Source organism: Paramesorhizobium leguminum (assembly GCF_003217235.1).
Lineage (GTDB): Bacteria > Pseudomonadota > Alphaproteobacteria > Rhizobiales > Rhizobiaceae > Paramesorhizobium > Paramesorhizobium leguminum.
On record NZ_QJTF01000004.1, the window covers coordinates 169705 to 227375 of the forward strand.

Genomic DNA, 57671 nt, shown 5'->3' on the forward strand with positions numbered 1-57671 from the left:
GAAAGGTTCGAAACGCCGCAGTCGTTCCATCAACTATATGTTTGCACGATATAATCCGCCGGTCGCGATGATGTGACCACCAGTTGCGCATTGGGGATATCGTTGGAAAGCGCACGGGTCCGCGCTTCATCCAAGGTATGGCCATGGTCGAGCCAGCGCTGGATCAGCCGTCGCTCCAGTTCGGCAAACGGCACGTCGAGGGAGATGGTAAGATCGAACAGCGGATGGAGACGGTTCCACGGCGCCTCATCGAGCAGAAGGTAATTGCCCTCGATGATGAGGATGCGATGATTCGCCTGGATGACGGAGGCCCCGGCACGGGCAAGATCGAGCATCCGGTCGAAGACCGGAATGACGATCTCGTCATCCGACATTTTGAGCCGCCCCAACAGCATCTCAAAACCGGCGCAGTCGAAGGTCGGCGGCGAGCCCTTGCGGCTTCTCAAGTTCCGCTGGTCGAGGATGGTGTTGTCGAGGTGAAAGCCGTCCATCGGCACGATGGTCGATGGCCCATCGCCACCCTTGTTCAGCGCATCACGCAGGCCTTCCGCCAGCGTCGATTTGCCCGCTCCGGGCGGCCCCGCGATAGCGACGAGCAGGCGCTCGCCGTCTTCAAGCCGGGACAGGATGGCGGAGGCCAGTTGGTCGCGGTCGATTTGCGTCATGTCAGGCTGCAAGCACATCCGCCGGTGGTTTCATCGCGCCGGTCATCAGGGCCACCGCATCCGACATCGAATAGTCGGAAGGCTTGATGACGGCAAGCCTGCGCCCGAGGCGGTGAATATGAATGCGGTCCGCCACCTCGAACACATGCGGCATGTTGTGCGAGATCAGCACGATCGGCATTCCCCGCGCCTTCACATCCTGGATGAGATCGAGGACGCGGCGCGATTCCTTGACGCCGAGCGCCGCCGTCGGCTCGTCCATGATGATCACCTTGGAGCCGAAGGCCGCGGCCCGCGCCACCGCCACGCCCTGCCTTTGGCCGCCTGAAAGAGTCTCCACTGCCTGGCTGATATTCTGGATGGTCATCAGCCCCAGTTCGGAAAGCTTTTCGCGCGCCGTCCGCTCCATGGCCGGGCGGTCGAGCATCCGGAAGACACTTCCGAGCACACCGGGCTTGCGGATCTCGCGCCCCAGAAACATGTTGTCGGCGATGGAGAGCGCCGGCGAAAGCGCCAGATTCTGGTAGACGGTTTCAATGCCCGCCGCCCGCGCATCCATCGGCGAGCGAAAATGGATCGGCTTGCCGTCGAGCCGGATTTCGCCTTCGTCGGGCGAGACGGCGCCGGACAGCGCCTTGATGAGGCTCGATTTGCCCGCGCCATTGTCGCCGATCACGGCAAGGATTTCGCCGGGATAGAGATCGAAATCCGCCTGGTCCAGCGCCGTGACCCGGCCATAGCGCTTGACGAGGCCGCGAGCGGAAAGAATGGGTTGGGTCGCGTTCATGCCGCAGCCTTTCTGATCCATTGGTCGATAGCGACGGCGGCGATGATGAGCAGGCCGATCATCAGATAGGTCCATTGCGGATCGGTGCCCCAGAGTCTCAAGCCCAGCGCGAAGACGCCGACGATGAGCGCGCCGAACATGGTGCCGAGGATCGAGCCGCGCCCGCCGAAGAGCGAGATGCCGCCGATCACCACCGCCGTGATCGATTCGATATTGGCGAACTGCCCGGCTGTCGGCGAAACGGAACCGAGCCGCCCGATCATCGCCCAGCCAGCCAGCGCGCAGATGAGGCCGGAGAGCACATAGACCGAGACGAGGATGGGCTTGACCCGAACGCCTGAAAGTTCCGCCGCTTGTTCATCGTCGCCGATGGCATAGACATGGCGTCCCCAGGCGGTGTGGTTGAGGACATACCAGAGGGCGAGCACGAGCGCGACGAAGACGATCACGCCGTAGGTGAACACCGCGCCGCCGAGCCGGAAATTTTCCCCGAAGAATTGCAGGATCGGCGCGTTGGCGCTGATTTCCTGCGCGCGTATGGTTTCATTGGCGGAATAGAGGAAGTTCGTCGCCAGGATCACCTGCCACATGCCGAGCGTGACGATGAATGCCGGCAGCCGCACATAGGCGACGAGGAAGCCGTTGATGAAGCCGCACAGCGCGCCGACGGCGAAGCCGCACAGGATGGAGAGTTCCGGCGGCAGGCCGTAGCGGAAGGTGAACTGCCCCATCACCACCGAGGACAGCACCATGATGGCGCCGACCGAGAGATCGATGCCCGCCGTCAGGATCACCAGCGTCTGCGCCGCCGCCACGATGCCGGTGATCGCCACCTGTTGCAGGATCAGCGTCAGGGCGAAGGCGGAAAAGAATTTCGATCCCACCAGCAGCCCGAAGATGACGAGCGACGCCAGCAGCACGATCAGCGGCACGGCAGCCGGGTTCCCATGCAGGAACTCCCGCGCCCGCTGCAGGAACGTCTTGCCGTGTCCTTCGAAGGACGCGACCTCGGCGGGGCTTGCTGGAAGCACTCGCTCGAAATCTTGGGATGGAGATGACGCCGGTGTCGGCTGGGTCATGGGTAGTTTACCTCATCCTCATATGCAGGTGCCTTCCCTCCCCCTTGCGGGGAGGGTGGCCCGGAGGGCCGGGTGGGGGTGGTGACGGTTGTGCTCCAACGGGAGATCACAGCGCGCTGCCTTTACCACCCCCATCCGCCCGCTCTGCGGGCACCTTCCCCGCAAGGGGGAAGGAAGGCGGCGTTTATCCCCAGCACTTCGCCAGCGCGGTCTTCGTATCGATGGAAGGCAACCCCGGAACCGGCTTGTCGGTCACCAGCGTCACGCCCGTATCCACGAAGGTCTTGCCTTCGGTCGGCTTCGGCTTTTCGCCCGTATCGGCGAACTTCTTGATCGCCTCGATGCCGAGGGCGGCCATCTGCAGCGGGTATTGCTGCGAGGTCGCGCCGATGATGCCTTCCTGCACGTTCTTCACACCGGGACAGCCGCCGTCGATGGAGACGATCAGCGTGTCCTTTTCGCGTCCCAGCGCCTTCAGCGCCTCATAGGCGCCAGCCGCCGCAGGCTCGTTGATGGTGTGGACGACATTGATGGCCGGGTCCTTCTGCAGAAGGTTCTCCATGGCCCGGCGTCCGCCTTCCTCGTTGCCGTCGGTCAAATCGCGACCGACGATGCGCGCATCGTCCTCGTCGCCGAGCCGCTTGTCGTCCTTCGGGTCAATGCCGAAGCCCTTGTCGAAGCCCTGATCGCGCAGCACATCGACGCTGGGCTGCGATGCGGTCAGGTTGAGAAAGGCCACCTTGGCATCCTTCGCCTTGTCGCCAAGCGTCCCGGCGGCCCATTTGCCGACCAGTTCGCCTGCCAGGAAATTGTCCGTGGCAAAGGTGGCGTCGGCGGCGTCCGCCGGTTCCAGCGGCGTGTCGAGGGCTATGACCAACAGCCCCGCCTGACGCGCCTTCTCAAGGCTCGGCACGATGCCCTTGGTGTCGGAGGCGGTGATCAGGATGCCCTTGGCGCCGTCGGCGACGCAGGTCTCGACCGCCGCGATCTGGCTTTCCGTGTCGCCATCGATCTTGCCGGCATAGGTCTTGAGGTTGACGCCCAATTCCCCAGCCTTGGCGATCGCCCCTTCCTTCATCTTGACGAAGAAGGGATTGGTGTCGGTCTTGGTGATGAGGCAGGCGCCCGGCTCCGCAGCGCTGGCGGGCATGGCGGCCGCGCCGAGCATGAAGGCGGTGAAAGCCGACGCGAGAATCGTCTTGTTCATGAGTTCCCTCCCGGAACATGCCGGTACGAGCCGGCTTGGATCGAATTATAGGCCGATATCTTCAGTTGCGAAGCCTATCGTTCTTTGAGGGAAACATGCCAAATACGAGTCTGTCAATTAATAAATCCGCTTGATTTATTAATGCTCTGTGCCAAGTTCAAAGGGCGGTATGTCCCTTGGGACGTGCCCTAACGCCATGCGAATCGGTTTAACATTTTGAAATATCGGGATGTTCCGATGGCTGGATCAAAAGCTCCAAAATGCGACCGGCGGTTCAGGAAAAGTAATGGCTGTGGATAGGGAAAGAGCAAGAGCGCACGCCACCGGCGGCTTCAAGCCCGAATATGCATTCGATCACGCTCCCGCCATCAGTCGCGGCTCCAACCAGACCGGCGTGCGCGCCTATAATGAGCGTCTCGTCCTCTCTCTCGTTCGCCGCCACGGGGCGTTGCCGCGCGTCGAAATCGCAAGGCTGACCGGCCTTTCGGCGCAGACGGTCTCCGTCATCATGCGCGGACTGGAGGAGGATGGCCTGCTTACGCGCGGCGAACGCGTGCGCGGGCGGGTCGGGCAACCCTCGATGCCCATGAGTTTGGCGGCTGAAGGCGTTTTTTCCTTCGGGCTCAAGATCGGCCGTCGCAGCGCCGAGCTGATCCTGATGGATTTTCTCGGCAACATCCGGATGCGGCTGCATGAAACCTATCGCTGGCCGGTACCCGATGCGATCAGGAAATTTGCCCTCGACGGCATTGGCCATTTCAGCGCTTCGCTGGATGCGGCGCAGCGCAGCCGCATTGCCGGGTTGGGCATCGCCGTACCTTTCGAATTGTGGAACTGGGTGGAAGAGGTCGGCGCGCCGCAGGCGGATTTGGACGCCTGGCGCGAGGCCGATCTCGTCCGCGAATTCGCCGCCCAGCTTCCCTTTCCGGTCTTCACGCAGAATGACGCCACCGCCGCCTGCGGCGCGGAACTCATCTTCGGGCGCGGGCCTGAATTCGCCGATTTCATTTATTTCTTCATCGGCTCCTTCATCGGCGGCGGCGTGGTGCTGGGCAACACGCTTTACCCCGGACGAACCGGCAATGCCGGCGCGGTCGGTTCGATGCCGATTCCGGGACCGTCTTTTGGGGGCAAGCCCAGGCAGTTGATCGACGCCGCCTCGGTCTTCGTGCTGGAACGCATGTTGCAGGAGCGCGGCAACGATACGAACGCCCTCTGGCTCTCGCCGGAGAACTGGGAGGATTTCGGCGCGCCCGTCGATGAATGGATCGCGCTCACCGCCCGCAATCTCGCCCATGCCATTGTAGCGGCTGCCTCGATCATCGATTTTTCCGCCGCCATCATCGATGGCTGGTTCCCCGTCTCCGTGCGCCACCGCATTGTCGAAGCCGCGCGGATGGAGATATCGGGGCTGGACCTGCAAGGCATCACCGCGCCGGAGATCGTCGAGGGCAAGGTCGGCGTCCACGCAAAAGCCGTCGGCGCCGCCAGCCTGCCGCTTTTCAATCGCTATCTCTTCGACCAGAGCGTGCTGTTCAAGGAAGCGGGTTAACTGCTCGCACAAATTGTTATTTCAAAACAACAAACTTGATCTACTCTGTCGCACAATCAGCACGCAAACGAGTGATATCCAGTATTCGCTTTCGAGCTGCGAATTTCTAACACAGAGGGCCATATGACCGTCCTGACGATTGCCACCAAGCCATATGACGACCAGAAGCCCGGCACTTCAGGCCTGCGCAAGAAGGTGCCGGAATTCCAGCAGGCGAACTATGTCGAGAACTTCGTCCAGTCGATCTTCGATTCGCTTGAGAATTTTCAGGGCGCATTGCTGATCTTGGGCGGCGACGGGCGCTATTACAATCGCGAAGTCATCCAGAAGGTGCTGAAAATGGCCGCCGCGAACGGCTTCGGCCGGGTCATGGTCGGGCAGGGCGGCATTCTCTCGACACCCGCCGCCTCGCATCTCATCCGCAAGTACAAGGCGTTCGGCGGCATCATCCTTTCGGCGAGCCACAACCCCGGCGGTCCGGATGGCGATTTCGGCATCAAGTACAATATCGGCAATGGCGGCCCCGCGCCTGAAAAGCTGACCGAGGCGATCTTCGCCCGCTCGCTAGCGATCGACCGCTATCTGACCCTCGACGCGGGCGAAATCGACATCGACCGGCTGGGCGAGACGAAGCTTGGCGACATGACCGTGGAGGTGATCGATCCCGTGACGGATTATGCGGAATTGATGCAGGAACTGTTCGATTTCGACGCCCTCCGCGCTCTGCTCAAATCCGGCTTCACCATGCGCTTCGATGCGATGCATGCCGTCACCGGCCCCTATGCAACGGAGATTTTCGAGCGCCTTCTCGGCGCGCCCCAAGGGAGCGTGGTCAATGCCATCCCGCTTCCCGATTTCGGCGGCCATCACCCGGACCCCAACCTCGTCTATGCCAAGGATCTCTACGATCTGATGATGTCGCCGCAGGCTCCCGATTTCGGCGCCGCGTCCGATGGCGATGGCGACCGCAACATGATCATCGGGCGCGGCATCTTCGTCACCCCATCGGATTCGCTGGCGATGCTCGCCGCCAACGCGTATCTGGCGCCGGGCTATGCCGGCGGGCTGAAAGGCATCGCCCGCTCCATGCCCACCAGCCGCGCCGCCGACCGTGTGGCGGAAAAGCTTGGCATCGGCATGTATGAAACGCCGACCGGCTGGAAATTCTTCGGCAATCTGCTCGACGCCGGACTGGTTACGATCTGCGGCGAGGAGAGTTCAGGCACTGGGTCGAACCATGTGCGCGAGAAGGACGGGCTATGGGCGGTGCTGCTCTGGCTCAATATCCTCGCCATCAGGCGCGAGAGCGTGCTCGATATTGTGGAAGAGCATTGGCGGACCTATGGCCGCAACTATTACTCCCGCCACGATTACGAGGAAGTCGAGACAAGCGCGGCCAACAGCCTCATCGCGGACTTACGCGGACGGCTGGCTGGCTTGCCGGGCACTTCATATGGAACGCTGACCATCGAAAACGCCGACGATTTCGCCTATCACGACCCCGTCGACCATTCGGTGAGCGAGCATCAGGGCATCCGCATCTTCTTCGACGGCGGCTCCCGCATCGTCTACCGCCTCTCGGGCACCGGCACCTCGGGCGCCACCCTCCGCGTCTATATCGAACGCTTCGAGCCGGACCCGGCCCGGCAGAACCTCGAAACGCAGGAAGCCCTCGCCGATCTGATCGTGGCTGCGGAAGATATCGCCCATATCCGCGAATATACCGGCCGGGAAGGGCCGAGCGTGATTACGTAAGAGGGAGCATGGGTACGCTCGATGTCAATATTTGCACAATCTGCGTTATTGTGACATCCTGCACGGAATGAGGAGATGCAACGATGAACGTATCCATTGGCGACCGCTGGGAGACTTTTGTGGCTGACATCGTGAGGGTCGGCCGTTATGGCTCGGCCAGCGAGGTGGTGCGCGAGGGCCTGCGTCTGGTCGAAGAACGGGAACAAAAGCTGAAAGCGCTCCAGGTCCTGCTCGACAAGTCCATTGCCGACGGCGGCGAGGTGTCGGCTGCCGATATTGATGCTGCTCTGGAGGCAAAGGCGGCCCAGCTGAGCAAAGAAGGTTTTAGAGCATGATCCCGAAAAGTTGCAGACTTTTCGGATAGATCATGCAGCTAAAAAACGTGCCGCAGCTTCGTATGCTGCCTTCAGCACTCACCGATCTTGTCGATATCCTCGAATACGTCACCCGCGAAAGCGGCAGCCTTGTTACAGGCCGCCGCTTTGTCGAAGAACTCCGCCAGAAATGCCGGATACTGGCAGGCCTTCCCGGCACGCTTGGCCGGGCTCGGCCAGAACTGCGCCCCGATATCCGGAGCGTGGCCTTCAAGGGCTATGTCATCTTCTTCCGCTACGCCGGCGATTATTTCGAGGTGGTCAACATCATCGCAGGACACCGCGACATCGACGGGATGTTTTCTTCAACGGAAGAACGTGACATCACGTAGCCCCTCACTCGAACACAATTGCCGGCGCCTGCCTCGTCTGCGCCGCCCGGGCCGTTTCCACGCCGTGCCAGACCTTGGCGGCAATATCGCGATAAATCTTGGCATGCGTACCGGCGGGTTCGCTAACCGTAACCGGCGTTCCGGCATCCGACATCTCGCGGATCTGCATATGCAGCGGCACTTCGCCGAGGAACGGCACGTCGAGGCGCTCCGCCTCCTTGCGCGCGCCGCCATGGCCGAAAATATCGTAGCGCGTGCCGGTATCGGGCGCGATGAAATAGCTCATGTTCTCGACGATGCCGAGCAGCGGCACATCCACCTTGCGGAACATGTTGAGCCCCTTGCGCGCGTCGATGAGCGCCAGGTCCTGCGGCGTCGAGACGATGACCGCGCCGGCGAGCGGCACCTGCTGCGCCATGGTCAGTTGCGCGTCGCCCGTGCCGGGCGGCATGTCGACCACCAGCACGTCGAGCTCGCCCCATTCCACCTCGCGCAGCATCTGCGTCAGCGCCGACATCACCATCGGCCCGCGCCAGACCATCGGCGTTTCCTCCTCGACGAGGAAGCCGATCGACATCACCTTCAGGCCATAATTCTCCATCGGCTTCATGATGCGCCCGGATGCCATTTCCGGCCGTCCCGAAATGCCGAGAAGGCGCGGCATGGAAGGCCCATAGACATCAGCATCGAGAATGCCCACCTTAAGGCCGTTCGCGCTGAGCCCCAATGCCAGATTGGCCGCCGTCGTCGATTTGCCGACGCCGCCCTTGCCCGACGCCACCGCGATGATCGCGCCGACGCCGGGAATGCCGGGCTTGGAAGGCGTTTGGGGTCGTGGCGTACGCGGCGGCGGAACCGCGCCCTTCGGCGCTCCGCGCCGCGAGACGACGCGGGGAGGGGGGGCATCGTCGCTGGTCTTGCCGCCCTTCTTTTCTGCCGTCAGCGTCACCAGCGCGCCCGCGACGCCCGGTATCTCTTTCACCACCTTTTCGGCGGCGGTGCGCAGCGGCTCCAGTTCCCGCGCGCGCTCAGACGGCACGGTGATCGAGAAGAACACCTTCCCATCGGCGATGAAAATATCCGAGACGAGGCCGAGCGTGACGATATCGCTGCCGAAATCCGGCCCTGTTATCGTCCCGAGCCGTTCAAGAACCTGTTCACGCGTTACGCCTGACATGCCATTTCACCTGTTTCATTCTTGACGCTTGAAATAATGCAGTTCGGCGCAAAGACCAATGGCGGACCTTGCGTAAAAACAACGCTGCACGCGTTTGTCGCATGTCAAAATATTCCCGCGCGGGTTATGGAATAATCGCATGAACGCGGCAAAGCGCCGAAAAATGGGAAAACCATGCGCGAAATTCTCTTGAACGGGCGAAATCTGGCGCGCTTCCTCTGCGCACTCGCGCTCGTTCTGCTTGCCTTCGCGCACAAGCCCGTCGATTTCAAATCCGGCGGATACGATCTTGCCGCCTATACCCTGCCCGATGGCACCGTCCCCGTGCTTTGCCAGCCGTCAGGCGGCGATGACCAGGGCGGTCATGATGGTCATCTTTACGGTCAGGATTGCGAGGCTTGCCGTATCGCCTCTGGCCTCGATTGCCCGGTCCCTACGAAAGCATCCGGCCCGCTTCCGGACAGCGGCGCGGTCATTGCAAGTGTTCTGGCGGCTCCAGTCATCCTGCGCGACAGCTATCCACCTTCGGCCCCGCCGCAAGCTCCACCTTTCGTCTGACCTGAACAGCACCATCCGGCCGGCGTCTCGCGCAGCCTGCTTCCCATTGATATCAGGAAAAAGACGATGAAAAAGATGACATGCGCCGCCTTCGCGGCACTCCTTCTCGCATCCACCAACCTCTCCGCGGTCGCGCAGGATCATGCGGGTCATGGCAGCCATGGCAACGCGGGACAGGCCGTGGTCAAGGCTGGACCGATTGCAATTTCAGGCGCGTTCATCCGCGCCATGGTGCCGGGGGCGAAGGTCGGCGGCGGCTATATCAAGCTTGACAATAAAGGCGGTGAAGCCGACCGGCTCGTTGCCGCAACATCGCCTGCGGCCAAGCGCGTCGAGATCCATGAGATGACCATGGAAAACGACGTCATGAAGATGCGCCAGCTCAAGGACGGCATCGATCTGCCGGCGGGCGGAACGGTGGAACTGAAGCCGGGCGGAATGCATCTGATGTTCATGGATGTGATCAAGCCATTCAAGAAAGGCGACACGGTTCCCGTCACGCTTCAGTTTCAGAAGGCCGGCACGGTGGACGTGACCTTCAAGGTCGGCGCCGCCGGTGCCTCTTCCATGGAGCACCAGCACTGATGAATATCAAACTCATCCGTTACGGGCTTTGGGCGGTGGTCGCCGCCCTCTGCCTGTTCCTCACCGCCGTTTACGGGTTCGGCACACTGAAACCCGGCAGCAGCGGGGTGGCGCAGGAACTGGGCGCTCCGTTCAGCCTGGTCGATCAGGACGGCAAGCCGATCACCGAGAAGGCGTTGGTAGGTCATCCGAGCGTGCTGTTCTTCGGTTTCACCCATTGTCCCGATGTCTGCCCGACGACGCTATACGAACTGTCAGGCTTGCTGAAAAAGCTGGGCGATGAGGGCAAGGATCTGCGCGCTTTCTTCATCACCGTCGATCCCGAACGCGACACGCCTGACATCATGAAAGCCTATACCGGCAACTTCACCGACCGCATCACTGGAATCACCGGCGATCCGGCTGAAATCGCCAAGCTGATCAAGGGCTGGAAGGTTTATGCTCGAAAGGTTCCGCTCGAGGATGGCGGCTACACCATGGACCACACCGCCTCTGTTTTTCTGCTCGATCGTGATGGCCGGTTCAAGGGCACGATCGCCTATCGCGAAAACTCAGATGCGGCGCTGGAGAAACTGAAACGGCTGGTGGCGGGGTAACCGGTCGGAGGCAGTATGATATGGGCCTCGGATTCGTTTCGGGGCCCATATATGAGGCATGTTTAAATATGACTATTTTACTCAAATAATGTTTGACATCCGCCGGAATTGGCGGCTTTATCGCCATATAACCTTTGATGCCCGGGCCTTGAACCCGTTCGATTGGAGGACCAGATGATTGGTCTCGATTCCCACCGTTTCGCTGCGACGAAATGGCCATGCGGTCCCGCATTATCGCCTCACTCCGGTCGATTTTGGCCGGATTTCGCCTTTTATACCCGAACCTGCAATCCACAGCTTGAGGAGAGACGGAAATGAATTCACGCACTGAAAAACGTCTCGGCATCGCCGCCGCAGCAGCGCTCACCGTGGCTGCCCTGATCGCGCCGGCCAGCGCTGACAGGAGTCCGCATAGCGCTGCGTCCTTGAGCGCCCATAACAGCGGCGTTGTCCAGTTCGCTTATGCCGAACAGAGTGATGGCAATAGGGCAGTAGGGCAATAAGGCAGTATGTGTATTGCCTTGCTCGCTTACGCCTAAAACATATTCCTTCTACTGCCCTACTGCCCTACTGCCCTACTGCCCTACTGCCCTACTGCCCTACTATTGGGATGCAATTTTCCGCTCCATCCCCTGAGGCGATGATATTTTTTTTATATTCCACCAAAATAGGTGGTTTATGGCATTCACGCATTCTTTCGTGATTGATAGCCTTTGCGAGCGTGATCCGGTAAAGTCGAGAGACTTGGGATACGCGCCAGAACAAGGGTTTCAGCACGGAGATAGCGCAATGGCTCGTTACAGTCTGTCCATCCCCTTCGCGGCGCTTCTCGCCGGCGTCGCGGTTTTCGGCGTCGTTCCGGGAGCGTTTGCCGACCAGACCATTCTCAACGTTTCCTATGATCCGACCCGCGAACTCTACAAGGATTACAACGCCGCCTTCGCCAGGCACTGGCAGGCGCAAGCCGGCGAGGCGGTGACGATCCGGGTCTCGCATGGCGGTTCCGGCAAGCAGGCCCGCTCCGTCATCGATGGCATCGATGCCGATGTGGTGACGCTGGCGCTCGAAAGCGACATCACCGCCATCGTCAAGCAGTCCGGCCTCATCAATGCCGATTGGCGCCAGCGCCTGCCGAACAATTCCGCGCCCTATACCTCGACCATCGTGTTCCTCACCCGCAAGGGCAATCCGAAGGGCATCAAGGATTGGGGCGATCTCATCAAGGATGGCGTCGAGGTCATCACGCCGAACCCGAAGACTTCGGGCGGCGCGCGCTGGAACTATCTGGCGGCCTGGGCCTGGGCCTCCAAGCAGTATGGCGGTGATGAAACGAAAATAAAGCAGTACATGAGCGACCTGTTCAAGCACGTGCCTGTTCTCGATACCGGCGCGCGCGGCGCGACGACCACCTTTGTCCAGCGCCAGTTGGGCGACGTGCTGCTGGCATGGGAGAACGAGGCCTATCTTTCGGTCGCGGAGTTCGGCGCCGATGCCTTCGACATCGTGGTTCCGCCGCAATCGATCCTCGCCGAGCCTCCTGTCGCCGTGGTCGACAAGAATGTCGACACGAAGGGTACGCGCAAGGTGGCGGAGGCATATTTGCAGTATCTCTATTCCGAGGAAGGGCAGCGCATCGTTGCGAAACACTTCTATCGTCCCGCCAAGCCCGAACTGGTCCCCGCTGACGAGCGCGCCAAACTTCCGGACTTGACGCTGGTGACGATCGATGATCCGATTTTCGGCGGCTGGAGCAAGGCGCAGCCCTATCACTTCGGCGATGGCGGCACGTTCGATCAGATATACAAGCCCGGCAAATAAACAGGCGCTCAGGGCAGCGGGGACGTAAGTGGGAACGATGATAAAATGACCTCCATTCCTGTCGCTTCGCGGGCAGGGTGGCAATTGAAAAGGCCGAGCATCATTCCCGGTTTCGGGCTGACGCTCGGCTTTACGCTTGCCTACCTCACGCTGATCATTCTCATCCCGCTGTCGGGCCTCGTCTGGCGCACGACATCGCTGGGCTGGTCCGGCTTCTGGGCTATCGCCACCGACTTGCGGACGCTGCGGGCGCTGGAGACAAGCTTCGGCACGTCGCTCATCGCGGCATTGATCAATGTCGTGTTCGGCGTCATCGTCGCCTGGGTGCTGGTGCGCTATCGCTTTCCCGGCCGACGGCTGGTCGATGCCATCGTCGACCTGCCCTTCGCGCTGCCCACCGCTGTTGCCGGCATCGCGCTGACGGCGCTCTATGCGCCGAATGGCTGGATCGGCAGCCTCGTCGCGCCGCTGGGCCTGCGCATTGCCTTCACCAAGCTCGGCATCGTCGTGGCGCTGGTCTTTATCGGCCTGCCCTTTGTCGTGCGCACGGTGCAGCCGGTCATGGAAGAGATCAGCCGCGAGATCGAGGAAGCGGCGGCGACGCTTGGCGCGAGCCGTTTCCAGACGATCTGGCGGGTCTTGCTGCCGGGCCTGCAGCCGGCGATCCTCACCGGTTTCGCGCTCGCCTTCGCCCGCGCCGTCGGCGAATATGGTTCCGTCATTTTCATCGCCGGCAACACGCCCTACCAGACCGAGATCGCGCCGTTGCTGATCGTGATACGTCTGGAGGAATATGATTATGCCGGCGCTACCGCCGTTGCCACAATCATGCTGATCATCGCTTTCGTGATGCTCTTCATCATCAACCTGATCCAGGCGTGGAGCCGCAGGAGGTATGGCTATGGCGCCTAATCCGGTAAAGGTGCGGCGGCGCTCGGCTAAGCCTCGCCATGCCAGCGCGGTGACGGAGAGCCCCGGCGCGCGTTATGCCCTGCTGGCGGTCGCGTTCGTCTTTCTCGTCCTGTTTCTCGTGCTCCCGCTCGTCTCGGTTTTCGTCGAGGCGTTCAGGAAGGGCGCTGGCGAATATATCGCCTCGCTCATCGAGCCGGACGCGGTCGCCGCCATTCGGCTGACATTGCTTGTCGCCGTCATCGCGGTGCCGCTCAATGTCGTCTTCGGCGTCGCAGCCGCGTGGGCGATCGCCAAGTTCGAGTTCAAGGGCAAGGCGTTCCTGACGACGCTGATCGACCTGCCATTTTCGATCTCGCCGGTCATTTCCGGCCTTGTCTTCGTCCTGCTTTTCAGCAGCCACAGCCTGCTAGGGCCTTGGTTCAAGAGCCACGGCATCGAGATCCTGTTCGCCGTTCCCGGCATCGTGCTGGCGACGATCTTCGTCACCTTCCCCTTCGTCGCGCGTGAACTGATCCCGCTGATGCAGGAGCAGGGCACCGGCGATGAGGAGGCGGCGCTGTCGCTGGGCGCGAACGGCTGGCAGGCCTTCCGCTATGTGACGCTGCCCAACATCAAATGGGGCTTGCTCTACGGCACGCTTCTCTGCAACGCCCGCGCCATGGGCGAGTTCGGCGCCGTGTCGGTGGTCTCCGGCCACATCCGCGGCCTGACCAACACCATGCCGCTGCATGTGGAAATTCTCTACAACGAATATAATTTCGTCGCCGCCTTCGCGGTGGCATCGCTGCTTGCCCTGCTTGCGCTCGTGACGCTGGTTTTGAAATCGCTTCTGGAGATGCGATACAGCGCTGAGTTGGCGGCCGATAATCACTAAGGGGACTGATTGAATGGAAGTTCGCGTTGTCGATGTGCGCAAGGAGTTCGACCGGTTTCCGGCGCTACACAATGTCTCGCTCGATATCAAATCGGGCGAGCTGATCGCTCTGCTTGGCCCTTCCGGCTCCGGCAAGACGACCCTGTTGCGCCTCATCGCCGGGCTGGAATCTCCAACGGAGGGAACGGTATTCTTCGGCGACGAGGATGCGTCGCAAAAGACCGTGCAGGAGCGCAATGTCGGCTTCGTCTTCCAGCATTATGCGCTGTTTCGGCACATGACGGTGCTCGACAATGTCGGCTTCGGCCTCAAGGTGCGCCCGGCCTCAAGCCGCCCGGCGAAGGCGGAAATTCGCCGCCGCGCGCTGGAACTGCTCGATTTCGTCCAGTTGAACGGGCTGGAAAAGCGCTATCCGGCGCAGCTTTCCGGGGGTCAGCGCCAGCGCGTCGCGCTCGCCCGCGCCATGGCCATCGAGCCCAAGGTACTCTTGCTAGATGAACCCTTCGGCGCGCTGGATGCGCAGGTGCGAAAAGAGTTGCGCCGCTGGCTGCGCGAAATCCACGACAAGACGGGCCATACCACGATCTTCGTCACCCACGACCAGGACGAAGCGCTGGAACTGGCGGATCGGGTTGTTGTCATGAGTCAGGGCCGTATCGAGCAGGTCGGTACGCCCGACGAAATCTACGACCGGCCCAACTCACCCTTCGTCTATGGCTTCATCGGCGAATCGAGCTCGCTGCCCGTCGAGGTCAAGGACGGCGCGGTGTGGAGCGCTGACGGTGACACCGGTCTGTCTGCAGAAGGCACGCCGGACGGCGAGGCGACGCTCTATTTCCGCCCGCACGATGTGGAACTCTTCGACGATAACGAAAACAATTCCTGCTCGCTCGCCGGCACGGTGGTGACAAGCCGCCGCGTCGGCGGCACACGCCGGGTAGAGCTGGAAATTGGAGACAGCCGCGCGCGCGTCGAGATAGAAGTTCCCGCCGATTATCCCGCCGCCGACAAAAGCCGCATCGCCTTCAGGCCGAAGCACTGGAAGCTGTTTCCGGGCAAGGCGGGGTAATCAACTGTTCCAGGGCGAGATGAGATCGAGGCCCGTCGTTGCGAAATCACGCAAATTGCGCGTCGCAAGACTGCCGCCATTGACACGCGCGATAGCGGCAATCATGCCGTCTGAGGTAGACATCGGACGTCCCATGCGGGCAGCATTCCCCGCGATTTCTCCATAGACCAATGCCGCCGCTTCAGTGAGGCCGAAAATGCGACCGCTGAAGCGTTGACGCCAGTCCGACAATCTTTCCTCCAGTTGTGGGGAGCGCTGATCAGGTCTAATTCTGAAAATACCGAACGTAATTTCGGCGATTACCACCGTTGGCAAGGCCAATTCCGCGTCATGCCGGGCCAGCCATGCCATAATGGCTTCATGCGGCGCCCTTTTCATGGTTTCCGATACGATGTTGGTATCGAGAAAAATCAAAGATCTATGCCATGATTGGGTTTGCGATTTTCGTTGATCAGCGCGTCGAGATCAATGTCGGTATCGATCCCCTTCGCAAGCCGCGCATAGAACTCCGCTGCAGGCTCGCGCGCGGCCTCGCGGACTTCGTAGGATTCAAGTGCCCGCTCCACGATATCGGCGATGGAACGGTTCTCCCGCTGTGCGAGTTTGCGCGCAAGCTCCCGGGCTTTCGCGCTGCGTACTGAAAGTTGTGGTTTGGCCATTGGCTAACTCCCTTCGGAGTTGAAGAGCTTCTTCCAGGGATGAATATAACCCTTCGCCATTTTGCCATCAAGATGGCAGGAGACGGCTGGCCGGCACGCGGTTGAATAAAACCGCCTTGCGGACGCCTTTCTTCTAACGCAAAATTAACGGGCTGAACTATTTGTGCGTTGCGGATGAATCGATTTAGCCGAACTCGGAATTCGCTGACGCATTTTGGCCAAAACTAGTCAGCAACCCGGATGGCTGGAGCACATCTCGGTCCGCAATAAAAGCATGACCTTATCCGAAAAGTCTGCAACTCTTCGGATAAGGTCATGCTGCTAGAAAAATGAAACTGTCTCAATTCATAAGGCTGCAAGGGCATATGCCGGCTTCGTATTCTGTATCGTTGTTCTTTTCCCGCAAGCTGGATGGCAAATTTCTTGCCGAATTGCCCATTCCCATCCGGGCGTCGTATAAAACGCCCGAAGATCTGGAGAAGCTCGCAGCTAGCGTTGCGCGGGGCGAGAATATCCGTTTGCCGGAATATGAGCCTTTCACCTTCGACCAGCGGCTGTCTGAAGATGCCCGACTGATCCTGCACGTCTACCGCACCTCCGATGTTGCTTCCCGCGCGGGTGAAACGATCACCCCGGCCGCGCAATGGCTGCTCGATAATCATTATACGGTGGACAAGAACATTCAGCAGGTGCGCCGCGATCTGCCCACGCGCTTCCTCAAGCAGTTGCCGCCTTTCCCGCCGGTCGAAAACATGCCGCGTATCTTCGCGCTGGCGTGGCTTTATGTGGCCCATACCGACAGCAATTTTTCACTGAAAACGCTGACGGCCATCGTCAATGGCTTCCAGACCGTCGAGCCCTTGCGCATCGGTGAATTGTGGGCGCTTCCTTCCGCCGTGCGCTTCGTGCTCATCGAAAACGCGCGCCGTCTGGCGCTGCGCGTCGAGCGCGCGCGCGGGATGCGCAATTTCGCCAACAAGGTGGCCGACGAGATAGCCCTTGCCCAGTCCAAGGAGCAGTTGACCCAGGTTCTGGCGCAATATGCCGACGCGGCCCGCGACAGCACCTTCGCGACGCATCTTCTCTATCGCCTGCGCAACAGCCCGAACGATGTCGGCGCCGCCGCCGACTGGCTGGAAGAAGAGCTTGAGAAACACGGCAGCGATGCCGAGGATGCCATCATACAGGAACACGCCCGCCAGTCCACCGGTGGCGTGTCGATGGGCAACGTCATCCGCAGCCTGAAGGCGATCGATGACGTCGACTGGACTTCATGGTTCGAGACTGTCAACGAGGTCGATGCCATCCTTCGCAAGAACAGCGATTTCGAGAAGCTCGATTTCCGTTCGCGCAATGCCTATCGCGTGACGGTCGAGAAGATGGCGCGCCATTCGCCGAAAAGCGAAATCGAGATCACATGGGCTGCATTGAAGCTTGCTGAAGATGGCAACCGCGCCGAAACCGCCGGCCATGAGGAAGCCAAGGGGACCGGCGCTGTCGCCTATTATCTGGCGGGCGACGGCAGGCTGGAGCTGGAGCGCGTATGCGAATACGAGCCGCCTTTGTCGTTGCGCCTTTTGCGTTCCTACCGGGGCCTCGGCCTCTGGGGCTTGGCGGCGCCGATCACGCTTTTCACACTCATCACGCTGGCGCTTGTGCATTATTGCCTCGGCGCCTTCGGCCTGTCCGCGAGCGCAGCCTTCGCTTTCACGCTTCTCGCCGTCTTCCCGGCGGTGGATGGCGCCTATGCGCTGTTCAACTCGCTGGTGCCATTGTTCGTCCAGCCGACCCGGCTTATCGGTTATGAGTTCAAGGAGGGGCTTCCGGCGGAAGCGCGCACGCTGGTCGCGGTGCCGACTCTCATCACCTCGCGCGATTCCGTTGACGAGCAGATCCGCAATCTCGAGGTCCATTACCTCACCAACCCGCGCGGCGAGATTTATTTCGCGCTGGTCAGCGATTGGGTCGATTCGAAATCCGAAATAACGGCAGCGGACATGGAGGTGCTCGAATATGCGCGCGCCGAAATAGACAAGCTGAACTATCATTATACGGGCGAGGGGCAGCCGCGCTTCTTTGTCCTGCATCGCCGCCGTCTCTACAACCCCGGCCAGGGCTGCTGGATGGGCTGGGAGCGCAAGCGCGGCAAGCTGCACGAGCTGAACCTGCTGCTGCGCGGCGATCAGGATACGAGCTTCTTCCCCGCCGATCCGCGCCTGCCCATGGACGTCAAGTTCGTCATGACGCTCGATGCCGATACGCGACTGACGCCGGAGGCGGTCACCCATCTCGCCGGCAAGCTCAGCCACCCGCTCAATCGCCCCGTCTTCGATGAAAAGACCGGCGACGTCGTACGCGGCTACGGCATTTTGCAGCCGCGCGTCACGCCGTCGCTCACCACGGGCGACGATGCCTCGTTCCTGCAGCGCGTCTTCTCGGTCAATCGCGGCATCGACCCTTATGTCTTCGCCGTTTCCGACGTTTATCAGGATCTCCTGGGCGAGGGCACCTTCACAGGCAAGGGCCTTTACGAGATCGACACCTTCGAAAAGGCGCTGGCTGGGCGCATCGAGGAAAATGCCGTCCTCAGCCACGATCTTCTTGAAGGCGGCTATGCGCGCAGCGCGCTGGTCAGCGATGTCGAAGTCGTCGAGGATTATCCGACGGGCTACAATGTCGATATCTCGCGCCACCATCGCTGGGCGCGCGGCGACTGGCAGCTTCTGCCTTATCTTTTCTCGACCGATCGCGGCGTCAATTCGGTCACCCGCTGGAAGATGGCCGACAATCTGCGCCGTTCGCTCAACCCCATCTTCTGGGTCATCGCGTCCGTCGCCGGCTGGTCTTTCCTGCCGCTTGGTGCGGCTGCTTTGTGGCAGTTCTTCCTGCTGGCGAGCATGTTCGTCGCGCCGACCTTCGGTTTGCTGAGAAACCTGCTGCCGCCCGGCATGGACTATTCGTTCAAGGGACACCTCCAGTCGCTTCTGACCGAGGTAATGCTCGGCGCGGCGGATGTAACACTGCGTACCACCTTTATCGCTAATTCAGCATACCTGATGGCCGATGCCATCGTGCGCACCATCTATCGTCTCACCATATCGCATCGCAATCTGCTGGAATGGCGAACGGCGGCTCAGGCGAAATCCTCGCCTGATACACTCGCCTATTATACGCGGCTGATGTGGCCGGCGATGGCCATTGCAATTGTCGCATTCCTCATCCCGCTCTCGGTATTGAGCAAGGCGATCCTGGTCGCGGTGCCCTTCGCCGCCGCATGGTTCTTCTCCCCCCTCATCGCCTGGCTCGTCAGCCGCTCGGCCAAGCCGCAGGACATGCTGGAGGTCCGCTCCGCCGACAAGGCCGATTTGCGCCGCTACGCCCGCCGCACCTGGCGCTTTTTCGAGACGTTCACGACGCAGGAGCACAATCATCTTCCGCCGGACAATTTCCAGGAAGATCCGTTCCCGGTCGTGGCGCCACGCACCTCGCCGACCAATATCGGCGTCTATCTTCTCTCCGTCGTCGCCGCACGGGATTTCGGCTGGATCGGCTTTGCCGACGCGCTGAGCCGCATCGATGGGACGCTCGTCACCGTCGAAAAAATGGAGAAATATCGCGGCCACCTCTATAATTGGTATGATACGACCAGCTTGAAGCCGCTGATGCCGCTTTATGTTTCCGCTGTCGATAGCGGCAATCTCGCGGGCCATCTGGTCACGCTTTCCTCCGCCTTGGAGGAATGGGCCGAGGCGCCGTCCGTCTATCTCCAGAGCGATCTCGACGGCATTCTCGACGTCAACGACATTCTGGAAGAGACGATCGGGGAAATCCCCGACGACCGGCGCGTCCTGCGTCCACTGCGCCGCCGCCTGGATGAGCGCATATCCAATTTCCGCCGTGCCGTTCGCTCGGTGAAGGAGGAGCCGGAAACCGCCTCCTTCCGCACGATCAACCTTGCCCTCTTCGCCAATGACATCGTCAAGTTGACGGACGAGTTGAACAGCGAGATCGGCACGCCGGAAAGCCTCGCCGCCAGCCAATGGGCGCGTATCCTCGTCGATACCTGCAAGGCGCATACGGATGACGCCATCGGCGAGCATGACACCGACATGCTGCGCGACCGGCTGCGCGGGCTTGCCACGCGCGCAAGGCAGCTCGCTTTCGACATGCAGTTTGATTTCCTCGAACGCAAGGAGCGTCGCCTGCTCTCGATCGGCTACCGTGTGCAGGAAAACGAGCTGGATGCGAGCTGCTACGATCTGCTCGCTTCGGAGGCGCGGCTGGCCAGCCTCTTCGCCATCGCCAAGGGCGACATTCCGGTCGACCATTGGTTCCGCCTCGGACGCCTGCTCGTTCCCGTCGGCTGGAAGGGGGCGCTGCTCTCCTGGTCCGGCTCGATGTTCGAATATCTGATGCCGCCGCTGGTGATGCTCGAGCCGCTGGGCTCGCTGCTCGACCAGACCAACAGGCTCGTGGTCAAGCGCCAGATCGAATATGCGACGTCGCGCGGCTTGCCCTGGGGCATTTCGGAAGCCGCCTACAATGCGCGCGATCCGGAGATGAATTATCAATACACCAACTTCGGCGTGCCGACGCTGGGCTTGAAGCGCGGCCTTTCCCGCAATGCGGTGATCGCACCTTATGCGAGCCTGCTCGCCGCGCAGTACCAACCGGCGGAAGCGGTGGCCAATCTGAAGCGCTTGAAGGCGCTGGGCGCGCTCGGTCCCTATGGCTTCCACGATTCGGTGGATTTCACCCCGTCGCGCGTCCGCGAAGGAGAGAAATGCGCCATCGTTCGCAATTACTATGCGCACCATAGCGGCATGTCGATCATCGCCGTTGACAACATCATTTTCGATGGCCGCATGCGCGAGCGTTTCCATAGCGATCCGGTGATCGAGGCAGCGGAGTTGCTGCTGCAGGAAAAGGCGCCGCGCGAGATCCCGATGGTTCATGCCAAGACGGAGAACCCGATGCGCGTCGATGATGGCGGTTTCGACGATGCGCCGATGCGCATCATCGACAATCCGCTGAAGGCGCCCCGCTCCACGCAGCTCATGTCGAATGGCCAATACGCCGTGATGCTTACCGCCAATGGTTCCGGCTACAGCCGCTGGAACAATCTGGCGATCACCCGCTTCAAACCGGACGCCGCCGAGGACATGCAGGGCACATTCCTGTTCCTGCGCGATGTGGAAACCGGCAATTGGTGGTCCGCTACCGGCGAGCCGACCCGCGGCATCGAGGAAGAGGCGAAGACGGTATTCACCGACGACAAGGCGGAATTCTTCAAGACATCAGGCGATATCAAGACGGTGGTCGAATGCATCGTCGCCTCCGAATCGAATGGCGAAGGCCGCCGCATCGACATCATCAACACCAGCGGGCGCGATCGCGTCATCGAGGTGACATCCTATGCCGAGTTGGTGCTTGCTCCCGATGAATCGGACAGCGCCCACCCGGCATTCTCCAAGCTGTTCGTGGAGACGGAAATCTCAGCCAACGGCACGACGGTCTACGCCACGAGGCGCAAGCGCGCGCCGTCCGATCCCGATATCCATGTCGCGCATTTCGTCGCCGATCTCTCCGGCGCCGCGCGTGAGGCAGAGGCCGAGACGGACCGGCGCGTGTTCATTGGCCGCGGCCGCACCCTGCGCAATCCGGCTGCATTCGATCCAAAGGCGCAACTGCTGGGCAGCCAGGGCTGCGTGCTCGACGCTGTCGCCTCCGTGCGCTGCCGCGTCCGCGTTCCCGCGCGCAAGAAGGTGAGCCTGGTCTTCTGGACGCTTGCCGGCGATTCGCGCGCAAGCGTGGAGGAAGCCGCAGCGCGTTATCGTCATCCCGAGTGTTTCGCGCGCGAGTTTTCCTTGTCATGGACCCGCTCGCAGGTTCGCCTCCACCATATCGGCATCGGCCCGTCGCAGGCGGCGGAGTACCAGAAGGTGGCGACTTATCTCCTCTATCCTGACCGCGCGCTGCGTCAGTCGCCGGAGGCGATCGCCAGCGGGCTGGGCAAGCAATCGGAACTCTGGCCGCTCTCGATATCGGGCGATTTCCCGATCTTTGCCTTGCGGATGGACGACGAGGCCGCGCTCGACGTGCTGCGCGATGTGTTGAAGGCACAGGAATATTGGCGCGCCAAGGGGCTTGTGGTGGATATCGTCGCCATCAACGAGCGCGCCTTCTCCTATGCGCAGGATTTCCATCGCGGCATCGAATGGGTATGCGATAATTATCGTGCCCGCGGCGCCTGGGCCGGTCCGCGCCAGCACATCTTCGCGGTGCGCCGCGACCAGATGAGCGAGGAGACCTACGACACGTTGCTGGCCTCCGCCCGTATAGTCATGCATGCGCAGAACGGCTCGCTCGCCGAGCAGCTTCGTCGCACCGAGGAGATATCCGGCGATCTCGCGGCGCGCAGCGAAAGCCTTGCCGAGATCGAAACCGTGCCTGTTGTCGCCGAGCGCTCCGCTGAAACGGCAAAGCCGCCGGTCAAGACATTGGCTGCTCCGTCGCGGGAACTTGTCCGGGAACTTGCGCTGCCGGATGGCGCAGGCCTGCAATTCTGGAACGGTTATGGCGGCTTCGACGCGGCGGGTGATTACGTTGTCCGCCTCAACGGGCAGCGTGTCACGCCGCATCCGTGGATCAACATCATCGCCAACCCGAACTTCGGCTTCCACGTTTCGGCTGAAGGCGCGGCCTTCACCTGGGCCGGCAACAGCCGTGATTTCCAGTTGACGCCCTGGGCCAATGACCCCGTATCGAACCGCCCCGGCGAAGCTATTTATATCGTGGATCTCGACACGGGTATTGCCTCTTCGCCCGTCGCCGCTGTCCTGCGAAATGAGGATGCGGCCTATGAGGCGAAGCATGGCCATGGCTATTCCAGTTTCACAACCGAACAGGATGGCCTGACGCAAACGCTCACCCACACGGTCGATCCGGACCAGCCGGTGCGGATGTCACGGCTCGTCCTGGCCAATCACGGTCGCCTGCCGAAGCGGCTGCGCGTCTATGGCTATCTGGAATGGGTGCTGGGCAATGTCCGCGCCAGGACCGCGCCGTTTATCGTACCGGCGCATGATGCCAAGCTTGGCGCGCTCTTCGCCCGAAATCCTTATCAAGTCGATCGTTCCGGCGATGTCGCCTTCTTCGCGGCATCGCGCAATCCCTCTTCCGTATCGTCGGATCGTGTCGAGTTCATCGGCAACACCGGTTCGGTCGAGCGGCCGGATACGGTCTTGCAAGGCAGGCCGCTTTCCAATGTTGTCGAGGCGGGTCGCGACCCTTGCGCCGCTCTCGCCTTTGATCTGGAGATCGCGCCGGGTTCGCAAGAAGAGATCGTGTTCTTCATCGGTTGCGCCGAAGGCGAAGCGGCGGCCCGTCAGATCATCGCTGAACAGCGACTGAAACCTTTCGGCGATACGATCGAGGCCGCGCGGGTTCTCTGGAATGACTTCCTGGGAGGACTGCAGGTCAAGACGCCGGATCCGGCCTTCGATCTCATGGTCAATCGCTGGCTGCCCTATCAGAGCCTCGCCTGCCGCATCTGGGCCCGCGCCGCCTTCTATCAGGCGAGCGGCGCCTTTGGCTTCCGCGATCAGCTGCAGGATACGCTGGCGCTGCTGGCGCTCGATCCCTCGTTGGCGCGCAATCAGCTCGTCAATGTCGCCTCGCGGCAGTTCCGCGAGGGCGATGTCCAGCATTGGTGGCTGCCTGAGACGGGCGCCGGCGTCCGCACGCTGATTTCGGACGATGTCGTCTGGCTCGGTTATGCCGCGTCCCATTATACCGAAGTGACGGGCGATACCGCCATTCTCGATGAGGAAGTGCCGTTCCTTGAAGGAAAGGCGCTCGAAGAGGGCGAGCACGACGCGTTTTACCAGCCAACGGTTTCCGAGGATAAGGTCTCGATCTACGAGCATTGCGCGCTGGCGCTTGACCTCGCCATCGCCCGCACCGGAGCCAACGGCCTGCCGCTGATTCTGGGCGGCGATTGGAACGACGGCATGAATCTCGTCGGCATCCATGGCAAGGGCGAGAGCGTCTGGCTCGGCTGGTTCCTGGTCTATACCTTGCAGCGCTTCATCCCGATTGCGGAAGCGCGGAAGGATACGAAGCGGGCGAAGGCCTGGGCAAAGCATGTGGAAAGCCTCAAGGCCGCGCTGGAAACGGCCGGCTGGGATGGTGCCTGGTATCGTCGCGGCTATTATGACGATGGCGCGCCGCTGGGCTCGAAGGAGAGCGACGAATGCCGCATCGACGCCATCGCCCAATCCTGGGCGGTGCTGTCGGGCGTCGCCGATCCGGAACATGCGGAAACGGCGATGCAGTCGCTGCGCGAGCATCTGCTGGACGAGGAGGGCGAACTGCTGCGCCTGTTCACGCCGCCCTTCGACAAGACGACGCATGATCCGGGCTACATCAAGGGTTATCCGCCCGGCATACGCGAGAATGGCGGCCAATATACCCATGGCGCGACATGGGCGATCCTTGCTTTGACCCGCCTTGGCAAAAATGACGAGGCCTATCGCTGGTTCGAGATGATCAACCCGATCCATCATGGCCGCCACCCGGACAGCTATCGCGTCGAGCCCTATGTGGTCGCCGCCGATATCTATTCGGTGGAGCCAAGGCGCGGGCAGGGCGGCTGGACCTGGTACACCGGTTCCGCCGGCTGGCTCTATCGTGTGGCGACGGAAGGCATTCTGGGCATCACCCGAAAGGCCGACCGGCTCTTCATCGACCCGGCGCTTCCCTCGCAGTGGGATGGCTGCACCGTGTCGCTGAAGGTTGGCGAGGCGACTTACCGCATCACGGTTACATCAGGCGGCAAGGCCAAGACGGTCAAGCTCGACGGCAAGAAAGTGGCGAAGTCGGAGGAAGGCATTCCGCTGAAGAAAACGGGCGACCACGAAATCGTCGTGGAGCTTCCCAAAGCTTGACCATGATGAAAATGCGGGTGAGGGTGAGCTGCCGGCACCCTCTCCCCGCACGCGGGGGAGAGGGTAAGGGTGAGGGGGCAAATCCTACGCAGGGGCATTTAGATGACCAGAACCGACATCGCGCAGCGCGTCTATAATCACACATGGAAGCTCGATCCGATCATCCGCAGCCTGCTGGATACGGATTTCTACAAACTCCTGATGCTGCAGATGATCTGGGGCCTTTACCCCAAGGTCGAGGCCACCTTCACGCTCATCAACCGCACCACATCCGTACGCCTTGCCGATGAAATCGATGAAGCTGAGTTGCGCGCCCAGCTCGATCATGCGCGCACGCTCCGTTTCACCAAGAAGGAGATGATCTGGCTGGCCGGCAACACCTTCTATGGCCGCAAGCAGATTTTCTCGCCGGAATTTCTTGCCTGGCTCGCCGATTTCCAGCTGCCGGATTATGAGCTCATCCGCCGTGATGGCCAGTACGAGCTGAATTTCCATGGGCCATGGATGCACACAACCATGTGGGAAATCCCGGCGCTCGCCATCATCAACGAGCTGCGCTCCCGCGCGGCGATGAAGTCGCTCGGCCCCTTCGCGCTCGATGTGCTCTATGCCCGCGCCAAGGCCAAGATGTGGAGCAAGGTTGAGCGTCTGCGCCAGCTTCCCGATTTGCGGATTTCGGATTTCGGCACCCGCCGCCGTCATTCCTTCCTCTGGCAGCGCTGGTGCGTCGAGGCGTTAAAGGAAGGCATCGGCGCGGCCTTCACCGGCACCAGCAACGTGCTGCTCGCCATGGATACCGATCTGGAAGCGCTGGGCACCAATGCGCACGAGTTGCCCATGGTGCTTGCCGCCATCTCGCGCAACGACAAGGAACTGCGCAGCGCGCCCTATCGTGTGCTCAAGGATTGGGAGCGCTATTACGACGGCAATCTTCTCATCGTGCTGCCCGATGCCTTCGGCACCGCCGCCTTCCTGCGCGGCGCACCGGATTGGGTGGCGGACTGGACTGGCTTTCGCCCCGATAGCGCCCCGCCCATCGAAGGCGGCGAGCGCATCATCCGCTGGTGGGAGGAAAAGGGAAAAAACCCGCGCGACAAGCTGCTGATCTTCTCCGACGCGCTCGATGTGGACACCATTGAGGAGACCTATCGCCATTTCCATGGTCGGGTGCGCATGAGCTTCGGCTGGGGCACCAATTTGACCAATGATTTCGCCGGCTGCGCGCCGACCGACATCAGCGGCCTGAACGCGATCTCGCTCGTCTGCAAGGTCAGCGAGGCCGATGGCCGCCCGGCGGTGAAGCTTTCGGACAATCCGCGCAAGGCGACGGGCGATCCCAAGGTGGTGGAGCGCTATCTCAAGATTTTCGGCAATGAGGATCGCGCGGAGCATCTTGTAAAGGTTTGATTTGAGAAGTTACCACTGCATAATTCCTTAAATCGGAATCGATTTAAGGATAAAATTATGCAGCATTTCAAAATGCTAGAGCGTCCTTTGCGCGTCCAATTGGACGCGCGGCGCTCTAGGGGGAAAGCGGGGAGGCTTCCCCTCCACTCAAAATTGTGCAATCAGGACATGTGTTGGCCAGCGGGAGGATATGGCGATCATGTATCTTGGAATCGATCTCGGCACATCGGGCATCAAGGCGCTGCTGATTGACGACAATCAGCACATAACCGCGTCCGCCTCCGCCGCCTTGAATGTTTCACGCCCCCATTCCGGCTGGTCCGAGCAGAACCCGGCACACTGGATCGACGCACTGGAAACCGTGCTAGGCGTGCTGAAATCCACATTTCCGGCCAAGCTCGCGGCGGTGCGCGGCATCGGCCTTTCCGGCCAGATGCATGGCGCGACGCTGCTGGATCGCGATGGCAAGGTGCTGCGCCCTTGCATTCTCTGGAACGACACCCGGTCGTATGCGGAGGCAGCCGCGCTCGACGCCGACCCGCGCTTCCGTCAAATCACCGGCAACATCGTTTTCCCCGGCTTCACCGCGCCGAAGCTGTTGTGGGTAAAGCACAACGAGCCGGAAATTTTCACGCATGTTGCCAAGGTTCTCCTGCCCAAGGATTATCTGCGTTTCTGGCTCACAGGCGAATATGTCTCCGAAATGTCGGATGCGTCCGGCACCGGGTGGCTGGATGTCGGCAACCGCCGCTGGTCGCCGGAATTGCTCACCGCCACCGATCTTGACGAAAGCCATATGCCGTCGCTGATCGAGGGCACGGAGATTTCCGGCGTGCTGAAACCGGAGCTTGCTCGCCGCTGGGGCATGAGCGGCGAGGCGGTCATCGCCGGAGGCGGCGGCGACAATGCCGCTTCGGCCTGCGGCATGGGCGTCGTCTCGCCCGGACATGCCTTTGTTTCGCTCGGCACATCGGGCGTCCTCTTCGCGGCCAATAGCGCCTATCTGCCACGCCCGGAAAGTGCGGTGCACACCTTCTGCCATGCCTTGCCGGATACCTGGCATCAGATGGGCGTCATCCTTTCGGCAACCGATGCGCTCAACTGGTATGCGGAGATCGCCCGCTCAAGCCCTGCCAATCTTACCGCGGAACTGGGTGACACACTGAAGACCCCCTCGGGCGTCACCTTCCTGCCTTACCTTTCGGGCGAGCGGACGCCCTATAATGATGCCGCCATTCGCGGCGCCTTCGTCGGCCTCGGTCGCGAGAGCGACCGCGCCACGCTGACCCAGGCCGTTGTCGAGGGGGTTTCTTTCGCCTTCCGCGATTGCCTTGAGGCCCTTGCCGCTGCCGGGACAAGGCTTGACCGTGTGACGGCGGTGGGCGGCGGCTCGCGCTCCGATTACTGGCTGAAGGCAATCGCCACGGCGCTCGATCTGCCGGTGGATGTGCCCGGCGATGGCGATTTCGGCGGCGCGTTCGGCGCGGCGCGGCTGGGCCTTATCGCGGCGGAGCAGGCCGACCCCTGGGCCGTCTGCACCTTGCCCATCATTGCCGAGACGGTAGAGCCGGAAGCGCGCCTGCGGCATGCCTTCGACGACGCCTACGCCCGCTATCGCGCGCTCTATCCGGCGCTGCGGAGTTTAGCTTAATTTTAGATGGGGAGGTGCTGGTGGGGCACTACACCCCCCTCTGGCTTGCCAGCCATCTCCCCCTCAAGGGGGGAGATTAGCTGATACGGGTGGCATCCCCAATTCTTTTACGTCAGCGATTGATGCTGGCATTGATGAAGGTGTAATCTCCCCCCTTGAGGGGGAGATGTCCGGCAGGACAGAGGGGGGTACTGTGCCCCACCAGCGTTCCATCAATAACTTGGCTCTAATCCGCCATCTCGCTCTGCCAAGGCGGATTGGCTCCCGCGCGCGAAACAGTCACCGCCGCGGCGCGCACGCCGAGCGCCACGCAAGCATGGACTTGATCTTCCGTCAAACCCGCGACAGCGTCCTTGGTCAGCAGCCCCTGCCGGTGGAGGCCCACCAGCACTCCGGCATTGACCGTATCGCCTGCGCCCACCGTATCGGCGACCGCAACCTTGACGCCGGGCACGCTGATCTTGCCGCGCGCCGTATAGGCATCGGCGCCCGCCGCGCCGCGCGTGATGATGATGAGCTTCGGCCCGCGTGTCAGCCAGTCGGCGGCGATCCTGTCATGGTCGCTGCCTTCCTCGAACCAGTCGATATCCTCATCCGACAATTTCACGATATCGGCCATGGGAATCATGCGGCGCATTCGCTGCAGGTGCTTTTCCCGGTCGGCGATAAAGCCGGGGCGGATGTTCGGGTCGAGCATAATGACCCGGCGCCCCGCCTCGCGCGCCATCAGCGTCTCGTAAGCGGTGCCGCAAGGTTCCGGAATCAGGCTGATCGCGCCGAAATGCAGCGCCGTAACGCGGTCGTCCAACTGTGGCAGATCGGCTTCGCTCAGCATCCGCCCGGCGGTGTTCTCGTCATAGAAAGCATAGCTCGCCTGGCCGTTGACGAGCCGCACGAAGGCGAGCGTTGTCGGCCGGTCGGAAGTCACGCAGAAGGAGGTATCGACATTCGAGCGCGTCAGCGTCTCGCGCAGGATATCGCCGAGAAAATCCGAGGAAAGACCAGACAGGAAGCCCGCCGGCGCGCCCAGCCTGCCGACGGCGATGGCCGTATTGAACAGCGCTCCACCCGCGTGGGGGGCAAAGGCTGGCTGGCCATCTGCCGTCTCGCGCGGCAACATATCGATCAGCGCTTCACCGCAGGATAGGATCATGCGGAATTCCTCCATGTTTTTGTCTGATATATCCGGGAATAGGGAATAGGGAATAGTAAGCAGCGATCTTCTCCTACTCCCTACGTCACACATGCTGGCCGCCATTGATGAGGATTTCCGAGCCGGTGACATAGGAAGAGGCCTCCGTGCACAGGAAATAGATGGTCTCGGCCACTTCCGAGGTCTGGCCCAGACGGCGCAGCGGCAGTTGCTCGACGAGCTTTTCCGTACCCGGCGACAGGATCGAGGTTTCGATCTCGCCCGGCGCGATGGCGTTGACGCGGATGCCGTGCGGCCCGAAATCCGATGCCATCTCACGCGTCAGCGCAGCAAGTGCCGCTTTCGAGGTCGCATAGGCGGTCCCGGCGAAGGGGTGTACCCGGCTTCCGGCGATCGAGGTGACGTTGACGACCGAGCCCTTGGCTGCTTCCAACTCTTTAAAAAGCCCCCGCGCGAGCATGATCGGCGCGAAGAAATTCACCTGGAACACATCGCGCCACACCTGCATTGGCGTCTCGATGGAATTGAGCCGCCGGCCGCCTCCTGCCTTGGGTGAAATGCCCGCATTGTTGACAAGCGCATCGAGCCTGCCACCGTCCGCCTCCAGTCGCCGCCGGATTTCGGAGATGCCGCGCCCGATATCTTCCGAATCGGCGAGATCGATCCGTATGTGGTCGTCTGGCCCGGCGGGCCATGGGCAATTTTCGGAAAAATCCTGCCGCGAGCAGGTAATGACGCGCCACCCCGCGCGCGAGAAGCGTTTGACGGTCGCATGGCCTATACCCCGGCTCGCCCCGGTCAGTACAAGCGTTTTTCTGGTGGTGTCGGTCATGAGGGCACCTTTGTTGAGTGCCTTTCATAGACTACAGGGGAGTGAATAGTGAATGGTGAAATAGTAAAATAGTGAATGGGTGCAGGTCCAGCCTGTTCGCTATCCCACCATTCACCATTCACCATTCACCGCTATTGCGAATTGCCCATGATGATATCCAGCAGCGTGGTCGGCTTGCCGCTCGGCTGCAGGCCGCCGCCGACATCGGCGGGCGGCACCGGGCCTCTCGCGGCGACCGGAACCCTGTCGATCATGCGGGTCGAGCCGGTCGGCATGTCCGGCGCGGGCGGCCAGTAGCCGTCATCTTCGCTTGCCACCGGCACCGGCGCGTTCTGGTCGTAGGGCGAGGGCGCATTCGTAGCAGGCAGTTCGTCGGTGCCGCCAGGTATCACGTTCTCGATGTTGTAATGGCCCGGAAGCTCGGCGATCGGCACGCCCTTATGCGCCGCGACCATGAATTCCTTCCACGCCGCCACCGGCAGGGAGCTGCCGCTCACCTTCTTCATCGGCTTGCCGTCGTCATTGCCGAACCAGACGCCGGTGGTGAGGTTCGCCGTATAACCGATGAACCAGGCATCGCGGAAATCCTGGCTGGTGCCGGTCTTTCCCGCCGCAGGCCAGCCGAACGCGCCCTTTTTCGCCGTGCCATCCTCCACGGTCCGGCGCAGCATGGCGTTCATCATGCCGACATTTCTCTCGTCAATCACCCGTTCCCCGGCGGGCTGCTTGTTTTCATAGAGCACCTTGCCGTTCGCATCCGTCACGCGCTGGATCAAATGCACCGGCGCCTTGTAGCCGCCATTGGAGAACGGAGTGAAGGCATCCGTCAGTTCGAGCAGCGTCACCTCGGAGGTGCCGAGCGCGAGCGAGGCGTTGTTCTCCAACTTCGACTGGATGCCGAGCCGGTGGGCGGTGTCGATTACGGTCTTCGGTCCCACCTCCATGACGAGCTGCGCGGCGACGGAATTGAGCGAGTGCGAAAGCGCCGTCGCCAGCGTCACCTGGCCGAAATATTTGCCATTATAATTGCCCGGCGTCCATTTGCCGATCTTGATGGGCGCATCGTTGCGCACCGAATCCGGCGTACGTCCCTGTTCGAGCGCGGCGAGATAGACGAAGGGCTTGAAGGTAGAGCCCGGCTGGCGCTTGGCCTCCGTGGCGCGATCGAACTGGCTGTTGGCATAGTCATAGCCGCCCACCATGGCGCGCACCGCGCCCGTGCCGTCGATGGAGACGAGCGCGCCCTGGCTGACATTCATCTTCTTGCCATTGGCGGAGATGAGATCGCGGATCGCTTCCTCGCCGGTCTTCTGCAAATGCAGGTCGATGGTGGTCTCGACGGTCACGTCGTCCTTGGTCTCGCCGATCAGCGCCGGCAGTTCCTGCATCACGCGGTCGGCGACATAATTCTCGGAGCCCGACCAATAGGCGGCGGCGCGCGTCGCGGGCTCGCTCATGGCCTCCGCGAGTTGCGTTTCCTTGATCATGCCCTGCTCGCGCATGGCGTTGAGCACGAGCTTCGCCCGCGCCGATGCGGCTTCCGGGTCCCGCGCCGGCGAAAGCCGCGAGGGGGCTTTCAGCAGCCCAGCCAGCGTCGCCGCTTCCATCAAATTCACATCGTGCGCCGATTTGTCGAAATAGCGGCGCGAGGCGGCAGCGACGCCATAGGAACCGGAGCCGAGATAGACCCGGTTCAGATACATCTCCAGGATCTGGTCCTTGGTATATTTGTGCTCCAACCAAAGCGCCAGCATCACCTCCTGCACCTTGCGCTCGATGGTGCGCTCAGGCGTCAGGAACAGGTTTTTCGCAAGCTGCTGTGTAATGGTCGAGCCGCCCTGCACGGTGCGCCCGCTCAGGATGTTCGTGACCACCGCGCGGGCAAGGCCGATCGGATCGATGCCGAAATGCGAATAAAAACGCTTGTCCTCGATGGCGATGACCGCCTGCGGGATATAGGGCGACATGTCATGCAGCCCGATGGCCTCGCCGCCGGTCGTGCCGCGATTGGCGATGAGATCGCCTTTGACGTCGACGATCTTGACGTTGGGCGGCCTGTCCGGAATCGCCCAGCTGGTCGTCGGCGGCATCTTGGCCGCGAAGTAGACGACGACCCCGGCAGTCGCGATGCCGCCCCAAAGCCCCAGGACCAGCGACCAGTAGACCATGCGGCGTACGAGCCCGAAGAAGCCGCGGCGCTGGCCCCGGCCGGAACCTCTGCGGCTGCGTTTCGATGGGGCTTTTCGGGAAGCCTTGCGGCGTGGAGCACGCGCGGCACGATCGTCATCGTCAACGCGCAAATCGTCGTCCCGTTCGTCACGGGGCTTATTCCCGAACGATGGTTCGATCCGTCCGTCCCTCTCTCCGCCCGAAGCCATGTCTTCCCTCAATTCGTCTATCACGTACCCGTGTGCGTTGCAGGGTAAATGCGGCGGTTTAAAGGGACGTTACGGTGCCTGTTAACGGGAGAATGGGGGGATAGCTAGGGTAGCTCGTTATTTGGACGGAATCGCCAGGCACCCCCCTCTGCCCTGCCGGGCATCTCCCCCTCAAGGGGGGAGATTGGCTGACATCCCCCTTTGCCTTCATTCTGCAAGGTTTGCGATTGGTGCCGCATGTTGATGAAGGCGTAATCTCCCCCCTTGAGGGGGAGATGCCCGGCAGGGCAGAGGGGGTACTGCCCCACCAGCGTTTCCTCTTGAAGGCCAAGCCTACTTCGCCTTCAAAAACTCCCCCACCTCCAGAAGCACGAACTCATTGTCATCAGCCTTGTTCACAGCGCGACCGGCGGAGAACGGCAGATTGTTGTCATTACCGACGATGATATGATTTTCATCCACCACATCGACATTCTCGATGGTCACGAAAGGCATGGTGTAAATCCCTTCCGCTCCGCCCTGACGCGCCTTGCCGCCAGCATCCTTGATATCAAGCAGGTCGATATAACCGATCTTGCGGACAGCGCCGCCGGCATTGGCGTCATTCATCTCGATCTTGTAGATGCGCTTGAACTTCGCGGGCGTCGAGAAGCAATCGGGCTGCGGGTTCTTGGGGTCGGCGCAAGCCTTCGCCGCCGCACCCGCGCCATTGTCGCGCTCGATGACGAGGCCGGTGGTATCATCGATCATGTTGAAATCGCCGATCGCCTGGCCGCCATCGCCGAGCGGATAAAGCCAGCTGCGGCCTGTCCACTTTTTGCCCGCGATGTCGAATTCGATGATACGCAGCGCGGGATTGTCGCCCACCTTTTCCACCGCGCCGTCGGCGAGATAGCGCGGGCCTTCCAGAAGCGCGTAGAGCTTGGCTCCATCCTTCGAGCGCGCCATGCCCTCGTAACCGCCGGAGCGTTTCAGATTGAAAGAGGGGTTCTTCGCGGTCGGATTTGCGGGAAGGGCGAGGGAAGGATAGTCCGGCGACTGCACGGGCGCGCCATCCACCACCGTCTCCACCACATCGGTCACCTTGCCGGTTTTGTCGACACGGACAAGGAACGGGCCGAATTCCTCGCCGATCCAGAAGCCGTCGTCCACCGGCTGGATCGATTCCACATCGAAATCGGAGCCGGTGAGATAGCGCTTGTCCGTGCCTTCCAGCGTAATCGGGAACGGCACTTTTTTGTCGGGATCGGAGAGAAAGAGCGTCTCGATGCGCTCGACCTTGCCGCCGTCCCAGTCGAGTTTGACGTGATGCAGCATGAGCGCGGTGTCGGGTGAATTGAGCTTGTTGCCAAAGCCATTGTCGGAAAGCGTCCAGAAGGTACCGTCGGCAACCGCCTTGATGCCGGAGAAGCCCTGCAGCGGCTGGCCGTCCAGAGGCAGCGAGATGCCCGTCGGGCGGTTCTCATCCATGCCCGGTACGGTGCCGATGCCTGTCGCGCGGTGGCGGTTCTTTGCGGTGAATTTTCCGGAAGTTTTCAGATGTTCCGGCGCATCTTCCGGCGCCTTGATGACCGAATTCGCCGGTAGGATGGCCTGCGCTTTCAGCGCGGCGGGAAATTTCGTCTCTTGCGCGAAAGCCGGAGTGAAAGCAAACGCGACGATGGCCGCGGTTGTCGATAGAAGAAACGCTTTCATGAAAAGACCCCATCGTTGAGAGATTATCGATCCTCTTGGCGAATAGGGCCTGTCCATGTCGGCTGGTTGACGCTCCCATGAAGCTTTGATGAAGGGAGGGTTGCTCAATTGAACAGTCGAGCCATGCCCCTCATCCGCCTGTCGGCACCTTCTCCCCGCAGGCGGGGAACAAGGAAGAGGTGGAAACGCTGGTGTCCCCCTCTCCCCGTTTTTACGGGGAGAGGGTAAGGGTGAGGGGCAGCCTACGCGGCCACCGCACCGTCATGCTCGCGCAGAAGAACCGCGACGTCTTCCACCGTCATCGGCTTGGCATAGTAAAAACCCTGCACCTCGGTCGCGCCTTCATTGCGGGCAAAGGCGAGCTGCGTCTCGTTTTCCACGCCTTCGAGGGTCGCCTCCATCTGCAGCGCCTTCGACAGGCTGATCATCGATTTGATGATTTCGGCGCTGTCACTCTTTTCGAGATCGCGGGTGAACGAGCGGTCGATCTTCAGCCGGTCGAAGCGGAAGCGGCGCAGGTTGTTGAGGCTGGAGAAGCCGGTTCCGAAATCATCCATGGTGAGATGAATGCCCAGTTCGCGCACCCGCTCGATGGCGCTGATGACGCGCGGCGAAGGCTCAAGCAGCAGGCTTTCAGTGATTTCGAGGTCGAGACGGTCGGGCGAAAGCCCACTCTCGCGCAACGCCTCTTCGATCTTGCCCACAAGCCCGCAATCCTTGAACTGGACCACGGAGAGATTGACCGAAACGCCGACAGGCGAGGGCCATGTAGCGGCGGCGCGGCAGGCGTCGCGCAGCACTTGCTGGCCGATCGGGATAATCATGCCAGAGCGCTCGGCGATGGGGATGAACTCCACCGGCGAGATCATGCCGCGCTCCGGATGTTTCCAGCGCAGAAGCGCTTCGAAACTGCGCAAACGTCCCGTCGAGACCGAATAGATCGGCTGGTAATAGACCTCGAATTCGCCGCGCATGATGCCCAGCCGCATTTCCGTTTCAAGTGCGGCCTGATGATCGCGGATGAACTGCAATTCGGCGCTATAGAAGCGATAGGCGCTGACGGGCTCTCCCTTCGCCTCGTAGAGCGCCAGATCGGCGCAGCGCAAGATATCGGAGCGCGACTTGCCGTCATGGCCGATTCTTGCGATGCCGATGCTGGTATTGGGGATTATTTCTGCGTCGCCGAAGGGGATGGGCTGCGTCACTGCCGTGATCAGGCGGTCGGCGAAGTTGCTCGCGTCCTGTTCGCTCGACCCAAGAAAATGGACGATGAAAAACTCATCGCCGCCCAGCCGCACCACCACATCGCCATCCACGGCCGTCTGCTTCAGCCTGCCGGCAACGGAGATGAGCACATGGTCGCCCGCCATATGGCCCATCGTATCGTTGATGTGCTTGAAATCATCGAGATCAAGCAGATAGGCGTGCGCCCGGCGTGTTTCCCATTGCCCGGTCGAAAGCCCTTCCTCCATCGCTTTTGCCAGATAGGTGCGGTTGAAGAGCCCGGTCAGCATATCGCTGTGCGCTTGGCGGCGCGTCAATTCCTCCGCCTGCTCGAAGCGGCGCATCTGATCGAGATAACGCTGCTGGCTATGGCCGAACCGGCGAAACAGGCCGCCCAGGATAAATGGCAGGAACAGCATTAAAAAATGCATGATCGTGCCGGTGAAGGTCGCCAAAGCATCGCCGGCAAGCCCCATCAACAGCCGAAAGCGCGTATCGATAAGAAAGCCGGAAGCAGCAAGAAGCGCGCCGAGGCCCAGACCTGAAATGAGATAGGCGCGCTCCAACTCGCGCAGCCTGAATTTATTGGATGCCTTGAAGAACATCGCCCCACAATCCCCGCTTTAAATCCCACCGCGTTTCCCCGCGCGGCAGAATTTCCCCTTTGGATTGCAGTTTCCACGAAGTTCTTAAAAATTGAATTAACTGGAGCCGGCTGTTGAAGTGGCCGAATATTTGGTCGTTCTAAAGTATCGCAAATAGAAACCCCAGTGGGACGGTGTGCTCTCTCCCTTGCGTGGGCCGGCTCGCGCCCTCCCTCCCCCTTGCGGGGAGGGTGGCCCGAAGGGTCGGGTGGGGGTGGCAGAGGCAGCGTCAAGGTCATCGTCGGGAGCGCAAACGTCACCACCCCCATCCGCCCGCTCCCGCGGGCACCTTCCCCGCAAGGGGGAAGGAGACGCGAGCCCGGCCGCCACGGCAAAAGGTATACCTCGCGATACCGTTATCAGGAATCGCCGCCTTAACGCGGCTTCTTCGCCTTTACCGGCTTGTCGCTGCGATAGGGCTTGCCGGCGTTATCCTTTTTCTTCCAGGCTTGCGCCTTCGGCTCGGACCTGTCCTGGGAATAAGCCTTCTGCGGACGTGGGGCGGGTGCTCCAGACGAACCGCCATCCGCCACAGGACGGATCGTCACGCCCTTTTCGCCGCTGCCGCGCTCGCGGACATTGGCGAGATATTCATCGGCCTTCGACGCGGTGATCTCGAAACGCGTCTCCGTTTCCATAATGCGGATCGAGCCGACATCGCTCTTCGTCACATCGCCGGCCTTGCAGATCATCGGCAAGAGCCAGCGCGGATCAGCGCGGTGCTTGCGGCCGAGCGAGAGCGAGAACCAGGCGCCGCCGCCCTCGAATTTCTCGAACCGTCCCTCGCGATTGCCCCGTTCCGGGCGCTCCGTCCAGGTGCGTTCGCCCCGCTCGCCATCCTTGCGACCGCCATCGAGCGGGCGGACGGGCGCTTCGGAAAGCTCTTCCGGGGCCGGACGCGCGGCAAGCTCGCGGCGCAAATAAGCGGCGGCGATCTGTTCAGGGGTGTACAGCGCTTGCAGTTCCTTGATCAGGTCCAGCTCATCCTCGCCGACCGCTTCCGACAGCACCGGATCGTGCAGGATGCGCTCGCGGTTCTTCTTCTGGATGGCGGCAATGCCGGGCGCGCTGACGGTTGCTGCGTCCAGCTTCGCCATCTGCAACAGTCGCTCCGCGCCGCGGCGGCGCGAATAGGGCACCACCAGAACGCAGGTTCCCTTGCGCCCGGCGCGGCCCGTGCGCCCGCTGCGATGGAGCAGCGTTTCCGGGTTGGTCGGCAGATCGGCGTGGATGACAAGATCGAGATTGGGGAGGTCAATGCCACGCGCGGCAACGTCGGTCGCCACGCAGACGCGCGCGCGTCCGTCGCGCATCGATTGCAGCGCGTTGGTGCGCTCCGCCTGGCTGAGCTCGCCCGAAAGCGACACGACGGCGAAGCCGCGATTGGACAAGCGGCTGGTCAGGTGCTTCACCGCCTCGCGCGTCGAGCAGAAGATGATGGTGTTCTGCGCATCGAACAGCAGGAGCGTGTTGATGATGGCGTTCTCGCGCTCACGCGGCTGGACGACCATGGCCTGATAGCTGATATCGCCATGCTGCTCTTTTTCATTCGCTGCGGAAATGCGCAAGGCATCGCGCTGAAAACGCTTGGCGAGCAGGGCGATGGGTTTTGGCACCGTGGCGGAGAAGAGCAGCGTGCGGCGATCATCCGGCGCTTCGCCCAGGATGAATTCGAGATCCTCGCGGAAGCCGAGATCGAGCATCTCGTCGGCCTCATCGAGAACCACGGCCCGCAAGCTCGACATATCCAGCGCATTACGGGTGATATGGTCGCGCAGGCGTCCCGGCGTGCCGACGACGATATGCGCGCCCCGCTCCAGCGCCCGGCGCTCGGTGCGGATATCCATGCCGCCGACGCAAGTGGCGATCCGCCCGCCGGCTTCCGCATAGAGCCATTCCAGCTCACGGCTGACTTGCAAGGCGAGTTCGCGCGTCGGCGCGATGATCAGCGCCAGCGGCGCGCCCGGCGCATCGAAACGCCCGGCATCGTCAAGCAGGGTAGGGGCGATGGCGATGCCGAAGGCGACCGTCTTGCCGGAGCCGGTCTGCGCCGAAACCAGCAGGTCGGCCCCTTCGGCTTCGGGCGCCAGTACGGCGGTCTGGACGGAAGTGAGCGCCGTATAGCCACGAGCGGCAAGAGCGCCGGACAGCGCCGGAGCGATGGAAGAAGGCAGGGACATGGATGACTTTCGCTGGCACGGCCGCCGCTGCCTCGATCCTTGCGGACCCATGCGGTTTTTGAAGCGGCGGGCGGTGCGGGATAAATTACGTTTGGGTGGTCTTTAGCGGGTTAGGTCTTTTCCGTCAATAAGCGGAAGTATTCGCGCTTTGACACACCCCCCTCTGCCCTGCCGGGCATCTCCCCCTCAAAGGGGGAGATTAGCCTTTATCAATGCTTGGCATCAGTCGCGGAGGTCGAAAAACCAAGTGGTGCGCGCCGTATCGGCCAATCTCCCCCCTTGAGGGGGAGATGCCCGGCAGGGCAGAGGGGGGTATCTGGCGCTCCATCAAAGATAATAATAACTGCCTTCAATGCGCCTCGTCCCAGTTCTGCGCCGCACGGGCGTCCACCCGCAACGGCACTGAAAGCGAGACGGCGGGCATGGCTGCATTTTCCATGATGTGGCGGACGATCGTGATGGTTTCCTCCACCTCTTTGTCCGGTGCCTCGAATACCAGTTCGTCATGGACCTGCAACAGCATCCGCGCGGAAAGCTTCGCCGCCGCGAGCGCATCATCCATGCGGATCATGGCATGGCGGATGATATCCGCCGCCGAGCCCTGGATAGGCGCGTTGATCGCCGCGCGCTCGTTGAAGGCGCGCATCTGCGGGTTGGATGAGCGGATTTCCGGATAATGCGCGCGCCGCCCGAAGATCGTCTCCACATAGCCATTCGCGCGCGCAAACGCCTTGGTCGCCTCCATGTAATCGCGAATGCCGGGGAAGCGCTCGAAATAGGTGCGGATATATTGCCCGGCTTCCTCGCGCGGAATGGAGAGCTGGTTTGCCAAACCGAAGGCGGAGATGCCGTAGATGATGCCGAAATTGATCGCCTTGGCGCGCCGGCGCACCTCGGATGGCATACCCTCGACCGGCACGCCGAACATTTCCGACGCCGTCATGGCATGGATGTCCATATCCTCTGCGAAAGCCTGCTTCAATTGCGGAATGTCTGCGACATGCGCCAGCACGCGCAGCTCGATCTGGCTGTAATCGGCGGAGATGAGCTTGTGACCAGGCGCGGCGATGAATGCCGTCCTGATCTTGCGGCCCTCCGTCGTGCGGATCGGAATATTCTGCAGGTTGGGATCGGACGACGACAGCCTGCCCGTGGAGGTGGCGGCCATCGCATAGCAGGTATGGACCCGCTTGGTCTCAGCGTGGATGAAACCCGGCAGCGCATCCGTATAGGTGGATTTGAGCTTGGTGAGCTGGCGCCAATCGACGATCTTGCGCGGCAGTTCGTGACCGGCCGCGGCCAGATCCTCCAGCACCTGCGCCGAAGTGGACCATTGGCCGGTCTTGGTCTTGGAGCCGCCGGGAAACCCCATCCTGCCGAACAATATGTCGCCAAGCTGTTTCGGCGAGCCGATGTTGAAGCGCTCGCCGGCGAGCTTGTAGATCTCGTCTTCTATCGCCGCCGCCGATTGCGCCAGGTCGCCGGAAAGGCGCGACAAGATCTGCCGGTCGATGGAAATGCCGCGCGCCTCCATGCGCGCCAGCACCTCGACCAGCGGGCGCTCCAGCCGCTCGTAGACGGTGGCCATGCCTTCCGCCGCAAGGCGCGGTTTCAGCGCGCGCCAGAGCCGCAGCGTCACATCGGCATCCTCGCCCGCATAGGCGGTGGCGCGTTCCAGATCGACCATGTCGAATGTGACGGAGGAGCGACCGTTGCCCGTCACGTCTTTATATTGGATCGTCTTGTGGCCGAGCCAGCGCTCCGACAGGCTGTCCATGCCATGGCCGCCGGGCCCGGCATCGAGCGCGTAGGAGATCAGCATCGTATCGTCGAAAGGCGCGATGTCGATGCCATGGCGGTGCATGATGAGCCAGTCGAACTTCATGTTCTGGGCGATCTTGAGAACCGAGCGGTCCTCCAGCATCGGCTTCAGCGCCGCCAGCGCCTGATCGAGCGGGATCTGCCCTTCCAGCATCCCGCCGCCCAACAGATCGCCCGCGCCGGATTTATGCGACAGCGGCACATAGGCCGCCCGGCCCGGTGCCAGCGCCAGCGAAAGGCCGATCAGCTCGGCCTGCATCGGCAGGAGCGAATTGGTCTCGGTGTCGAACGCGACGATGCCGTTCTCCGTCGCCTCATCAATCCATTGTTGCAACGTGGCAAGATCGCGGATGCAGACATAGGTCGTCGTGTCGATCTTTTCGGCAATCGCCGCGTTGGCGCGGGACTTGGCAAGCTCGGCGGGCGTTACCCCTCCGCCGCTCCCTGCCGGCAAGGAGGGGGAAACATCCGTCACCTCCACTTCCACGCCGACAGCCACCGTCACGCTCACTTCCATGTCGGGCCCATGGGCCGCGGCGCCCCACTGCGTCTCCACCGGCACCGGCTCGATTTCGGCGGCGTCGGTTCCCGTCGTCTCGGCGACACGGCGGGTGAGCGAGGTGAACTCCATCGCCTTCAGAAAGCCGATCAGCTTCGGCCCGTCCTGCGGGTCGAGCACCAGTTCATCCAGCTCGACGTCGATGGGCACATCGTTCTTGAGCGTCACCAACTCCCGCGACAGCCGCGCCTGCTCGGCAAACGTAATGATGTTCTCGCGCCGCTTTTGCTGTTTGATTTCGGAAGCGCGGGCAAGAAGCGTATCGAGGTTGCCATACTCGCCAAGCAACTGCGCCGCCGTCTTCGGCCCGATGCCGGGAATGCCGGGAATATTGTCGGTCGAATCGCCGGTGAGCGACTGCAGATCGATCATCTTTTCCGGCGGGACGCCCCATTTCTCGATCACTTCCGGGATCGAGATCTGCTTGTCCTTCATCCCGTCATACATCTGCACCTTGTGATTGACGAGCTGCATCAGATCCTTGTCGGACGAGACGATGGTGACGTCGCCGCCCGCTTCCACGGCGAGCCGCGCATAGGTGGCGATGAGGTCATCGGCCTCGAAGCCTTCCTTCTCGATGCAGGGCAAATTGAACGCCCGCGTCGCCTGGCGGATGAGCCCGAACTGCGGGATTAGATCTTCCGGCGGCGCGGTGCGGTTGGCCTTGTATTCGGAATAGAGCGTGTTGCGGAACGTCTTCGAGGAATAGTCGAAGATGACGGCGAAATGGGTCGGCACAATCCCGACATCCGTATTGCGCGCGTCCTTCAAAAGCTTCCACAGCATGTTGCAGAAGCCCGAAACCGCGCCGACGGGCAGGCCGTCGCTCTTGCGGGTGAGCGGGGGGAGAGCGTGATAGGCGCGGAAGATGTAGCCCGAGCCGTCAATGAGAAAGAGATGATCGCCGTTTTTCATGAAGGAGATTTAAAACAAACCGGCGGGAAATGGAACGAAATCTCTGTCAGGAGATCAAGCATGATCCAAAAAAGTTGGCGCGCTTTTGGATAAGATCATGCGACTGGGGAAGGTCGCGTGGACAGTTATGTTTCCGCGTGACGATGGCCGCGAAGCCTCTCACTCACCTCACGATTCTCACGAGTTTGTTACAAACATGTAACGTTCCGTGCCCTTGAATCGCCATGTTTTTCCGCCAAATCTAGCGCCGTCGACGCCATGTCGATATCCGGATTTCCGGCCCGTCCCCCGCCGGACCCCGGATTTGGCGGCAGCCTCATCCCCCCTCTCCGGGCTGCCGCTAATATAATGATCTGACCGCTGCGATACCCCCCTCATCGCAGCGGTCAAATCTTTTTTGGGCCTGCCGTTCAATCCAGTTTCTCAAGCTTCTTTGTATGCACAATCCTGCAAAATCAATTAGTGTGCGGGCCTCTTTCGCGAATCGAAATCAGGTAAGTCGCAATGTCCACGCTCGAACCCGTCCTTTCCCATCTCGACGCCAATCTCGATAAAAGCCTCGAAAGGCTGTTCGAGCTTCTGAAGATCAAATCGATTTCGACCGATCCGGCCTACAAGGCCGATTGCCGCAAGGCGGCGGAGTGGCTGGTGGAGGATTTGAAGTCCATCGGGTTTGACGCGAGCGTGCGCGATACCCCCGGGCATCCGATGGTCGTCGCCCATCATGACGGCGCGGAACAGAGCGCACCCCATGTCCTTTTCTATGGACACTACGACGTGCAGCCGGTCGATCCGCTGAACCTTTGGGAGAACGATCCGTTCGCCCCCGCAATCAAGGATATGGGCGAAGGCCGCAAGATCATCACCGGGCGCGGCTCATCCGACGATAAGGGGCAGCTGATGACCTTCGTCGAGGCCTGCCGCGCCTATAAGGCCGTGCATGGTAATCTTCCCTGCCGCATCACTATCCTGTTCGAAGGCGAAGAGGAATCCGGCTCGCCGTCGCTCAAGCCTTTCCTCGAAACCCATGCCGACGAGTTGAAGGCGGATTTCGCGCTGGTCTGCGACACCAGCATGTGGGACCGCGAGACGCCTGCAATTACCGTGGGCCTGCGCGGCATGGTGGCCGAGGAAATCACCGTCAAGGCCGCCAACCGCGATCTGCACTCGGGCTTCTTCGGCGGCGCGGCGGCAAACCCGATCCGCATCCTCTCGCGGATTCTTGCCGATTTGCATGACGAAACCGGACGCGTCACCCTGCCGGGCTTTTATGACGGCGTGGAGGAGACGCCGACACAGATTCTACAGACCTGGGAAGGCCTGGGCCGCACGGCCGAAAATTTCCTTGGCAAGATCGGCCTTTCCATTCCCTCGGGCGAGAAGGGCCGCAGCGTGCTGGAATTGACTTGGGCGCGGCCCACGGCGGAGGTGAACGGCATCACCGGCGGCTATACCGGCGAAGGTTTCAAAACCGTGATCGCGGCGGAAGCTTCAGCGAAGGTTTCATTCCGCCTCGTTCATAAGCAGGACCCGGCGAAAGTTCGGGCGGCGTTCCGCGACTTCGTCAATGCGCGGGTTCCCGCCGACTGCACTGTTGAGTTCCATGCGCATGGCGGTTCGCCGGCGATCCAGCTTCCCTATGATCTTCCCATCATCACCAAGGCCAAGGATGCGCTTTCGGATGAATGGTCGAAGCAGACCGTCCTCATTGCAGGCGGGGGATCAATTCCCATCGTCGGCGATTTTCAAACGATGCTGGGCATGGCCTCGCTGCTCGTCGGCTTCGCGCTTGAGGATGACCGCATCCACTCGCCCAATGAGAAATACGAGCTGCAATCCTTCCACAAGGGCCAGCGCTCCTGGGCGCGCATCCTTGCAGCGCTCGCGAAGAAATAACGAGGCCGCCTTATGAGCATTCGCTTTCACAAAAACGACCTTCCTGATCTTGTCAATTATCAGGTCGATGCCGTCGCCATCGATACCGAGACGCTTGGGTTAAAGCCCCATCGCGACCGGCTCTGCCTTGTGCAGATATCGCCGGGCGACGGCACCGCCGATGTGATCCAAATCGACGCCGGACAGAAGAAGGCGCCCAATCTCGTGCGCCTTCTCAAGGATCGGTCGGTTACCAAGATCTTTCATTACGGCCGCTTCGATCTGGCGGTTCTTGCGCATACTTTCGGCATCATGCCGCAACCGGTCTTTTGCACCAAGATCGCCTCGCGGCTCACCCGTACCTATACGGATCGCCATGGACTGAAAGAGCTTTGCAGCGAACTGCTCGATGTGACGATATCCAAGCAGCAGCAATCCTCAGACTGGGCAGCGGAAGTGCTTTCCCCCGCGCAACTGGAATATGCCGCGTCGGACGTGCTTTACCTGCATCGCCTGAAGAATGTACTGGAGACGCGGCTCACGCGTGACGGACGGGAAAAAGAAGCCGAAGCCTGCTTCCGCTTCCTGCCGACCCGCGCAAAGCTCGACCTGATGGGCTGGGACGAGCAGGACATTTTTGCTCATAGTTAGAAGTTAGTGAGCAGTGAGCGGCAAGCCGCGAGCAGTGAAAAATGAATAGTGGTGGATAGTGAGTGGCCAGTTTTTTTACCGCTCACCGCTCACCGCTCACCGCTCACTCTGCCGCAAAAGCCGCAGTTTTCGTTGTCTGCGCCCGGTCAATGCTTGCCCACGCCGGACGCCGGAACAGGAAGTGGCCGTAGCCGGTCCACTGCACCGCCCAATAGAGAAACACCGGCCCGATGACGCCCGAGACCGTCGTCAGAAGCGAAATCGTGCCGATATCGGTGATGACACCGCTTTTGAGAAGCACGGTGCGCGCCACTGCCATCGGCAGGAAGAAGGCGAGGTAGACGACGATCGAATGGGCGCCGAGCCAGCTCAGCGCCCGGTGCAGGGGATTGCCCTCTGCCAGACGGGAGAGAAGCGCGGATATCGCCACGATGGCGAATGCACCGGCGAGGCCCAGCAGGAGCGAGACGAGCGGCAATTCGCTCCAACCGCCAAGGCCACCGGCCATGAAGGCTTCTGGTGTAAGAATCGCGCGGAGCGCCGTAGGCGCGGGTGTGAACACCAGCGAATATTCGGCAATAGCCCAGAGGCCAAGCCCCGCACATCCGGCGAGCGGGCGCTGACGTAGCCAGTTGGCAGCGCGGAAAATGGCCGGAGCGAACGCATAGCCCGCATAGAAATAAACGAATCGTCCGCAGAACTCGTCGATCATGACAAAGCCCGTATGGATGGGCAGGCACTCGAGCAGCGCCAGCGCTAGAAAGACCGGCCAGACCGGTACGCGTCTCACGAATCGCGTGACCAGGAAGAACACCGGTAGGATGTAGATGAACCAGAGTGTGCCGAACGGCTCTACGAAGGCCATCAGATAAGTGGAAGCGACGCCACGTATTCCTTCATCGGCAGCTATGCCCGGCGCCTTGAAAACGAACTGAATCGTCAGCCAAAGAATATAAAAGTATAGAAAATGAATGATCTTGCGATCGAAATAGCGCCGCCATGGGCGATCGATTACCCGACTCAAGAATAGCCCTGAAAGCAAAAAGAAATCAGGCATGCGGAATGGTTTTGCGAAGGCAACGACGTAATGCATCCAGCCTTCGATGCCTGTGAGTTTTTCCACACCTAATGTTGAGTGCATCATCACCACGAAAATGATGCACAATCCCTTGGCTATATCGACCCAATTTACTCTGTTTTCCATTGTCCTGCCGTCTCGTCCATGGGTTCATATCGAATATTAATGTGCATTTATAAAGACTTATAGTAATTATAAGTTAGCCATGATGTACTTATACTTTTGCTTTAATGATCTGACGATATACTAATAAATACTCCAAGCTTTTCTTCGGGTGTGTCTTTGACGCTACAGACACGAATCAAGCCGGATGTATATAACAGGCCGATCAAATGACTGGAGAAACGCCATGAAGATTATGCAATTCGTCGCAGCGTCCGCAATTATACTTGGCATGGCGTCAGCCGCCAGGGCGGCGGATATGATCCCCTCGGAGGAGCCAACGCCGGAGTATATGCCTCCGTCATTCTCCTGGACCGGCGCCTATATCGGTGCGGCGGCCGGCTACGGATGGGGTAAAACCAAATTCGAGTCTCCCGGTGAGGAATATGTTAGCTCGGTAGATTCCAAAGGTTTCATCGGCGGTCTCTTCGCCGGCTACAATTGGGAAGCTGGAGATGGTTTCGTTGTCGGCGCCGATGCGGATTTCAACTACGCCAGGGTTAAGGAATCATTTGGTAGCACCGATGTTGATGAGAACGGTAATCCTTACTCCTCGGGCGGTGACACCAAGTTGAAATGGGTCGGCGCGGCGAGGGCTCGTGTCGGTTACGCTGTCGATCGCTTCCTGCCTTATATCGCCGGCGGTGTCGCCTTCGGCAAGGTCGAGCGCAGCTTTTATGTCATTGATCCGATAAGCATGCCTGCGGCTGTAGCTCAAAGCTTCAATAAAACCCAGGTTGGCTGGACGGCTGGCGCCGGTGTCGATTACGCCGCTACGGACAATATCTTTGTGCGTCTGGAATACCGCTATACCGACCTCGGCAAGAAGGACTTCACTTTCATGGGCGACGAGTATGAAAGCAAGTTCAAAATGCACGAAGTCCGTGTCGGTGTCGCCTACAAGTTCTAATCTCATTTTACATCTCGATCCAAAGCCCCGCGTTCATCGCGGGGCTTGAATTTTGTGAAGATTGATGTGGCGGATATGGCGGATCACGCGAATAATTTAGGCGCATATTGATTGATATTGGTCTCCAGCCCATTGTTTTTAATAGTAATTCAAAAATATTGATTCAATTTATATAAAATAAATAGAATTTATACTAATACATACTATACACTTACTTCCGGGCGCGACCTTCGCGCCACAGGAACGGCGCAAGCTGATATAATAAACAGCCATTGGAAGACTGGAGAAACACCATGAAGATTATGTATTTCATAGTAGCGTCTGCGATCGCGCTCTGTGCGGCGACGGCCGTCAAGGCGGCGGACGCCATCCAGCAGCAGGAACCGGCGCCGCCGGAAGCGGCTGCCCCGGCTTTTAGCTGGACGGGGGTCTATCTGGGCGCGCAGGCTGGCTACGGTTGGGCCCACTCCAAAGGTGAGTTTGAAGATGGCGGCAATATATATTCCCATAAATTGAGGCCGTCTGGCTGGCTCGGTGGTCTCTATGGCGGCTATAACTTTGATGCCGGGAATGGCTTCATTCTTGGTGCGGAAGCCGACATGGCCTATGCCGGCATCAAGAAAGATGAATCATTCTCCTCCGTTTCCGTGCCTGCCGTGGGCTTTACCCATGAAGCCAGGATGCGGTGGGAAGGGGCGGTGCGTGGCCGCGCCGGCTATGCGGTCGACCGCTTCCTGCCTTATCTCGCCGGCGGTTTCGCCTTCGGCAAGGTTGAACACGATATTGCGCGCCCGGGAATGGTATCTTACGAGAAGAAGCAGACCCGGACCGGCTGGACGGCTGGTGCCGGCGTCGATTACGCGGCCACCGACAATCTGCTTCTGCGTGTGGAATACCGCTATGTGGATCTTGGCAAGGAGAGCTTCGATTTTCTCGACAGCGGATTCGAAACCAAATTCAAGTCGCACGAAATCCGTTTCGGTGTTGCTTACAAGTTCTGATCGCTTGTTGCGGCTATCGGATGCATAGCCCCCGCGATGAACGCGGGGCGTAGTAGAGATCTGGCCGCCGGAAGGCGGCCAAAGTATGATTCGAGCCGTAGGCCGGCGCCAGGAAATGTTGCGGACGTTTCAATCAGAGTATGAACTGATCGCCGAGATAGAACCGGCGCACATCCGCATTCTCGACAATCTCCGCCGGACGTCCATGGGTCAGCACCTGGCCGGCATGGATAATATAAGCCCGGTCGATGAGCCCAAGCGTTTCCCGCACGTTATGATCCGTAATCAGCACGCCGATACCGCGGCTCGTCAGATGCCGGACCAATTGCTGGATATCGGACACCGCAATGGGATCAACGCCCGCAAACGGCTCGTCGAGAAGCATGAAATTGGGCCGCGAGGCCAGCGCTCGGGCGATTTCGAGCCGGCGGCGCTCGCCACCCGAAAGTGAAAGCGCCTGCGCCTTGCGCAAATGCGCGATATGGAATTCCTCGAGCAGGGCGTCGAGTTCTTCGGCACGCTTCCGCCTGTCCTTTTCGACCACTTCCAGCACGGCCTTGATGTTGTTTTCCACCGAAAGACCGCGGAAAATCGAGGCTTCCTGCGGTAGATAGCCAATGCCGAGGCGCGAGCGCCGGTACATCGGCATGGTTGTAACATCGAAACCGTCGATCTCGATCGAGCCGCTATCCACGGGCACAAGACCGGTCACCATATAGAAACAGGTGGTCTTGCCCGCGCCGTTGGGTCCTAGAATGCCCACCGCCTCGCCGGCTCGTACACCGAAGGAAACACCGTTGACCACTTGCCGTCCGCGATAACTCTTCGTCAGTCCGCGAGCAACAAGTGTGCCCTTGAGGCGCTGGAGATCGCCAGCCCCACCGCGAGCTTCTCCCGACAAATCGGCGGCGGCAACCGGGGACGGCTGAACGGCATTGCCTTCGGTCTTGATACGCGAAAATACTGACAAAACTGACACCGTACGCCCTGGCTTGGTTGACGAACTAAAGCGGTCCCCTGTCCTGATGGAATCAGGGAGACCGCTTTAAACTTCTCTTCTTCAGCCGCACGATCTATGCGGAAAGATCATGCGGTCAAAATAAATGATTAAAGCGAGGTGCCTGATTGCATTCTGCTTTAATTGCGTTTCGCACTGGCGGCTTTGCCACCCTGCTGCTGTTGCGCGCTTTTAGGCGTAAGGATGATCGACACGCGGCCGGGCTCGCCTTTGCAGCTTTCCAGAAAAGCCTTGCCTGTGCCGGTATTGGCGATCAGCTTGCAGCCGGTGGCGATGTTGTCGCCGTCGGAAAGTACGACTTTCTTGCCCGTTAGCGTCATGGTCTGCGTCTTCGCGTCAAAAGTGCCGGCGTCGCCGGTGGCGATCTGCGTTCCTGACTTGAGATAGACCTTGCCACTGACTTCCAGATGATCGATGCCGGCAGCACCGAGGCCGCCCGCTGGTGCTTGCGCAGCACTCTTTCCGGCTGATTGGCTTCCGTTATCCTTCGACTTGTTGAAATAGACCGTCATCTTGCCGGATTTCAGCAGCGTATCTCCCTGAGAGACGGAGACATTCCCGGTAAAGAGGGCCATGCCTTCCTTATCCTGTATTTCCAGCTTGTCCGCGTCGATCGCCACAGGATCCTTGCTGCTGGAGAGATTAAGGCTTCCGAAGGGAGCCGCCTGTTGTGGTTGCTGGGCAAGCGCCGGGGCTGACGCAAACGCCGTCGCGCCGAGGAGAGCCATCGTCGCTCCGAGGAACAGTTTCGGGCGGAAGTCACCATATGCTGTCGATCTGCGCTGCATTCTCATATCCCCTAAAAACAAACCGGCTACGCCGGTATCCGCCCGTTAATCCTGCCCTTTGATCCGAGTTGGCGGGGCGGCGCCCTCAGCCATCCTGATCCGGGGTCGAAATGACGCTCTTCTGCTCTTTCGCCGGATCGATGACAAGTTTTACCTTGTTCTCGAATACCATCACCTTGCCATTCTCACGAATCTGCATCTTGTCAGCCGAGATATGCGTGTTACCGTCCCGGATATCAACGGGCTGATCGGTGGTAATGCGCCCGGTTGACATATTGACGTCCGCCGATTTCATCTTTGCCGTCAATCCACCGGTCGTTGTAACCGTAAAATCCTTATCGAGTTGCAAACGCATATTGGCATTATCGTAAACGCCCGATTTCGCCTCTATCGTAGCGCGCTGGTCAGCGCCGAGAGGAAGTTCGGCATCGATGTTCTCCAGCGAGACGACACCCTCTTTGCTTACGTCCTGCGTGGCCTTCGAAGCCGTCATCGTATAGGGCCGGTTGTCTTTGGTGAAGCCGTCGAGTGTTGGATTGGTCATCACCAGCTTGCCGCTTTCCGCGCCCGTTCCCCCAACCTCTACCTTGACCGGCCCGGATGATGTGGAAAAAAAGGTGAACCAGGAGAAGACACCGGCAATGGCGATGGCGGCAATGGGCAACACCGTCTTGAGTACGCGCACACGACCGGAATGACGCTGCGCGGAATGGAATATCGCGGCGTTCTTTTCGGAAGCGCCGAAATTCATGCGGCCGCTTGTTTGCGCCGTGTCACTTGGTTTGAACATGGAAGGCCTGCCCTCCCAATTCACGCTGTTCTTTTGTGCGTTCATTTGACCTAATTCTTATTCACGGAGCAATTTGGGGCCAACTCTTGGGCCCGATCACACTGCAATATGGTTATTTTGGGTTGGAATAACAAATGCAACATAACAGAGTCTTGCCGTAAGACCAAAGCTGAACCTAAAGTGCAATTCAGATCCCTTGTGATTTTCGAGACCAACGGAGACGGATACGGCCATGACACAATCCGCCGACGCGATCATTGACCGCCGCAGGCTGCGCCGGAAGCTCACCTTCTGGCGGATAGTCGCGCTGGCGGTGGCGGCGCTGGGCATAGGCCTGCTTGCCGATTTCACCGGTCTCGGTGGGCGCAATGCGCCGCACATCGCCAAGGTGAAGATTGAGGGCCCGATCCACGAAGACGACGATCTGCTCGATCGTCTCGACAAGATCGCCAATAACAATGCTGTAAAGGGCCTGATTATTTCGGTCGATTCGCCGGGCGGCACCACCGCCGGCGGCGAGGCCATCTTCAATGCCGTGCGCAAGGTGGCGGAAAAGAAGCCGGTTGTTGCCCAAGTCGGCACGCTCGCTGCTTCCGCCGGCTATATGATTGCCAGCGCGGCCGACCATATCGTGGCGAGGCAGACCTCGATCGTCGGCTCCATCGGCGTCCTGTTCCAGTATCCCGATATTTCCCAGTTGCTGACCAAGCTTGGTATCAAGATCGAGACCATCAAGTCGTCTCCGCTCAAGGCCGAGCCGAACTTCTTCAGCCCGGCGCCCGAGGAAGCCAAGGCCATGATCCGTAACATGATCATGGATTCCTACGACTGGTTCGTCGGGCTGGTTGAAAAACGCCGCGGGTTCGATCACGAGCAGGCGCTCGCTCTGGCAAACGGCGCGGTCTTCACCGGGCGCCAGGCGCTGGACAAGAAGCTCATCGACCAGCTGGGTGGCGAGGATGAAGCCGTGGGCTGGCTGAAGGGCAAAGGTACTGGCGGCACATTGCCCGTCGTCGAATGGATGCCGCAGCAAAAGGGCATCATCGGCTCCCTCTTTTCGCAATCGGCGGCAAGGCTTTTGATACAAGTTCTGGGTGTACCGGAAAATGGCGGCAGCCTGCTCTTGCGCGAGGCGGCGGGCGAGCGCCTTTTCACTCCAAGCCTCCTTTCAGCCTGGCCGGCGGAGGGCGCCCGGCCGGAAGGCCAATAAGCTGTTGAATATCAAGGCCTGTGCGAATAGAAATACCGGAGCGTGATGCCGAAAAAGTTGCAGATCTTTCGGATAAGATCATGCGTGATAGCCACCGTAACGTTCGAGGAGAGGTCGACCGCCATGATCAAGTCAGAACTTGTTCAGATCATCGCCAGCCGTAATCCGCATCTCTTTCAACGCGACGTAGAAAATATAGTCGGAGCCGTGTTCGACGAAATCAGCAAGGCCCTCGCGGATGGAAACCGCGTGGAGCTACGCGGTTTCGGCGCCTTCTCGGTGAAGAACCGCCCCGCGCGCAGCGGTCGCAACCCCCGCACCGGAGAAGCGGTGAGCGTGGAGGAAAAATGGGTGCCGTTTTTCAAGACGGGCAAGGAACTGCGCGATCGCCTGAACAGCGCTGACCGGTAGAGTTTTTCCATGACAAACCGTTTCATCACCATCATCGTTCTCGTACCGCTGGCAATCGTGCTCGTCGCGCTGTCGGTCGCCAACCGTGAAACGGTGATGCTGACCGTCGATCCCTTCAATCCGGGCAATCCCGCGCTGTCCTGGTCGGCGCCGCTGTTCGTCTGGCTGTTTGGGGTACTGATCGTCGGGCTCCTTTTAGGGGGCGCGGTGACATGGGCTCGCCAGGGCAAATATCGCAAAAGCGCCCGCGTCAATAAGGCGGAAGCGGATAGGCTGAGGCAGCAGGTCGGGACGGTCGAAGGCGCGTCATCGACGACACATTTGACCAATTTGCGCTAGGCCGATATTTCCCCCTTGAATTCCCTGAGAGGGGAGGCGGCTATCCTGCGATCCTCTGAGAAAGCCAGAGGGTGGCTTGACGACCCCTAAATGAAAACCAACAGGACATTCCCGGTTGAAACCACCGAAGCGAAAAGACAAGCGGCAACAGCGAGACACGCTGGATAAGTCTGCACGCCCGGCGCCCGAGCCCGTGCACCCGCGCATTCTCACGCGCCGCGAAGGCCCCCGACCCGAAGAAAAACTCCCGCTCATCCTCGAAACCGAGCCATCGGCGGACTACGCGCTGCTCGACAGCGGCAATGGCCGGAAGCTCGAACAATATGGGCCGTACCGCATCGTACGGCCGGAGGGGCAGGCGATCTGGCTTCCCGCATGGGACCCTTCGGAATGGGCGAAGGCCGATGCCGTCTTCACCGGCAATACCGACGAGGAGGGCATGGGCCGCTGGCATTTTCCGCGTACACCCTTGGGCGAGACATGGCCGATGGCCTATGACGGCATTCCTTTCCTTGGCCGGTTCACCTCGTTCCGCCATGTCGGCGTCTTTCCCGAGCAGGCAGCGCACTGGTCCACCCTGGATAGCCTCATCCGCAATGCCGGGCGCCCGGTCCGTGTGTTGAACCTCTTCGGCTACACCGGCGTCGCCTCGCTGGTGGCGGCACGGGCGGGGGCGGAGGTCACCCATGTGGATGCTTCCAAGAAGGCGATTCTCTGGGCGCGGGAGAACCAGGAAATGGCAGGGCTATCAGCCAAGCCCATCCGCTGGATCTGCGACGACGCCACCAAATTCGTCGCACGCGAAGAGCGCCGCGACAGCTGCTATGACATCATCCTGCTCGACCCGCCCGCCTATGGCCGCGGGCCGAACGGCGAGGTCTGGCAACTGTTCGATAATTTGCCCGAAATGGTCGATCTCTGCCGCTCGATCCTTACCCGCAAGCCGCTTGCCGTGGTGCTGACGGCCTATTCGATCCGCGCCTCGTTCTTCGCCATTCATGAACTGATGCGCGACGCCTTCACCGGGCTTGGAGGCCAGGTGGAATCGGGCGAACTCATCTTGCGCGAACGCTCCGCCGGGCGCGCGCTTTCCACATCGCTTTTCAGCCGCTGGGTGGCGTGAATGACGGGTCACGAAGATTTTCCGAAAACAGGCAAAGTGAAAGAAGTCACCAGCCTGACCAACCCGATCATCAAGGATCTGCGCGCGCTATCGATGAAGAAATTCCGCGATCAGCAGGGTGTTTTCCTCGCGGAGGGGCTGAAGCTCGTCATCGATGCGCTCGATCTCGGCTGGCGCATCCGCACGCTGGTTTTCGCCAAGGCGGGCAAGGGCAATAGCCTCGTCGAAACGGTGGCGGCGCGCACGGTCGCCAAGGGCGGGCTGGTGCTGGAGGTGAGCGAGAAAGTCATTTCCGCCATCACAAGGCGCGACAACCCGCAAGCTGTCGTCGGCGTTTTCGAGCAAAAATACCAGCCACTCTCAAACCTCAAGCCCCAAGGAAACGACGTCTATGTCGCGCTCGATCGGGTGCGTGACCCCGGCAATCTGGGCACCATTATCCGCACGGCGGACGCGGTAGGCGCTAAGGGCCTGATCCTGATTGGCGATGCCACGGACCCTTTCTCCATCGAGACGGTGCGCGCGACCATGGGCTCCGTCTTCGCCATGCCGCTCTATCGGGCGAGCGTGGCCGATTTCCTCAATTGGCGGAAAAGCTTTCGCGGCCTCGTCGTCGGCACGCATTTGAAGGGCGCGGTCGATTACCGGAGCATCCCCTATGCGGGCAAACCGGTTATCCTTTTGATGGGAAACGAGCAGCAGGGCCTGCCTGATAGCCTCGCCTCGGCTTGCGACAAGCTTGCCCGCATCCCCCAGGCAGGGCGCGCCGATTCGCTCAACCTCGCCATTGCCACCGGAATCATGCTGTTCGAGATCAGGCGCGAGGCGCTCGTCCTCGATGAAAGACCCATTCTTGATGGAACGCCGATTCTTGATGGAAGGCATGGCGGCAAATGACCAGGAAAGCCGTGCTTCCCTATTTCCTCGTGGTGGTTTTCGCAGTGATTGCCGACCAGATCGTCAAATATCTGGTTGAAACGGGCATGGATTATCATCAGCAGATCGATATCCTGCCGTTTCTCGCGCTGTTCCGCACACATAATAATGGCATCGCATTTTCCATGCTGTCGTCACTGGGCGACACCGGCCTTATCGCCATGACGCTTCTCGTCATCGCCTTCGTGCTTTATCTCTGGTGGACGAGCGGGCCGGAAAAGCGCATCGCCAGGGCTGGCTTCGCGCTGATTGTCGGCGGGGCGCTGGGGAACCTGATCGACCGCAGCCTGCACGGCTATGTGATCGATTATGTGCTCTTCCACACCGCGACATGGTCCTTCGCCGTGTTCAACCTGGCCGATGCCTTCATCACCGTCGGCGCCGGATTGATTATCCTCGACGAACTCGTTGGCGGCCGCGGCAAGGCTTCCAGCCGGTAAGCGGTTCAAACACATCAATTTTACGCAGCGAGCAGGCGCCTAGCCATATTCAGGACACGTTGCTGTCATCGTGATGTAGCAGTTTTGCACTATGCCGTGATCCAGCTGCCGGATCGGCTCGCGCAATTTTTACCGGAACTTGGGTGAATACAGCCGGCTGATTCGAATTTTCATGTTTTGCTTCACCTTATCTTTGGAAAAAGGTGAAATATGCCCACTGGGAGAAGATCGTCATGAGCGCATTGCTTGGAATTTCCCGGCAAATCATTAATGATGCAGGCATGTCGAGTATCGAAGCACATCCGGCTCTTTTCACCGCACCCGATAGCACGGGCGTTTTAGGACGTCTGGGGTCGCTGGAGGTCCGGCTTGCCCAGACGGCGGCGGAAATCACCGCCGCGCAAGAATTGCGTTTCAAGATATTCTTCGATGGCCACGGCGCGAAGAGTGAAAGCGCCGCGGCGTTGGAAGAGCGTGACGCGGACCGGTTCGATGCCACGTGCGATCATCTTCTCGTCTATGATACCGCCATCGCGGCGCCGGAGCATAAGCAGATCGTCGGTACCTATCGCCTCATGCGCGGCGAGAAGGCGCGTGACGCCCATGGCTTCTATTCCGCCGGCGAATATGATGTCGAGCGGCTGACGCTCGCCAAGCCGGACCTCAATTTCCTTGAGCTTGGCCGCTCCTGCGTCAAGCCGGAATACCGCTCGAAGCGGACGATGGAATTGCTGTGGCAGGGCATCTGGGCCTATTGCCGCCGGTACCGCATCGACGTGATGTTCGGCTGCGCTTCCTTCATGGGCACGATACCCGCCGCCCACGCGCTTGCCCTGTCATTCCTCCATCATAATTGCCGCGCCAATGCGGAGTGGGACGTGCGCGCCCTGCCGCAGCATTACCAGCCGATGGATTTGATGCCGCTGGAGGCGATCAACCCAAAGGTGGCGCTATTCTCCATGCCACCGCTCATCAAGGGCTACATCCGGCTCGGCGCTATGATCGGCGACGGCGCGGTGGTGGATCATGCCTTCGGCACGACCGATGTATTCATCATCCTGCCGGTTTCGCACATATCGACGCGGTATATTACGTATTATGGCGCGGAGGCTGATCGGTTTATGTAAGCCGCGACTCTACGATCTCACCCCCCTCTGCCCTGCCGGGCATCTCCCCCTCAGGTGGGGAGATTGGCTGACATAGATGACGGCATTCATTCTGCAACGTCTGCGATTGGCGCCATGCGCTTATGAAGGCCTAATCTCCCCCCTTGAGGGGGAGATGCCTGGCAGGGCAGAGGGGGGTGAGATCGTAAATCTCCCAATCCCGATAATTCCCCCTACATCATCCCCGCCAATTTCTTCAGCCGGTAAAGCTCGTCCATCGCCTCGCGCGGCGTCATCTCATCCGGATTGAGCGCAAGCACGGCTTGCAATAACGCGCTGTCGCCGCTTTTCTGCTTCGGCTGCTCGCGCTTCACCTCAACCGAAAACAGCGGCAGATCGTCGATCAGCTTGTCGGCCTTTCCCGATGTTTCGCCTGCTTCCAACTGGTGCAGCACGTCGCGCGCCCGGGCGACCACCGCCTCCGGCAAACCTGCGAGGCGGGCGACCTGTACGCCATAGGACCGGTCAGCGGCGCCTTTCGCGACCTCGTGCAGGAACACCACGTCACCGTCCCATTCCTTGACCCGCATGGTGACATTCGCCAGCCGGGCAAGCTTTTCCGAAAGCGCCGTCATCTCGTGGAAATGGGTGGCGAAAAGCGCGCGGCAACGGTTCTTCTCATGCAGGTACTCAACCGCCGCCCAGGCGATGGAGAGACCGTCAAACGTAGCGGTGCCCCGCCCGATCTCGTCAAGAATCACCAGCGAGCGTTCGCCCGCCAGATTGAGAATGGCGGCGGTCTCAACCATTTCGACCATGAAGGTCGAGCGACCGCGCGCCAGATCGTCCGATGCGCCGACGCGGCTGAACAGACGGTCCACCACGCCGATATGCGCCGCCCCGGCGGGCACGAAGGAACCCATCTGCGCGAGAATGGCGATCAGCGCGTTCTGGCGCAGGAAGGTGGACTTGCCGCCCATGTTAGGGCCGGTCAGCAGCCAGATCGCGCCATGCGGCGCACCGTCTTGCGGCGAGAGATCGCAATCATTCGCCACGAAGGGATTGGCCGCCTGGCGGCGCAACGCCTGCTCCACCACTGGATGACGACCGGCGACGATATTGAAGGCGAGGCTCGCATCGACCATCGGGCGGCAATAACCCTGCTCCTCGGCAAGACATGCCAGCGCGGCGGAAACGTCGAGAACGGCCAATGCCGCCGCTCCGGCGCGGATAAAATCGGATAGCGCGACAGCCTCGCTCGTCAATTCGTCGAAGATCGCAAGCTCGATTGCAAGCGCCCGGTCCGCGGCGTTGGCGATCTTCGATTCCAGTTCTGCAAGCTCCGTGGTGGTGAAGCGCATGGCATTGGCCATGGTCTGACGGTGAATGAAGCGGCCCTTCGCCTCGTCGCTATCGGTCATGATCGCGTGGTGATTGGCGGTCACCTCGATGAAATAGCCGAGCACATTGTTGTGCTTGATCTTCAGCGATTTGATGCCGGTCTCATCGGTGTATTGTGCCTGCAGCCCGGCGATGATCCGGCGCGACTGGTCGCGCAAGCCCCGCATCTCATCGAGTTCGGGATGATATCCCGCACGGACGAAGCCGCCATCGCGCTTCAGAAGCGGCAGTTCATCACCGAGAGCGCGGTCGAGATGTTCGGCATGATGTCCCGGCAGGCGGGCAAACGCGGCACACGCATCCTCGATTTCCCGCGGCAGGGCGCGACCGGAAAAGAGCGCAGCAATTGCCCGCGCGGCATCGAGCCCGCGTTGCAGTGCGCCAAGGTCACGCGGGCCGCCGCGTCCGACTGCCAGCCGCGAAAGCGCGCGCGGCATATCCGGCACACCTTTCAACTCCTCGCGCAAGCGTTCGGCTAGTTGCTGCTCGCTCAGGAAAAAGGAAACCGCATCCTGGCGCATGGCAATTGCTTGCGCGTCGGTCAGTGGCGACATCAGCCGTTCAGCCAGAAGTCTTGCGCCGCCACCCGTCACCGTGCGGTCGATGGCCTTGAGCAGGCTTCCGTCGCGGCTGCCCGAAAGGGTCCGCACCAGTTCCAGATTGGCGCGCGTCGCCGGGTCGATGAAGAGCGACGAGCCTTCCTCTTCGCGTTCAGGCCGCATCAGCGGAGGGCGCTGCGCGATCTGGGTCTTTTCGATATAGGCAATCGCGCCGGAAATCGCCGAAAGCTCGCAGCGCGAGAACTGGCCGAACCCGTCGAGCGCCGCCACGTCGAAATAGCGCTTGATGCGCGCTTCGGCGATGGCGCTGTCGAACAGGCTCGCCGGCTGCGGCGTCACCGCGCGACCGATCATGTCGAAGACGGGGCGCAAACTGGCATCGTGAAACACCGGCTCGGCAACGATCAGCTCGCGCGGGTCCACCCGCATGATATCGGCCAGAAGCCTGTCCGCCGCCGTCTCTACG

General features: G+C 60.7%; 43 protein-coding genes and 3 pseudogenes (1 of these 46 running past the window's edge). 26 read left to right on the forward strand and 20 right to left on the reverse strand.

Annotated elements, in window-relative coordinates; all coding sequences use genetic code 11:
• Positions 1–29: 29 nt before the first annotated feature.
• The 4 genes from C7477_RS05170 to C7477_RS05185 all read right to left on the reverse strand — a co-directional run bounded on the left by C7477_RS05170 (position 30) and on the right by C7477_RS05185 (position 3738).
• Entirely contained in the window at positions 30–665 is a 636-nt protein-coding gene (locus C7477_RS05170) for a nucleoside/nucleotide kinase family protein (protein WP_110749696.1), read from the reverse strand.
• 1 nt (position 666) lies between these two features.
• Positions 667–1473, reverse strand: a complete 807-nt coding sequence (locus C7477_RS05175; RefSeq protein ID WP_181418348.1) for an ATP-binding cassette domain-containing protein — start codon at positions 1471–1473, stop codon at positions 667–669.
• Complete coding sequence (locus C7477_RS05180; RefSeq protein ID WP_110749700.1) at positions 1449–2531, reverse strand: ABC transporter permease; 1083 nt, start codon at positions 2529–2531, stop codon at positions 1449–1451. The genes C7477_RS05175 and C7477_RS05180 overlap by 25 nt, the downstream gene beginning before the upstream one ends.
• A 184-nt stretch (positions 2532–2715) precedes the next feature.
• Positions 2716–3738: a sugar ABC transporter substrate-binding protein gene (locus C7477_RS05185; RefSeq protein WP_110749702.1), complete on the reverse strand. Its 1023-nt coding sequence runs from the start codon at positions 3736–3738 to the stop codon at positions 2716–2718.
• A 286-nt stretch (positions 3739–4024) separates the two neighbouring features.
• Here C7477_RS05185 and C7477_RS05190 point away from each other — a divergent pair, with 286 nt between their 5' ends.
• The 4 genes from C7477_RS05190 to C7477_RS05205 all read left to right on the forward strand — a co-directional run bounded on the left by C7477_RS05190 (position 4025) and on the right by C7477_RS05205 (position 7751).
• Entirely contained in the window at positions 4025–5290 is a 1266-nt protein-coding gene (locus C7477_RS05190; protein WP_110749827.1) for an ROK family transcriptional regulator, read from the forward strand.
• Between the two features lie 123 nt (positions 5291–5413).
• Positions 5414–7045, forward strand: coding sequence for an alpha-D-glucose phosphate-specific phosphoglucomutase (locus tag C7477_RS05195; RefSeq protein WP_110749704.1), 1632 nt, complete (start codon positions 5414–5416; stop codon positions 7043–7045).
• An 83-nt stretch (positions 7046–7128) separates the two neighbouring features.
• Positions 7129–7380 (forward strand): type II toxin-antitoxin system ParD family antitoxin, encoded by a 252-nt coding sequence (locus C7477_RS05200; RefSeq protein ID WP_110749706.1) that lies wholly within the window; start codon positions 7129–7131, stop codon positions 7378–7380.
• 32 nt (positions 7381–7412) lie between these two features.
• Positions 7413–7751, forward strand: a complete 339-nt coding sequence (locus C7477_RS05205; RefSeq protein WP_181418349.1) for a type II toxin-antitoxin system RelE/ParE family toxin — start codon at positions 7413–7415, stop codon at positions 7749–7751.
• A 4-nt stretch (positions 7752–7755) separates the two neighbouring features.
• Here the strand turns inward: C7477_RS05205 and C7477_RS05210 are convergent.
• Positions 7756–8574, reverse strand: a pseudogene (locus tag C7477_RS05210) (Mrp/NBP35 family ATP-binding protein); the annotation flags it as partial.
• A gap of 69 nt (positions 8575–8643) precedes the next feature.
• A pseudogene (locus C7477_RS19485) lies at positions 8644–8928 on the reverse strand (iron-sulfur cluster assembly protein); the annotation flags it as partial.
• A 174-nt stretch (positions 8929–9102) separates the two neighbouring features.
• On the opposite strand from C7477_RS19485, the gene C7477_RS05215 reads away from it, so the two are divergent.
• The 8 genes from C7477_RS05215 to C7477_RS05255 all read left to right on the forward strand — a co-directional run bounded on the left by C7477_RS05215 (position 9103) and on the right by C7477_RS05255 (position 15340).
• Positions 9103–9486 carry a hypothetical protein gene (locus C7477_RS05215; RefSeq protein ID WP_110749710.1) on the forward strand — a complete coding sequence of 128 codons (384 nt, stop codon included), beginning with the start codon at positions 9103–9105 and terminating at the stop codon, positions 9484–9486.
• Positions 9487–9552: 66 nt separating this feature from the next.
• Positions 9553–10071 carry a copper chaperone PCu(A)C gene (locus C7477_RS05220; RefSeq protein ID WP_110749712.1) on the forward strand — a complete coding sequence of 173 codons (519 nt, stop codon included), beginning with the start codon at positions 9553–9555 and terminating at the stop codon, positions 10069–10071.
• On the forward strand, positions 10071–10667 hold the full coding sequence (locus C7477_RS05225) for an SCO family protein (protein ID WP_110749714.1): 597 nt from the start codon (positions 10071–10073) through the stop codon (positions 10665–10667). The genes C7477_RS05220 and C7477_RS05225 overlap by 1 nt, the downstream gene beginning before the upstream one ends.
• Before the next feature lie 314 nt (positions 10668–10981).
• On the forward strand, positions 10982–11170 hold the full coding sequence (locus C7477_RS05230) for a hypothetical protein (protein ID WP_110749716.1): 189 nt from the start codon (positions 10982–10984) through the stop codon (positions 11168–11170).
• 286 nt (positions 11171–11456) lie between these two features.
• On the forward strand, positions 11457–12485 hold the full coding sequence (locus C7477_RS05240; protein WP_110749720.1) for a sulfate ABC transporter substrate-binding protein: 1029 nt from the start codon (positions 11457–11459) through the stop codon (positions 12483–12485).
• 45 nt (positions 12486–12530) lie between these two features.
• Entirely contained in the window at positions 12531–13397 is an 867-nt protein-coding gene (gene cysT, locus C7477_RS05245; RefSeq protein WP_110749722.1) for a sulfate ABC transporter permease subunit CysT, read from the forward strand.
• Entirely contained in the window at positions 13387–14271 is an 885-nt protein-coding gene (gene cysW, locus C7477_RS05250; RefSeq protein ID WP_110749724.1) for a sulfate ABC transporter permease subunit CysW, read from the forward strand. Before cysT ends, cysW begins: the two co-directional genes overlap by 11 nt.
• 13 nt (positions 14272–14284) lie before the next feature.
• Positions 14285–15340, forward strand: coding sequence for a sulfate/molybdate ABC transporter ATP-binding protein (locus tag C7477_RS05255; RefSeq protein ID WP_110749726.1), 1056 nt, complete (start codon positions 14285–14287; stop codon positions 15338–15340).
• Here the strand turns inward: C7477_RS05255 and C7477_RS05260 are convergent, their stop codons facing one another.
• Complete coding sequence (locus C7477_RS05260; protein ID WP_110749728.1) at positions 15341–15754, reverse strand: type II toxin-antitoxin system VapC family toxin; 414 nt, start codon at positions 15752–15754, stop codon at positions 15341–15343. It lies immediately after the preceding gene.
• Positions 15751–15999, reverse strand: coding sequence for a type II toxin-antitoxin system VapB family antitoxin (locus tag C7477_RS05265; protein WP_110749731.1), 249 nt, complete (start codon positions 15997–15999; stop codon positions 15751–15753). Before C7477_RS05265 ends, C7477_RS05260 begins: the two co-directional genes overlap by 4 nt.
• A gap of 365 nt (positions 16000–16364) precedes the next feature.
• On the opposite strand from C7477_RS05265, the gene C7477_RS05270 reads away from it, so the two are divergent.
• The 3 genes from C7477_RS05270 to xylB all read left to right on the forward strand — a co-directional run bounded on the left by C7477_RS05270 (position 16365) and on the right by xylB (position 28005).
• Complete coding sequence (locus tag C7477_RS05270) at positions 16365–24947, forward strand: glycoside hydrolase family 94 protein (protein WP_110749733.1); 8583 nt, start codon at positions 16365–16367, stop codon at positions 24945–24947.
• A gap of 102 nt (positions 24948–25049) precedes the next feature.
• On the forward strand, positions 25050–26354 hold the full coding sequence (gene pncB, locus C7477_RS05275; RefSeq protein ID WP_110749735.1) for a nicotinate phosphoribosyltransferase: 1305 nt from the start codon (positions 25050–25052) through the stop codon (positions 26352–26354).
• Positions 26355–26553: 199 nt separating this feature from the next.
• Positions 26554–28005 carry a xylulokinase gene (gene xylB / locus C7477_RS05280; RefSeq protein WP_110749831.1) on the forward strand — a complete coding sequence of 484 codons (1452 nt, stop codon included), beginning with the start codon at positions 26554–26556 and terminating at the stop codon, positions 28003–28005.
• A gap of 226 nt (positions 28006–28231) precedes the next feature.
• Here the strand turns inward: xylB and C7477_RS05290 are convergent, their stop codons facing one another.
• The 7 genes from C7477_RS05290 to polA form a co-directional block, all read right to left on the reverse strand.
• On the reverse strand, positions 28232–29158 hold the full coding sequence (locus C7477_RS05290) for a carbohydrate kinase family protein (protein WP_110749833.1): 927 nt from the start codon (positions 29156–29158) through the stop codon (positions 28232–28234).
• Positions 29159–29243: 85 nt separating this feature from the next.
• Positions 29244–29990 carry an SDR family NAD(P)-dependent oxidoreductase gene (locus C7477_RS05295; RefSeq protein WP_110749737.1) on the reverse strand — a complete coding sequence of 249 codons (747 nt, stop codon included), beginning with the start codon at positions 29988–29990 and terminating at the stop codon, positions 29244–29246.
• 131 nt (positions 29991–30121) lie between these two features.
• Positions 30122–32368: a transglycosylase domain-containing protein gene (locus tag C7477_RS05300; protein WP_110749740.1), complete on the reverse strand. Its 2247-nt coding sequence runs from the start codon at positions 32366–32368 to the stop codon at positions 30122–30124.
• 333 nt (positions 32369–32701) lie between these two features.
• Positions 32702–34063 (reverse strand): esterase-like activity of phytase family protein, encoded by a 1362-nt coding sequence (locus C7477_RS05310; RefSeq protein ID WP_110749744.1) that lies wholly within the window; start codon positions 34061–34063, stop codon positions 32702–32704.
• Between the two features lie 242 nt (positions 34064–34305).
• Entirely contained in the window at positions 34306–35892 is a 1587-nt protein-coding gene (locus tag C7477_RS05315; protein WP_110749746.1) for a putative bifunctional diguanylate cyclase/phosphodiesterase, read from the reverse strand.
• A gap of 413 nt (positions 35893–36305) precedes the next feature.
• A complete protein-coding gene (locus tag C7477_RS05320; RefSeq protein WP_110749749.1) occupies positions 36306–38111 on the reverse strand; it encodes a DEAD/DEAH box helicase in 1806 nt (601 codons plus the stop codon).
• Positions 38112–38460: 349 nt separating this feature from the next.
• Positions 38461–41406, reverse strand: coding sequence for a DNA polymerase I (gene polA, locus C7477_RS05330; protein ID WP_110749751.1), 2946 nt, complete (start codon positions 41404–41406; stop codon positions 38461–38463).
• 504 nt (positions 41407–41910) lie between these two features.
• Between polA and C7477_RS05335 the strand changes: the two genes are divergently transcribed.
• The gene (locus tag C7477_RS05335) at positions 41911–43302 is read left to right on the forward strand and encodes a dipeptidase (protein ID WP_110749753.1); all 1392 of its coding nucleotides are present in this window, start codon (positions 41911–41913) and stop codon (positions 43300–43302) included.
• A gap of 12 nt (positions 43303–43314) precedes the next feature.
• Positions 43315–43932 (forward strand): ribonuclease D, encoded by a 618-nt coding sequence (locus C7477_RS05340; protein WP_110749755.1) that lies wholly within the window; start codon positions 43315–43317, stop codon positions 43930–43932.
• A gap of 103 nt (positions 43933–44035) precedes the next feature.
• Here C7477_RS05340 and C7477_RS05345 read toward each other — a convergent pair whose 3' ends face one another.
• The gene (locus C7477_RS05345; protein ID WP_110749757.1) at positions 44036–45136 is read right to left on the reverse strand and encodes an acyltransferase family protein; all 1101 of its coding nucleotides are present in this window, start codon (positions 45134–45136) and stop codon (positions 44036–44038) included.
• A gap of 223 nt (positions 45137–45359) precedes the next feature.
• On the opposite strand from C7477_RS05345, the gene C7477_RS05350 reads away from it, so the two are divergent.
• Positions 45360–46082, forward strand: a complete 723-nt coding sequence (locus C7477_RS05350; protein ID WP_110749759.1) for an outer membrane protein — start codon at positions 45360–45362, stop codon at positions 46080–46082.
• 293 nt (positions 46083–46375) lie between these two features.
• Positions 46376–47083 (forward strand): outer membrane protein, encoded by a 708-nt coding sequence (locus C7477_RS05355; RefSeq protein ID WP_110749762.1) that lies wholly within the window; start codon positions 46376–46378, stop codon positions 47081–47083.
• Between the two features lie 133 nt (positions 47084–47216).
• Here C7477_RS05355 and lptB read toward each other — a convergent pair.
• From lptB to lptC, 3 genes and pseudogenes are all read right to left on the reverse strand, one after another.
• A pseudogene (lptB, locus tag C7477_RS05360) lies at positions 47217–47948 on the reverse strand (LPS export ABC transporter ATP-binding protein); the annotation flags it as partial.
• Between the two features lie 272 nt (positions 47949–48220).
• Positions 48221–48895, reverse strand: a complete 675-nt coding sequence (locus C7477_RS05365) for an LptA/OstA family protein (protein ID WP_425373518.1) — start codon at positions 48893–48895, stop codon at positions 48221–48223.
• Positions 48896–48974: 79 nt separating this feature from the next.
• Entirely contained in the window at positions 48975–49679 is a 705-nt protein-coding gene (lptC, locus tag C7477_RS05370; RefSeq protein WP_245411726.1) for an LPS export ABC transporter periplasmic protein LptC, read from the reverse strand.
• 232 nt (positions 49680–49911) lie between these two features.
• Here lptC and sppA point away from each other — a divergent pair, with 232 nt between their 5' ends.
• The 7 genes from sppA (at position 49912) to olsB (ending at position 55265) form a co-directional block, all read left to right on the forward strand.
• Positions 49912–50889 carry a signal peptide peptidase SppA gene (gene sppA, locus C7477_RS05375; RefSeq protein ID WP_110749764.1) on the forward strand — a complete coding sequence of 326 codons (978 nt, stop codon included), beginning with the start codon at positions 49912–49914 and terminating at the stop codon, positions 50887–50889.
• Between the two features lie 123 nt (positions 50890–51012).
• Positions 51013–51300 carry an integration host factor subunit beta gene (locus C7477_RS05380; protein WP_110749766.1) on the forward strand — a complete coding sequence of 96 codons (288 nt, stop codon included), beginning with the start codon at positions 51013–51015 and terminating at the stop codon, positions 51298–51300.
• 9 nt (positions 51301–51309) lie between these two features.
• Positions 51310–51639, forward strand: coding sequence for a LapA family protein (locus C7477_RS05385; protein WP_110749768.1), 330 nt, complete (start codon positions 51310–51312; stop codon positions 51637–51639).
• Positions 51640–51754: 115 nt separating this feature from the next.
• Positions 51755–52762: an RsmD family RNA methyltransferase gene (locus tag C7477_RS05390; protein ID WP_110749770.1), complete on the forward strand. Its 1008-nt coding sequence runs from the start codon at positions 51755–51757 to the stop codon at positions 52760–52762.
• Positions 52763–53659: a TrmH family RNA methyltransferase gene (locus C7477_RS05395; RefSeq protein ID WP_110749772.1), complete on the forward strand. Its 897-nt coding sequence runs from the start codon at positions 52763–52765 to the stop codon at positions 53657–53659.
• Positions 53656–54138, forward strand: a complete 483-nt coding sequence (gene lspA / locus C7477_RS05400; protein WP_110749774.1) for a signal peptidase II — start codon at positions 53656–53658, stop codon at positions 54136–54138. The genes C7477_RS05395 and lspA overlap by 4 nt, the downstream gene beginning before the upstream one ends.
• Before the next feature lie 233 nt (positions 54139–54371).
• Positions 54372–55265: a l-ornithine N(alpha)-acyltransferase gene (olsB, locus tag C7477_RS05405; RefSeq protein ID WP_181418351.1), complete on the forward strand. Its 894-nt coding sequence runs from the start codon at positions 54372–54374 to the stop codon at positions 55263–55265.
• A 212-nt stretch (positions 55266–55477) separates the two neighbouring features.
• On the opposite strand, the gene mutS is transcribed toward olsB, so the two are convergent.
• Positions 55478–57671, reverse strand: the 3' portion of a protein-coding gene (gene mutS / locus C7477_RS05415; protein ID WP_110749844.1) for a DNA mismatch repair protein MutS. The gene runs 461 nt beyond the window's last position; the window shows 2194 of its 2655 coding nt (coding positions 462–2655); the start codon falls outside the window, past its right edge; its stop codon occupies positions 55478–55480.

Bases quoted from the DNA above. Each gene is read 5' to 3' on its own strand.
- C7477_RS05205 (WP_181418349.1), top strand. From the start codon at position 7,413: ATGCAGCTAAAAAACGTGCCGCAGCTTCGTATGCTGCCTTCAGCACTC.
- C7477_RS05180 (WP_110749700.1), bottom strand. From the start codon at position 2,531: ATGACCCAGCCGACACCGGCGTCATCTCCATCCCAAGATTTCGAGCGA.
- C7477_RS05315 (WP_110749746.1), bottom strand. From the start codon at position 35,892: ATGTTCTTCAAGGCATCCAATAAATTCAGGCTGCGCGAGTTGGAGCGC.
- C7477_RS05295 (WP_110749737.1), bottom strand. From the start codon at position 29,990: ATGACCGACACCACCAGAAAAACGCTTGTACTGACCGGGGCGAGCCGG.
- C7477_RS05220 (WP_110749712.1), top strand. From the start codon at position 9,553: ATGAAAAAGATGACATGCGCCGCCTTCGCGGCACTCCTTCTCGCATCC.
- C7477_RS05265 (WP_110749731.1), bottom strand. From the start codon at position 15,999: ATGGCCAAACCACAACTTTCAGTACGCAGCGCGAAAGCCCGGGAGCTT.
- C7477_RS05385 (WP_110749768.1), top strand. From the start codon at position 51,310: ATGACAAACCGTTTCATCACCATCATCGTTCTCGTACCGCTGGCAATC.
- C7477_RS05380 (WP_110749766.1), top strand. From the start codon at position 51,013: ATGATCAAGTCAGAACTTGTTCAGATCATCGCCAGCCGTAATCCGCAT.
- C7477_RS05170 (WP_110749696.1), bottom strand. From the start codon at position 665: ATGACGCAAATCGACCGCGACCAACTGGCCTCCGCCATCCTGTCCCGG.
- lspA (WP_110749774.1), top strand. From the start codon at position 53,656: ATGACCAGGAAAGCCGTGCTTCCCTATTTCCTCGTGGTGGTTTTCGCA.
- C7477_RS05230 (WP_110749716.1), top strand. From the start codon at position 10,982: ATGAATTCACGCACTGAAAAACGTCTCGGCATCGCCGCCGCAGCAGCG.
- cysW (WP_110749724.1), top strand. From the start codon at position 13,387: ATGGCGCCTAATCCGGTAAAGGTGCGGCGGCGCTCGGCTAAGCCTCGC.
- C7477_RS05190 (WP_110749827.1), top strand. From the start codon at position 4,025: ATGGCTGTGGATAGGGAAAGAGCAAGAGCGCACGCCACCGGCGGCTTC.
- C7477_RS05240 (WP_110749720.1), top strand. From the start codon at position 11,457: ATGGCTCGTTACAGTCTGTCCATCCCCTTCGCGGCGCTTCTCGCCGGC.
- C7477_RS05395 (WP_110749772.1), top strand. From the start codon at position 52,763: ATGACGGGTCACGAAGATTTTCCGAAAACAGGCAAAGTGAAAGAAGTC.
- lptC (WP_245411726.1), bottom strand. From the start codon at position 49,679: ATGTTCAAACCAAGTGACACGGCGCAAACAAGCGGCCGCATGAATTTC.
- C7477_RS05300 (WP_110749740.1), bottom strand. From the start codon at position 32,368: ATGGCTTCGGGCGGAGAGAGGGACGGACGGATCGAACCATCGTTCGGG.
- sppA (WP_110749764.1), top strand. From the start codon at position 49,912: ATGACACAATCCGCCGACGCGATCATTGACCGCCGCAGGCTGCGCCGG.
- xylB (WP_110749831.1), top strand. From the start codon at position 26,554: ATGTATCTTGGAATCGATCTCGGCACATCGGGCATCAAGGCGCTGCTG.
- C7477_RS05350 (WP_110749759.1), top strand. From the start codon at position 45,360: ATGAAGATTATGCAATTCGTCGCAGCGTCCGCAATTATACTTGGCATG.
- C7477_RS05335 (WP_110749753.1), top strand. From the start codon at position 41,911: ATGTCCACGCTCGAACCCGTCCTTTCCCATCTCGACGCCAATCTCGAT.
- C7477_RS05270 (WP_110749733.1), top strand. From the start codon at position 16,365: ATGCCGGCTTCGTATTCTGTATCGTTGTTCTTTTCCCGCAAGCTGGAT.
- C7477_RS05320 (WP_110749749.1), bottom strand. From the start codon at position 38,111: ATGTCCCTGCCTTCTTCCATCGCTCCGGCGCTGTCCGGCGCTCTTGCC.
- C7477_RS05365 (WP_425373518.1), bottom strand. From the start codon at position 48,895: ATGAGAATGCAGCGCAGATCGACAGCATATGGTGACTTCCGCCCGAAA.
- C7477_RS05255 (WP_110749726.1), top strand. From the start codon at position 14,285: ATGGAAGTTCGCGTTGTCGATGTGCGCAAGGAGTTCGACCGGTTTCCG.
- C7477_RS05340 (WP_110749755.1), top strand. From the start codon at position 43,315: ATGAGCATTCGCTTTCACAAAAACGACCTTCCTGATCTTGTCAATTAT.
- pncB (WP_110749735.1), top strand. From the start codon at position 25,050: ATGACCAGAACCGACATCGCGCAGCGCGTCTATAATCACACATGGAAG.
- C7477_RS05175 (WP_181418348.1), bottom strand. From the start codon at position 1,473: ATGGATCAGAAAGGCTGCGGCATGAACGCGACCCAACCCATTCTTTCC.
- olsB (WP_181418351.1), top strand. From the start codon at position 54,372: ATGAGCGCATTGCTTGGAATTTCCCGGCAAATCATTAATGATGCAGGC.
- C7477_RS05225 (WP_110749714.1), top strand. From the start codon at position 10,071: ATGAATATCAAACTCATCCGTTACGGGCTTTGGGCGGTGGTCGCCGCC.
- C7477_RS05215 (WP_110749710.1), top strand. From the start codon at position 9,103: ATGCGCGAAATTCTCTTGAACGGGCGAAATCTGGCGCGCTTCCTCTGC.
- C7477_RS05345 (WP_110749757.1), bottom strand. From the start codon at position 45,136: ATGGAAAACAGAGTAAATTGGGTCGATATAGCCAAGGGATTGTGCATC.
- C7477_RS05355 (WP_110749762.1), top strand. From the start codon at position 46,376: ATGAAGATTATGTATTTCATAGTAGCGTCTGCGATCGCGCTCTGTGCG.
- C7477_RS05195 (WP_110749704.1), top strand. From the start codon at position 5,414: ATGACCGTCCTGACGATTGCCACCAAGCCATATGACGACCAGAAGCCC.
- C7477_RS05310 (WP_110749744.1), bottom strand. From the start codon at position 34,063: ATGAAAGCGTTTCTTCTATCGACAACCGCGGCCATCGTCGCGTTTGCT.
- C7477_RS05200 (WP_110749706.1), top strand. From the start codon at position 7,129: ATGAACGTATCCATTGGCGACCGCTGGGAGACTTTTGTGGCTGACATC.
- C7477_RS05185 (WP_110749702.1), bottom strand. From the start codon at position 3,738: ATGAACAAGACGATTCTCGCGTCGGCTTTCACCGCCTTCATGCTCGGC.
- cysT (WP_110749722.1), top strand. From the start codon at position 12,531: ATGACCTCCATTCCTGTCGCTTCGCGGGCAGGGTGGCAATTGAAAAGG.
- polA (WP_110749751.1), bottom strand. From the start codon at position 41,406: ATGAAAAACGGCGATCATCTCTTTCTCATTGACGGCTCGGGCTACATC.
- C7477_RS05290 (WP_110749833.1), bottom strand. From the start codon at position 29,158: ATGATCCTATCCTGCGGTGAAGCGCTGATCGATATGTTGCCGCGCGAG.